The sequence below is a fragment of the Dermacoccus sp. Tok2021 genome (assembly GCF_019895135.1).
Lineage (GTDB): Bacteria > Actinomycetota > Actinomycetes > Actinomycetales > Dermatophilaceae > Dermacoccus > Dermacoccus abyssi.
This window is the reverse complement of the sequence record NZ_JAGTHU010000013.1, coordinates 1-57,671: the sequence shown is the minus strand read 5'-3', so window position 1 is coordinate 57,671 and position 57,671 is coordinate 1. Positions and strand designations below refer to the sequence as shown.

Genomic DNA, 57,671 nt, shown 5'->3' with positions numbered 1-57,671 from the left:
CGCGCAGACCGGCGCGTGTGGCCAGCTGGTGGGCCAGCAGCGTGATGAGGCGGGTCTTGCCAGCGCCGGGCGGGGACTTGACGAGGGTGAACGGGTCGCCGCTCCACACGTCGAACAGCACTCGTGCGAGGGTGCGGTCGGCCGTCAGCGGGTTCACCGCGGCAGGCGTGGGGTTCGGGGTGGTTGCGGGGGTTTCCCGCGGGGTGCTGAGCGTGCGCATGATGTCCTCCAGTATTCCGACTGTAACCATTTTAGGGCAACATGCGGGGGTTGTCCAGCGTGGGCCGGCTACTCGTCGTCAGCGGCGGCGAGAATCACGTCGAGCGGAACGGTGCGCCGGGTAGGTGCGGGTGCGTCGCGGCGCATGAGCGTGTTGTCGGCGTGGAAGAGGCGGCGGTTGTAGTGGCCGATGAGAGTGCGCTGCTGCATCGGGTCGACGTGGCGGGGGCGCACGGTGAGTGTGTCGCCGCACCGACGGGTGGTGCGCGGGATGAGGCTGTTGACCCGTACGTGCAGCCCGTGCGGGTCGATGCGTGCCTCGGCGATCACGCCGCGCTGCAAGGTGATCCCGTTGGCGGGTGCGGCGCTGGGGCCGCCGTTCCACAGTTCGACCTCGTCGCCGACGCGGAAGCGGCTGAGCAGGCCGTTGACGTGCACCTCAAGGTCGGTCGCCGTCTTGCCGTTGAGCGTGAGCGTGGTGAGGGTTCCGCTGATGAGGTGGCCGGTGCGCGCGTACCGCTCGGCGAGCATCGGGTCTTCCATGAGCAGGCTCTCCAAGCGTTCGGTCGCCTGCGAGCACGTGAGCAACGTCGTGGCGCTCTCCTTCGGCGAGGCCGAGCGTGAGGGGCGCCGCTTGAGGCGGGCCTGCGTGTAGGCGTAGGCGTCGTCGTCGCGGAAGGAGTCCAGGCCCGGCAGGGTCGTTCCGTCGACCCCCAGGCGGGCCAGGTTGAGCAGCGCGGCCACGACCGGCGTGGTCGGAGTCTGCGTCCATGTCGCCCAGGTCGCCCACTCCGCTTCGTCCTCGACGTTCGCGCCGGTGACGTAGCGGCGGCGCAGCAGGTCGGGCACGACGTAGGTCGCGCCGGTTCCCGGGTGGTCGAGGCGCTGCATCCACCAATCGAGCATGAGGCCTGCCTCGTGGTGCTTGCGGCAGGTGGCGGCGATGGTGCGCAGGGCCCGCGCGGTGGTCTGGTCGGCGATGAGCAGGCTGCGGTACTCGTCCGCCTTGAACGTCGCCCCGAGGTCGGCGAGCAGGTCGAGCAGGTCGGCGACCTTCGCCGTTGCGACGTTCTCCTCGTCACCGACGGTGAAGGTTTCGCTCGCCTCGTCGAAGGCGATCGCCAGCGGTCGAGTGGGGGTGAGCGCGGGAGCGTAGGCCGTGCGGGGCACGAGGCGCTCACGGGCGGCGGCGCGTGCACGCATGAGATGCTCGATGCTCGCAGCACTGGTGTAGGCGGGCGGCAGGGCATTGCTCGACGCGTGCGCGTCGGCCTTGAACTGGGCGGGTGTAATGCCCAGCGCGGCGATGGCAGGGTGCATGATGCCTCCTATTGTTCCGACAACAACCAGAATAGATGAAAAGTTGGGGATGTGCAACACCGTTTCTGCATGTAACAGACGGGGCGGTGAGCAGCGCTTACAGTCTGCAAATGAACATGTCCCCTGCCGTGTGCGCCATCCTTGTTGTCTCTACGCTCGCTGCGTGCGGAGGTGAGAATCAACGTGTCGGTCCTACCGCGGAGGCATCGAACTCATCAGCCGGCAACGGCGCCTCTCGCACGGTCAGTCTCGGATGTGCTGGCGGTCTCCGTGTTAAGGGTGCCGAGGTCGTTAGCAGTGGAAACGATGTCAGCGTCGCGTGGTCGGAGAACGACGCCGCCTCAGGCGAGACGCCCACCGAGTACATCTCATACATCGTCACCGTGACCTCTGCTGATGGACGGAAGGCTCGGCAGCTCGCCAAGAAGATGTATGTCACCGGCGAGCCACCTTCTCAGTTCATCTACGACACGACCTCGATCGAACAAACGAACCTCCCTTCTGACGGCGGCGCGAATCCTTCGGACATCAACGACGCTGAGCTTCACTTCCCTGACGCTCTTGAGGGCATTGACTCCGGGTGGAAGGCAGAAGGGGTCGTCAACATCGACGGCCGAGACGCCCTGACATGTTCGACGTACTAACGGAGTAGGGCTCAACCATCACCTCCTGAGCGCGATTCGCGAAACGATGTCCGATTTCGTGGAGCGCGGGGACTTTCACGTAGTGATCGCACCCTCACCGGGAGGGTGTGTAGATGGAAGTGAAGGTGAATCGAAGATGGATGCACGCATGTGGCACCCGCTGAAGGCGGCGCCTTATCGCTGGCTATGGGTGGCCGGCTTGGTTTGTCAGATCGCGGCCATGACGGCCCTGACGATCACGGCGATCGCCGTGATCGAGAGCAGCTTCGAGGAAGCGAACTCGCTGTCATCTCAGTGGTTCGCGTTCGCCACGATCGGCACCGTGGCCTCTCTCACCGGCGCGCTGCTGAACGGCGCTGCCCGGGCCAAGGCGCCCGCCAACACTGAGACCGAATCGACACTCTCGTCGTTGGTCTCCCTCATCGCCACTGCCGCGGCTGTGTTGGTGATCCTCGAGTCGGGGTGGTCGCGGGTGGCGTCGGCGCCGGTGCATGACGCCACTGCCGGGCGCCTCGACGTCGAGTGGACCCCGGTTGCGCTGTTGTTTACCGCGCTGCTCTTCGTCGGCGTGGGCGTGCTCGCGCGCGAGCTAATGCCGAACTGGGGGATGCGTCGCAGTCCGCTGGTGCGCAGCGCCTGGGCCGCGGTAGCCGTGGCACTGAGCGTCGGCTCGGCGCTGGTCATGGTGAAGATCCCCGACCCGACGATGACGCCGGCCATCTGGGCATCGTTGCTGTGGCCCGTGGTCTTGCTCGCCGTGATGGTGGCTGTGATGGGCCGCTGGCTTCGCGCAGATATCGCCGGTTCGGCGCCGTCGTTGCCGTTCGCCCGCGACAGGAAGGACGCGCTTGAGCCGCGACGCTCGTGACGTCCTGGAGGGCTGACGGGGTGCTCACGTGTGGGGTGAGGCGAGAGGGTTCTCGCCTCACCCCACACGCATGTCTAAAAGCTCAAGCGCTGAGCATCCCGGCGCGCTCCCACACGGTGGCGAACCGCTTGGCCGCTGCGGGCGGGCGGGCGTTGTTGGGGCGTCCGGTCATGAGTGCGCTGGCGGCAGCCGTGGCGACCGAGGCGTAGTTGTTCTCGGCGGCGTTCGCCAGCACGGCCCATCCCTTCTTCCATTCGACGGCGGTTCCCGGGGCGCAGGCGTGGGCGACGGCTGCTGAGCAAGCGGCCCAGACCTTGTCGGGGCTGGTCGGCCACGTGATCGAGTCGGGCGCGTCGAGCATCTCGACCGGGTCGGGCAGGTCGCTCAGGTCGCGCCAGGTGAGGTATTCGTCGGCTGCGCCCTGTCCGACCAGGCCGTGCGCGGCGATGCTCGCGGCCTCGATGTTGTCGCCGGGAATCTGGGCGAGCACGTCGGCGAGCATCGTCCAGGTGCGCCGTGACGGCCATGCGCGACCGGCCTGCGCGGGGTCGTCGGGCAGGGCCTCGATGAGTTCCGGGCGCTGGCGAATGAATGCGCTGATCGAGCCGCGCGCAATGGCGCGCGTGTGGTGGTTGAGCGGGTTGAGCGGGTCGGCGGCGGGCATCGGGAAGCCGGTGAGCAGCCCGTCGACCCACGCGAGCGGGTCGGGCGCGTAGTCGATGTGCAGCAACCGGTTGGCCAGCGGCGGGGCGAGGTCGAAGCCGTCCACGGCGCACTCGGGCGGGTTGGCCGCGGCGATGATGTTGACCTTGGAGCCGAGGTGGACGTCGCCCACGCGACGTTCGAGCACGATGCCGAGCATCGCCTTCTGCACGGCAGGAGCGACCGTGGTCAGTTCGTCGAGGAACAACCAGGCCCCGTCCTCAGCGCCTGCCAGGTCGCTCGCCCACCGCTGCGGCTGCATCGAGACGGTGTGGTCACCCGGCACCGGGTACCCGGCATAATCGGACGGTTCATGGATGGAACCGATGAGCGTCGTGCAGGGCAGGCCGTCCGCTGCGGCCAGGGCCTCGATGAGGGAGGTCTTGCCCGTGCCGGGCTTCGACCACAGCAAGGTGGCGACGTTCGCGTGTGCGGCTGCGCGGATCGTGGCGAGCATCGCGGGCATGTTCGTGGTGGCCATGATGATGAGTTCCTCTCTATGTTCCGACAAAACCTAGTTTAGAGCATGACAGGCGGCGGCGCAACCCAAGCCGAAAAGCGATTCAAAGACCCGACCCGAGCTGCGCCCCCGCGCCGATCAGACCCGCACGCGCACCGAATGCGCCCACCCAGGAGCCTCGCCCACACGCTTACCGATGAGAGCAACGATGAGGCGCTCGCGGGTGGGGCGCTCGGGCCACGGGGTGAAGCCGTCGGTCAGGACGACGATGACGTCAGGGCGCGGACGAGTAACGCGCACCGCTTCGATACCGACGCGCATATCGGTGCCCCCGCCGCCGCGCAGGTCGAGGTCGTCGATGCTCGTGACAGTCTGCACGTAGGCGCGAGCGTCCACGGCGGCAATGGTCAGACGCGCGCCGGTTGAGGCAATGATGCTGCGCACTTCCGACATGGCGGCGCTGATCTGAGCCGGTGCCATGCTGCCGGAGGTGTCGACGACGACGGCGATGGTCACGACAGGTTCGATCATGCCGGGGGTAAGCATCTTCGGGTGCTGGCGGCGTCCGGGGCGCGCGTAGGTGTAGTCCACCATTCCCCGACGGTGGTTGACTGCCTGGCGCACCGTGGCGCGTAAGCGGTGACGCCAGTTGATCTGAGCCGGGGCGAGCGTGGCCTCGGCCCAGCGGCGCAACCCACCGCTAACCGTTCCGGCACGGGCGGCGCTCACCTGCTGCGCGACCTGACGGCGCGTGAGGTCAGCCTGGGACGCGGGCATAGCGGGTGCGCTCGCGTCGTCATCCGACAGTTCCCACTCGGCGCTCGCGTCTCCAGCCCCGGAACCGCACCCGGTCTCGGGCTGCTGTGAGTGCGGCTGCTGCGGCGCGAGTGCGGCGTAGTAGTCCTCCTCGACGCCGTTGGCGGGAAGGCCAAGTGCGTCGGGCGTGACCGCACCCTCGGGCAGGGTTATGTTGGCTGCGACGAGGTCGGCGTTGATCGCCGCGTCGGTGGCGTAGTTCCACACTTCGTGGTTGCGGTTCGCGCCGAGTGCGTCACCGCGGATCGCATGCTGACGGATGAGGTGGCTGACTTCGTGAACGAGGACGCCACCCGACAACTGCGCACCCCACTCGGTGAGCGTGGCGGGGTCGAGGTACAGGCGCCACCCCCGATCCACGGCGAACGTGCCCAGGCCCTCGGCTGCGACCGGCCGCAGCCGCCACAGGGCGAGGCCGAAATAGGGGGCGTGGTTAGCGGCGACGAGCATCGCGTCGTCGAGCAGGGTGCGCTCGTGCCGTACCAGGGGGCGGGTGGTGATCGACATGGGTTACTCCTTCGTGTTCCGACAGTAATCATTTTAGTGCATATGATGGGGAGGCGCAACAGGCCAGCTTCAGGGGTGCCGCGCACCCCGCCCCCCTGCGGCTGGCAGCCGGCCAGGTGCACACCACCCGAGGCGGCACGATGGACCATCACAATGCGAAACTGAGGACGATACAAACCTCGTGTCAGCATGAGGCTATGCGCCCCGCGCTCTTGCGGGGCCCGCCCCCTGCACGTGAGATGAGGTACCGCCGATGAGCGAGATGTGGCACCCCGGCTGGCAGCGTCAGCACGCTGGCGAATGGGAGTACGTGATGGTGACGCCAAAGGTCGTAGGGCCGGCCGGCGGCACCGAGAGCTTGTTCACGGTGGCGTCGCATGAGCCGCCGACAGAACTCAAGGGCCGCGGCCTCCCGGACAAGCCGAGCACCGATGACCTCGACGCCGCGACAGCTTGGCTGGTTTCGGCAGCCCGCCGGCCGGGGTTGCGGTGTCGAGGTCGAGGTCGCGGGCGGTGATACGAATGCCGCGCGCGTCGAGGTCACGCACTGTTTTCAGCGTGTCGACTGTGGTGCGGCCCAGCCGGTCCAGACGGGTCACCGTCAACATGTCACCGGCCCGGAGATACGCGACCGCCGCCGCCAGGCCCGGACGGTCCGAGCGCGCCCCGGAGGCGATGTCGGTGAAGACGCGTTCGCAGCCAGCAGTCTTGAGCTCGAGGGACTGAGCGCGTAACGACTCCACCTGCGCCGACGTCGACACGCGCGCATACCCAACCTTCATGAACCCGACTCTAAAGACCAGGTACGACAACCGGCGGCGGCCCAGGAAGATGACCCGGAAATGAAAGAACCCCGGCCGTCACACTTGCGTGCGCTGCGCCGGGGGCTAGACCTCTAGTATGCGGAAAAGCCCACCCCGGGCGCAACCGACAGAACGAGGAGACGAATCGTCTCGTGGACCAGCTTCGCGCCGCACTGCCCGCCGCCCGACTAGCGCGCTACGAACATGCCTGCGCGAACACCACCACCGACCCCGTGGACCTGTATCTATGGTCCTCGTCTGTCGCGCTGGCCATGTTCGACGACCTGTCCCACCTCGAGGTAGCCATGCGATCACGTATGGCCGATCGGCTCGCCGCGACCTACGGGATGCAGTGGTTCCAACGAAAAGACATCCTCGACAGCGATACCCTCAAGCTCATCAAGACCGCGTGGCGACAAGGCGGACTGTCCCAGCTGAACGCCTCAGCGGACGTCGTGCACGGCAAACTCGTCGCCAGCCTCATGTTCGGATTCTGGGTCAAGATCCTCGGCCGCGGTGGCTACTACGAAGACACCACCACCAAGCCGGACACCCGGCAGCGCCGCATCTACGACACGCTGCTGTGGAAACCCGCCCTACGTCACGCCTTCCCCAACGTCGGCGACCTCGAGCGAGCAAAAGTCGAAGGATCCGCACGCCAGGTGCAAGCCCTGCGCAACCGTATTGCCCACCACGAACACATCGTCTGGGGCGTACCCATCCCTGGCGCCAAATACGCCGACGGGTCCACCGTGCGCCTATCGGTGACCCAGGCACACAACACCCTGCTCAACCTCGCCGGCTACACCGACACCGGCCTCGAGGAATGGCTACGCCACCATAGCGCCGTCCCAACTCGCCTCGCTGAGTGCCCGCTGGCTAACACGAGAGACATCCTCCTCATCTGATCGCCGGTGCTGAAGGGCCACCCTGCTCAGTGAGGTCCAAGCACCGCGCACACCGCAAATCCACCTTGAAAGCGACCGAAAGGAAGCCGCGATGACCAAGCGCACCTTCGACACCGCGACCAGCCCCGACCAGTACGGCCAGTGGGGCACCATCAACGGCCAACCCATCACCGACGACACGATCACCGGCCTCGTCGCCGACGCTGAAGCCGGCTTTCCTGACGCGACTCTCAACCCCGTGGGCCGGCCCCGCACCGTCGGCACCAAGCGCGCCGAACCGTCACCGCCCCCCTCGACGCGGTACGCCGTCGCGCCCTCGATGAGTACCTGGCCAGCTGATGGCTGACTCTGAATGGGTTCAACTCGCGTCAAGCGCAGGCACGGTCTTGGGTGGCGCTACCGCTTTCAAGGAATACGGATACATGTTGAACCGCGCTTCACGCCTCCGACGCAAGCTCGCCAAGGACCTAGAACTCCTCGAGAAGCTTCCCCAGGACAGTCCTGGCCGAGAGGCCCTGCAGAGGGCCGTGGACGCAGAAGCTCGCGAGTTGTCCGCAGTCATTTCCGGCGGCCAAGGGTGGGATGGTGCAGGCCTAGTTGCAGTCGCCTTCTTCTTAGCGCTGGCAGTGGTGCTCACCGTGGTGGCTGCTCGGGCTCATGGTTGGTGGACATGGTCAGCAGGCTGCTTGGCAGCTGTAGCTTTCACTGTCGCGCTGGTCGGCATCGGCACTGAGTGGGCCGCATCGCGCAAACCCAAGCAGCGAGCGGAAGAGACAGGGCAGCCCGAAAGCCCGTCTTCCTAATTGGACCTCGGGCGTCGGGACAGTGCGGCACGCGACCCTAGGAGAGCAGGACTGTGACGGATCTGAACCACGGCGACCCGGTGTCTGGCTTTCATACGGTCGCCTCAGTAACTCGGCACCCCCTCACGCGAGGTAAGAGCCAGAGCGGCCGACTGTCGACCCCAGACCTCATCGAGTTCGTAGACGGGCGCAGAATCGAACGCGTTCACCAGCAGGTAGAGGTTGAGCTTCACTCGCTGCCGCCGATACGCCCGGGAACGTTCGACCTCTGCCCTATCTGTCTCACGCCAGGCACAGGAACGCGTGAGGATGTCCCTCCCAGAGCGCTTGGCGGATCAGTGCTCACCAACACCTGCAGTCAATGCAACAACGACCTGGGCTCCAAAGTCGACAGCCACCTGGTGATGTGGATGAACGACGAAATGACAGCCTGGCTTGAAGTCGACGGCGTAAGGGGGCGTCGCAAGGTTGGAACAGTCGCCGTCAGGCGCTCTGGCGAAGACTGTGCTCTTGTGCCCGACCGTGACGCTCCGCCCGAAGTCATCGACCAAATGAGGGCAGGGAATATCCCTCAACTGACGTATCAGCTCCCCGACACGCGCCGCGTCCGGTTGGCCATCCTCAAGTCGACCTACCTGGCCTGCTGCGTCGCGACAGAAAGCATCCTGGACACGCCGTCGGCGCGCATCATGCGAGAAGACTTGATGGCGGCTCGCAGCTTGAAACGAGATGACGTTCCAGACGTGCGCACGTCCTTGGCCTTCTATCGCGGTAACGGCGAACGCAACGACGTCAGGACCCGCCTCTGCGTCGATCGCGACGGAACGTTCTGGGTCAGCCTGGCAGGAGTGCTGCTCGTCAAGTGGCCCTTCCCCGAGCTGCATCCAGCGCTAGTACCGGACACGTCAGCGTGAGTTCTTCCCGGGTGCACAAACCTTCGCTTGAGCTACAGCTAGGGAATGCTGGCCCTATGACCAAGACCCGGACAGGCAAGACACGTGTTCTTTTGGCGACCCTCCTGGGCGTCGCGATCCTCGCAGTGGGCGCAGTGATGTACCTGAGAGGGCCAGCCGAGGATCGTTCAGTCATCCGTCATGCAGCCGCTGATCGTCTTCATGTGTCAGCTGATCAGGTCGAGGTCAACAGCTTCGTGTCGCAGGGCGCCTGTTACGTCGCTCAGGTCACGGTCAAGGGCGCAGGTGATCCGGTGTACTCCGTGGCAGTTCGCAGGCAGGACCCGACCCCTGTGGTGACTCGCATCAGCGGTGAATCTCTCGGCTCCGACAGTGACCCTCACGTTGATACGGACGAACCTGAATGGGAATCTTCCTGCCTCGCGAGCTGATCCCACCCGGTGGTGCAGAAATGGTGGCGAGTTCAACCGGTCAACGCACCACCACCGATAGGGGATCGTGGGTGTCATGGCCGGGTTGTCGAACGAGCAGCAGGAGAACGTCTGGGCGTTGTGGGCGAAGGGTGAGTCGATCAGGCTCATCGCCCGCACGATCGGCGTCAGCCAAACCCCAGTCCGGACGCTGCTGCGCCGCCATGGCGGAGTGAAACCGCCGCCGAGCGCCCGGAACCGGCGGCACCTGTCGCTGAGTGAACGTGAAGAGATCTCCCGCGGCCTCGCCGCCGGCTTATCGTGCCGTGTCATCGCCGCTCGGCTGGGACGGCATCACACGAGCATCAGCCGCGAAGTCGCCCGCCACGGCGGCCCCGGCACCTATCGCGCGGCCATCGCTGACGCGGGCGCGTGGCGCAACGCGCGCCGCCCGAAACCCTCACGCCTCCACCGCGACACGGCGCTGTCGAGCCTAGTCGCGGCGAAGCTGGAACGAGGGTGGTCACCCACCCAGATCGCCCACTGGCTACGGCGCGAACAGCAGGATTCGTTGTCGCACGAGTCGATCTACCACGCCCTGTACACCGGCCAGATCCGTGCGCCACAACAGGGAAGCCTCCTGCGATCAGGGCGATCCCTGCGCCACGCGCGCGTCGCGAAGCCCCGACAACGCCGCGGCGTGTTGCGGAACATGGCATCCATTCACGATCGACCCACCAGCGTCGAAGACCGGGCCGAAGTCGGCCATTGGGAAGGTGACCTCATCATGGGCCAGCGCCCATCAGCCGTGGCCACCCTCGTCGAACGCTCCACCCGCCTGGTGCGCGTCGTCGCCCTGCCCGACGGGTACAAGGCTGACGCCGTCAGGGACGCTCTCATCGCGAATCTCGCCGACGTGCCGCCGCAGTTTCGTCGGTCGTTGACGTGGGATCGCGGCAGGGAAATGGCCTTCCACGACCAGGTGACGCACGCCCTGGGCATGCAAGTGTTCTTCTGTGACGCCCGTTCGCCATGGCAGCGCGGCACGAACGAAAACACGAACCGGTTGCTGCGTCAGTACCTCGCGAAGAACGCCGACCTACGCTCCTTCACCCAGACCGACCTCGACACCATCGCGACGCGCATCAACGAACGGCCCCGCAAGGTCCTCGGCTGGGCCTCATCCCACGACGCCTTCACCGATAGCCTGAACACCATCAATGGTGTGAGTGTCAACGCTAGTTGGCGCGGTTCTATCAACGTTTTGTGGCGGGGCACCTTTGGGTGGGTTTTGCAGGATGAGGGAGGTCTCCAACGGCGTCGGCCCGCACTTGCGACGAGCGGCTGAGCCTGTCTCTGCGAAGCGCGTTCGTGACAGGATGCGGAACGCCGGAGACCGGGGGCTTGAATTGAGTGTGGGGGGCGAGACGATGTCCTAGGTTGACGCTATGGCTTTGGCATCCGAGACATGGCTGCTCACTGGGGCAAACGGCAACATCGGGCAGAACCTGCGTGGCTACCTCCGTCGTCGAGTTGCCCACCTAGTGGTGGCTGACCTGACAGCACCCGAAAACCCCGCTGCTAATGAGACCGCAGCCGCCTTTGACCTCACAGACGCTGCCACCCTTCCCGACCTGGTCGCAGGCTGCGACGGGGTCGTCCATCTGGCGGGCATACCCGACGAGGCTCCATACGCCGACCTCCTGCGGGTCAACGCAATGGGCACCTACAACCTCTTGGAAGCCATGAGGCAGGCCTCCACGCCCCGGCTCGTGTATGCATCGAGCAACCGAGCCACGGGCTTCCACTCCACCGATGACCTCCTCGACGATACCGCCACGATCAGGCCCGACGGACTATACGGAGCCAGCAAGGCCGCGACTGAAGCGCTGGTCCGCCTTTACTCCGACAAGTTCGGCCTCCAGGCCAGCACAGTCCGCATCGGAAGCTACGAACGCGAACCCTCCAGCGCGAGGGAAGCCGCTACCTGGCTCAGTCTCGCCGACGCCAACCTCGCCTTCGAAGCAGCGATGACCACGGACGTCCACTACAGCCTCTTCTACGCGGTCTCTGCCAATCGCCACCGGTTCTGGTCACTGGAACCAGGTCGAGCTATCGGTTACGTTCCACAAGACGATGCTGCAAATGTCTTGGGGGGCGACGCCCGTCCGGGCCTGGGCATCCCCCAAGCAGGGGACATGGCTAGTGCGGAGTACACGCAGGAGCGGATGTAAAGCCACTCGTCTCGTGCGCACCACGTCTGGGTAGGTCATCCCGCCCTGCGATACCTCTGCCTCTCATCACATTTGTGAGCTGCCGCACCCTCATCAACTGGGTGCAGTAAGGAACGTGCCTGAGGGTGATTCCACCGGGATCACCCTCAGGCGTTTTCGGGGTACTCCTGCACCATGCGGAGCAGACCGGTCGATTGACCCCTCGCCGTTGCATCCGGTGATGGTGTCGGTGGCGCCTTCTACCGTGATCCCATGACTGATCTAGTTGTACTGACCGGAGAGGTTAGTTGACCTGGGCTGGTTGGCGTCCGAAGTCGGTGGTGAGCCAGTCCTCGATGGACGTGTGGGGAAAGTCCGGCAGGTCGAAGTCGCGAGGTGCTGGCCGTGGGCTTGCGTCGTGGATGCGGTCGAGGCGGAACAAGCGCCAGTCGTCGCGCTTCGTGTCGAAGGCAACTAGGTACCAGATGCCGTTGCGCAGGACGTGTCGGTACGGGTACACGAGGCGTTCGGTGACTTGGCCGTGCTGGTCGGTGTAGGTGAATTGCAGGTGCTGCTGCTGGGCGACGGCCTTGGCCAGCAGGCCGAGCAGGTGCCAGTCCGCGGTCTTGGCGGCGGGGGTGATCACCTGGGTCGCCAGGGCGGTCGCTGCAGCTCGGTGACGTAGGCGTGGTGGCAGGAGCTGTTCAAGTTTGGCCCGCACGGCCGCGGCGGCGGTGTCCGGGCTTCCGGCTTCCAGGATCAGAAGCCCCGTGACCAGGGAACAGACTTCGTCGGCATCGAGCAGCAGGGGCGGGATTTTGATGCTCGGCACCAGTCGGTAGGTGCCGCCCGGGCCGGGCGTGGAGCGGATGTCGTAACCGAGGGACCGCAAGCGGGAGATGTCCCGGCGAACGGTGCGCTCTGCGATGTCGAGGTGCCGTGCCAGCTCTGAAGCTGTCCAGGCGCGTTGGGTCTGTAACAGCGACAGCAATACCAGGGCGCGTGAGGAGGGACTGTCCATGCGGACATTCTCGAACGAGTTGAGGACCGGATGAGGCCGGATCTCTGGTTAGCGTCGTGGGCACGACCTCACGAAAGGACCCCGCATGCGAATCGCGGTCACCACCCCGATGGGCCACGTCGGGCGACACGTCACAACAATGCTGATCCGAGCAGGAGTCAGGCCTCTGCTGCTGGCCCGCAGCCCCGAGAAGGTTCCCCAGACGGTGCGCAGCCATGCTGATGTGGTGCAGGCCGACTCCACCAACCCCGATCAGGTCACCGCCGCGACACACGGCGTGGATGCTCTCTATTGGGTCGATCCCAGCGTTCTGTCAGCCGATCCCCTCGCGGATTACGCCGCGGCCACCCATGCGATGGTGGAGGCGGTCACCGCCAACCGGATCGGTCGCGTTGTGTTCCAGAGCAGTGTGGGTGCCGAGAAGCGCCATGGCGTCGGGGAAATCGACGGCCTCGCCGCTACCGAGGTCGCCCTGGACGGCCTCGACGTGGACGTCACCCACCTGCGCTGCGGGTACTTCTTCACCAACCTGCTTCTGGACGCCGAGGCCGTGCGGCAAGGAAGCGTCCAGACGGTTCTGCCCCCAGATCACGCCTTCAGTTGGGTTGCTCCCCGCGACATCGCTGAGGTCGCCACCCTCAGGCTGCTGAACAGCGCGTGGTCCGGACACCGGATCCAGGCGGTGCATGGTCCGCAGGACCTGTCCTGGCAGCAGGTGGCCGAGATCTTGAGTGTCCAGGTCGGCCACCCGGTGCGGGTCGAGCAGATCAGCGACGAGGCCATGCGCGAGCAGTACCTGACCGCAGGGATGCCTCCTGCGATGGCCGATGCCGTTCTGGGAATGAGCACAGGGCTGCGCGATGACTTCGAACCTCAACAGCCACGATCCCTGGCCACGACGACGCCCACCACTCTGACCAGCTGGATCCACGACGAACTGCTCCCCGAGCTCTGACCGAACAGAACATCTCCCGACGGGCGGCCTTCTTGCGGAGGCCGCCCGTCTCTCATGAGGAGTGCCCATGTCCCACCCCAACGCAGCCCTGACTCCGCGCCACCGCCTGATCGTCGGCCGCCTCGTCGTAGACGAGGGATGGACGGTCAGCGAGGTCGCCGCCCGGTTCCAGGTCTCCTGGCCAACCGTGAAGCGCTGGGCAGACCGCTACCGCGCCGGCCTGCCCATGCAGGACCGCAGCTCCCGCCCCCACCGGTCGCCAAACAAGACGAGTAGGAAGATCACCAGGCGCTGCATCACTCTGAGACTGCGCCTGAGGGAGGGGCCGGTGCAGTTGGCCTGCCGGCTGGGAATCGCTCCCTCGACCGTCCACCGCATCCTGCGCAACGCCCGCCTGAACCGGCTCTCGCATGTCGACCGGGCGACCGGAGAGCCGATTCGGCGCTACGAGCACGACCACCCAGGCGCGATGCTTCATGTCGATGTGAAGAAGCTCGGCAACATCCCCGACGGCGGCGGCTGGCGCTACGTCGGCCGCCGGCAAGGAGAGAAGAACCGGGCAGCCACGCCGGGCAAGCCCAGGAACAAGTACCGGGACCCGTTGATGGGCAAGGCCTACGTCCACACCGTCATTGACGATCACACCCGCGTGGCCTATGCCGAGATCCACGATGATGAGACCGCTCCGACCGCCACCGCTGTGCTGGTCCGAGCCGTTGAGTGGTTCAACCAGCGGGGCGTCACCGTCGAACGAGTCCTGTCAGACAACGGCGGTGCCTACCGATCACATCTGTGGCGCCAGACCTGCGCCGAACTCGGCATCACGCACAAGCGCACTCGGCCGTATCGTCCGCAGACCAACGGGAAGGTCGAGCGCTTCCACCGGACCATGGCCGACGGGTGGGCCTACGCCCGCTGCTACACCTCCGAGACAGAGCGCCGCGACGCCCTCCAGGCGTGGCTACATCACTACAACCAGCACCGGCCTCACACGGCGTGCGGGAACCAGCCGCCGTTCTCACGATTGATCAACGTCTCCGGTCAGTACAAGCGAGCTGTACTGACCGGGGACGTTGATCGAGTCCGCTGCATGTGAGGCGTCGAGCTTCCCAAGGAGTGCCTCCAGCGCTGTCAGCTCGTCGGGGGTCAGGGCGTGGAAGAAGGCGTTGCGTCCCTGACGCAGGCCGGGTTGCAGGTCATTCCACCACTGCCGCCCCTCGGGGGTCAGGCTCAGAAGTCGCGACCTGGCATCGGCGGGGTTCGGCCGAGCCTGGACCCATCGCGCTTCGATGAGCTTCCTGATGGTGGCACCGACGTTCCGCGGGTCGACCGCGATGGCGGTTGCCACCTGTGCCTGCGTACGTTCACCTTCCGCGAGGGCAGCCATGGCAGTGAACTGGGCCGTGGTGATCCCCTGCCCTGTCAGGTGAGTCGCCCATGCCCTCTCTGCGCGCCGCCCGAGGGTCGCCAGGAGGAAGCTGGCACCTTGGCGATACTTGACGTCACTCGATGTGCTCATATTTTATGTATACATGCCTTCCTTGACGCCCCCGACCGGGCACAACACCATCAACCCCTTCGCCATCGTTCCAGACGCCATGGGCTTCATCCGCTTCGTGGAGTCCGTGTTCGACGGGCACGAAGCCGCCCACGTCCGCACCCCCGATCGGGACGGCTCGATCATCCATGCCGAGGTCACGATCGGCGACGCCACGATCATGCTGTGCGACCGCAAGCCCGACTGGCCCTTCACGCCGGCCTTCCTGCAGGTCTATGTCCCCGATGCCCAGGACTGCCTGGACAAGGCCGTCGCGGCCGGAGGGCGCATCGTGACTCCCGTCAGCGACTTCTACGGCGGCTACCGGATCGCGCGCGCTCTCGACCCGTGGCGCAACCTCTGGTGGATCTACGAACCGACGACCCAGCCCCTGCACCAGGATGAGCGCGACAGCGACACCGACTGGCACGACCGCAAGCCCAGCCTCGTCTACACCTCCCTCATGGACGCCATGCGCTCCCTGGATCGACCTGAGCCGGCATGAGTCACCGCCAGCTCTTCGGCCCCGATCACGCACCATCCGATCGGGGCCGATTCGCACCCACCCTCGAACGATAATGACCCACCTCAACGCAGCTCTCACACCTCGCCACCGGCTCAAGGTCGCCCGCCTCGTCGTCGAGGAGGGGTGGCCGATCAGCGAGGTCGCCGCCCGGTTCCAGGTGTCCTGGCCGACCGTGAAGCGATGGTCGACCGCTACCGGGCCGGCGAGTCCATGCAGGACCGGTCGTCACGCCCAAGATCGTCGCCGAACAAGACCGCGAAGACGGTGTCAAAGCGGTTTGTGAGCCTACGAATGCGAGTGCGGGAAGGACCCGTTCAGCTCGCTTCCCGACTCGACATTGCACCCTCCACCGTGCATCGCATCCTCACCACGGCCCGCCTGAACCGGCTGTCCTACGTCGACCGGGCCACCGGTGAACCCGTCCGCCGGTACGAGCACCCCCACCCCGGGTCGCTGGTTCACGTGGACGTGAAGAAGTTCGGGAACATCCCCGACGGCGGCGGCTAGCGCTACGTCGGTCGCCGCCAGGGCGGGAGGAACCGCGCCGTCACCCCAGGCAAGCCGCGCAACCAGTACGGCGACCCCAAGCTTGGGTACGCGTTCGTGCACACCGTCATTGACGACCACTCCCGCGTCGCGTACACCGAGGTCCACGACGACGAGACGGCCGTAACCGCCGTCGCCGTCCTGCACCGGGCGGTCGAGTGGTTCGCCGAACGTGGCGTGACCATCGAACGAGTGCTGTCCGACAACGGTGGGGCATACCGGTCGTACCTGTGGCGCGACACCTGCGAGGCGCTGTCGATCCGTCCGAAGTTCACCCGCCCGTACCGGCCGCAGACCAACGGAAAAGTGGAGCGGTTCCACCGCACGATGGGTGACGGGTGGGCCTACGCCCGCTGCTACACCAGCGAGCAAGAACGCCGAGACGCCCTCCCCGACTGGCTGCACCAGTACAACCAGCACCGCCCCCACACTGCGTGCGGGTACCAACCGCCCTTCTCCCGATTGATCAACGTCCCCCAGCAGTACAGCCGCAGGTGCGATCGACGACCAGACATCGCAGGAGATCTCCGACGCGGGCCTCGAGCACCTGGTGCGAGCCCAAGCCGACGCAGCGGCGCCTCCCACCCTCGATCATCTGCGCCAGCTCGAGCGGCAGCGACTGGAACTAGCGCAGCGCCTCGAGGAGGCGCGCCAGGACGTCGTCACCGAGGGCCGGCGGCTACACGCTCTCGGCATCAGTGCCTACGCGATCGCGCAGCACACCGAATGGTCCCAGCCGCACTGGGGACGCCTCCTGGGATCCTCGCGCCGAGACGAGGATTGAGGCGTCAAGGCTCGCAGAGCCGGGCCCGTCACAGCTCGGGCGTGAGCAAGGGCGCACGGATGGTCCCTGACCAGACAAGAAGGCGTCAGGCTCAGCGCGGCTCGTTCTTCAACCTGCGCGTTGCCTTGCGCTGTTCCCACCAATACCCGTATCGATCTACTCGCTCCAGAGCCCGATCGCTGAGCCGCCTCCATCGACCCGCGACACGTTCCCACGGGAAGGGGTCATATGTGCGATCTCGCTCGAGCCGTCCATCGAACCCGCGTCTCCAACGGCGCCCACTCGAGTCCGTGAAGGAGACATAGAGGGGGTGAGCCTCATCGCGCGACCACCGGAGTTCTTCCTCTTCGCCTGGACCGATGTCGAGCGCATGAACTGGTAGAAAAGCGCCACTTCTCGGAAGCTTCCCCCCCGCCGCCTCCACCTCTGACGGCATGGCTACGGCCACGGCGAGGTGGTGGATCGGTAGTGAGCCCGCATTCGTCACGTGTACGACGATGTCGTTCCTCTGGCCGCGAATCCTGCACGAAAGGAGGCGAGCTTCTGCCGCCTCATCCCGCGCGCGATCGCGACGCATGATGTTGAACCCCATTAGCAGCGAAGTTGAGTCCCTGATAGTGGTGTAGCGCGGTCGCCGAGTTCGTCGTCGTGATGGACATCGACGCGGCCACCGCGTGATCCTTCGAGTTCACCTTCCACAGATCTCTCGAACGGAACCACACGATGACCGCTCCACATATTGTCGACCCTGCTGGCCTGCTCAGCGAAGCCCTTACCGATGCCAGTCCGGACCTGATGCGGTCGTTGCTGCAGTCGATCATCAACGCGTTGCTCTCGGCCGACGCTGACGCTGTGGTTGGTGCCGAGTGGGGTCGTCCCTCGCCGGACCGGACGGCCCAGCGCAACGGCTACCGGCACCGCGATCTGGACACCAGGGTCGGCACGATCGATGTTGCGATCCCGAAACTGCGTTCGGGAACCTACTTCCCCGACTGGCTCCTGGAGCGCAGGAAGCGAGCCGAGTCCGCACTGATCACCGTGGTCGCGGACTGCTACCTCGCTGGCGTCTCGACCCGGCGGATGGACAAGCTGGTCAAGACGCTCGGCATCAACTCGCTGTCGAAGTCCCAGGTGAGCCGGATGGCTGCCGATCTGGACCAGATCGTTGCTGAGTTCCGCCATCGTCCATTGGGTGAGGCGGGGCCGTTCACGTTCGTCGCCGCTGACGCGCTCACGATGAAGGTCCGCGAAGGCGGCCGAGTCGTCTCGGCCGTCGTGTTGGTCGCGACCGGCGTGAACGCTGACGGCAGGCGTGAGGTCCTCGGACTCCAAGTCGCCACGAGTGAGACCGGACCGGCCTGGAACACGTTCCTGGCCGACCTCGTCGCCCGCGGGCTGACCGGAGTCCGACTCGTCACCAGCGACGCCCACCCCGGGTTGAAGGACGCGATCGCCGCGAACCTGCCCGGAGCGGCTTGGCAGCGTTGCCGCACCCACTACGCCGCGAACCTGATGTCCGTGACACCCAAGAACATGTGGCCCGCGGTCAAAGCAATGCTCCACAGCGTCTATGACCAGCCAGACGCCCCAGCAGTGGCTGCCCAGTTCGACCGGCTCATCGACTACGTCGACGACCGCCTGCCCGACGTCGCCGAACACCTCGGAGCAGCTCGTGAAGACATCCTTGCCTTCACCGGCTTCCCCGAAGGGCTCTGGCAGCAGATCTGGTCCAACAACCCGAACGAGCGGTTGAACCGCGAGATCCGCCGCCGCACCGACAGCGTCGGCATCTTCCCCACCCGCGACGCGATCACGCGCCTCGTCGGAGCCGTGCTCGCCGAGCAGACCGACGAATGGGCCGAAGGCCGCCGCTACCTCGGCTTGGACATCCTCGCCAAGTCCCGCCTCACCATCGTCACCAACGACGACACCCTCGAGAAGGAGGAACTGCCCGCACTCACCGCCTGACCCACGAAAGGTCACGCAGCGCTACACCACTCCCGGGGACTTGACCAGCAGCGATCCTCCGGTTAGGAGCGACCCAACCCACGCCGATACCGGTCCCCACTCGACAGTCATTGCTCAATCCCTACCTCAGGGTGACAAGCGGGGGACAGAGCCCTCGATGTGGGCGCCCCTGCGGAGCCCCCAGCCGAGTTCATCATCTCGCTGCGGGCGCGATAGGGCTCAAAAGTAACGAGACGGTAACAGTCTCTACGCGTGTCGGCCGGGCATTGGCATGTGTGGATGTGGCGTTTGTGAGTCCATTTCGCGTGGGGAGGGAGGTCCGTTCGTTGCCAAGGGGGCTGTCTGATCCCTCTGCGCGCGCAGAACAAAGTGGCCCGCGCGGGCGTTGTCGGAGACCAATCCGACGCCCGCGCGGGCCGTGTCAACAACACCTCGAAAGGGGCTGCGTGACCCCACGACGAGGCGGGGTCGCCAGCAGTCTAGGCCAGGCGTCGGGCAGGTTCCCCTCGCGTGTTGAGCTTCCACGCGAGTGCTTCGACGACGGTGCGTGGGTGTCTCGCCTCGAGGGGGCGCAGCTGATCACGCACGGTGCTCACGATTCGGTAGGAGCGCCGCTTGGTGACGTCGCCATCATCCGCTGATGTGGGCATCGACAGCTGGCTGCGCGCCGCGGCGCGTTGGTCCTCGCTCAGGTCGGCCCACGCTGCGAACGTGTCAGTGAGCCAGGAGACGTAACTCGACGAGGGTTCGCTCGAGGCATGCGCACTGGCCAAGGCTCGGTGGAAGCTCTCGGGGGCGCTGACGGTCACACTCACGTGTCGCTTGCCGAGGGGAGGGCGCGCTGAGCGCAGGGGGAGGCGGTCAGGAGCCGGCGGCAGTGTTCCGCCGGCGGCGCGTTCAGAGCGCGCGACAGCTGCATACAGGGCCGGCACGATGAGATCGCTCGGTCGGTGCCGGCTGGTATCGGCCTTGGCGCCCCCCAGGGCGGCGGAGGCTTCGCGGTCCACGCGGTTAGCTTCCTCGATCTGCGCGATGACAGCCGGCGAGAGCCGCACGTTACGGGGGCGCTTCGTCGAATCGATCATGTAGCGCGTCGGCGCATGGCGCTCGAGCACCTTGCGCCGCGCTGGCGCGCTCATCTGCGCGAGCCTCTCGACGGCCTGCTCGATCCACTCGGCACTACTGCGAGCTCGAGTGCGATCGGTGGCGACCTCCCAGGCGTAGGCATCCCGAACGGCGGCAAAAAGCGCCGGATCGGCACGCACGCTCGTGTCCTCAGTGCGCGCGCGTGAGAGATCCTCGTGCATCGTCATGATGATCATCCTCCCCTCTCCGTTGCCGCGGGTTATCGCGAGCGCCCCGCTGCTCCGGCACGGTCACCCCGTTCCGGTTGGGTACGCCAGGTCGTGGTCGACTCGCTGGTCAGGCCGTGCTGTAGTCGGGGGTCTTGATCAGCAGATTGCCTTCCCCTTCGACGAAGGGGGCGTAGACGTCGTCCGCCCAGCGCTCGGGCGCGACGGGCTCCATCGCGACGGACACGGCCGCGTGAGAGCAACCGAGTGTCTGGCTCACAAGCGTCGATAGACGGTCTGCCAGATAGGCGTGGTCGGCCGGTGTGAGGTCGACGGGGAAGTGGTGGATCTTAATGTGCGGCAACGCTGTCCTCCTTCTGCGTCGCGTTGATGAGCGTTGCGACCTGGTGGACGTGTGGTACTTGACGCCTCGTAGTGGTCGATGTCGAGCTCATGCACCTCCGGGAAAGTGGTCAGCGTCGTCGCCGACCGTTCGATAAAGGAGTAGTCGTCCCCTCGCATCTTGAGGATCGTGATGGGCGCCTTGACCGGGTTGGTGAGCATTTCTTCGAAGGTGTACTTGGAGCTGTGGCATTTTTCGACGATGTCACAGATGTGTTGGACGGTCGCAGAGTCGAGGCCGGGGATCTCCTTCGCTATGAAAGCGACGAATTCCTCCCGAGAGGACACTGTGGCTGCACACCGATCAGCGGCGCGATTAGTGAGTGACTGCCCGAACACGGAGTATAAGAGCCGCACGAATCGTGAGTCGGTGTAGTCAGCCAGTCGACCACTGAGTTCCTCACCGCCTGCCTGGATGGGCGAACCGGGTGCGATCAGTACGAGTCGGTCGACGTGGTGACCGGCCGCCTCAAGCAGGTGTGCCGTCTGGTACGCGACGCGCGCTCCGAAGGAGTACCCCCAGAGGGTGTAGGGGCCGCGAATCGGCTGCTTCAGGATGAGTGCTGCATCCGCCTGGGCCATCTCGTAGACAGACGAGAAGCTTTGTTCGTTGTCATTCATGCCGGCTGCCTGGACCCCGTAGAAGGGGCGCTCGGGGTTGGTTGCTCGTGCGAGGGGGCGTAGGTTCATAGGGTATCCACCGAGCCCGGGCCAGCAGTAGACAGGCCGTTCCTGTCCCGCGGGTGTGCTGAAGGGGACGAGTCGGCTGAGGTTATGGTTGTCTTCCTGTTTCCCGCTCAGAAGCGCCGCGAGATCCTGGATGGTCGGGGCCTGGAAGATGGCCTGCAGCGGCAACGCGGCGCCCGTCTCGTCATTGATAGCCCGGGTGAGCCGGACCGCGGTTATCGAATTTCCTCCGATGTCGAAGAAGTTGTCGATGACGCTAACGACTTCGCATCCGGGGACTGACTTCCACAGTCCGGCAACCAGGGTCTCCTGCGGGGTGCGGGGCTGGACGGCGGGCCGATTCTTGCGCTCGGCACGATGCCGAAAGTAATCGGCCTCAACCGCTCGGATGTCCACCTTGCCGTTGGGTGTGGTGGGGAGACTGCGCGTTAGAGCAATGGTCCGAGGGCGCATGTGCCGAGGGAGGAAGTCGGCGAGGTCCCCACGAATCAGTTCCTCAGGACCGAACATGTGGACCGAGTCCTCCCGCATGCCGCGGCTGGTCGTCTGCTCGGGTGTGACACAGCCGCTCAGGGCGGAGTAGAAGGCTTCGCTCGGGATGTCGAACGGTTCGACCAGGTGTTTGAAACGCTGCGCCGCCGGCAATGGGTGAGCGGTCTTGGAGGAGTAGCCCGAGGACGTCAAGCCGAAGCCGAAAGAGTTCATCTGCAAAGCGCTGCAGCCTGCGACCCAGAGCAACGTAATCCTGCCACCGGTTGGTCTGCAGGGCGAGGGCGATCCCAAACCGTGCCCGGTCGTACACTTGCTGGTTGATGGCGATGACGTCGCGGCGCTCGATGGCCCCGTCGGTCAGGTGAGTGAAGCGGCCGGCATCATAGCGGTAAGTCCCCGGCTCAAGGTCGGTGACAGCTCCGGGGGTCATGACCTGCACATAGGTGGGGACCTCGTCGGGTGGTGCCGCACTGGCGGAAGTAACCAGCAGCCAGCTACCCACGTACACAACATCGTCGTCCAGTCGTAGGTCGCGGGAGTCAGTGTGATGGCCATCACCGAGGCCAAGGCCGATGTCGGGCAGGATCTGGTCGAACAGGCCCAGCAGATGGCCAGCTTCGAAATGGATGACTTCGTCGACATTCGTCTGATAAACGCTGCGTATACGAGTCCGCGAGCCTGCAAGGTGCACCGTAACGGCGCGCGCGCTCTCAGTTCGCCTTAATGGGGAGATCAGATGCAGAGCGTGGTTGCTGGGGTGGTAGTAGTACACGCCGTCGGTCAGATCAGGGAAACCCACCACCTCGAGGTGGAGTTGCACGCAGTAGAGCGCGCCAGGCGACGCGTACCCAAACTTGGGCAGCAGCCGCTCGGGGAGTCGAACTGCCCGAAGTAGCGCAGCAGGTGCCCGAGGTCGTCCAGGCCAAGCATTGACAGGTCGAGCGACAGGCCCGGATGGCGGGCACCGACCTGGTCGACGAACGCGGCCAGCAGGTCGCGGTTCGTCGTCTGGCCCTCGAAGAAGCGGTAGGTCTTGTGGGCGAAGGCCAGGTCCTCTTGCCGGGCAGTGGGTACGCGGCAGGGCAGGGGGGTTGCCGCGTACGTCAACCCGGTGCGCACACCGCTGTCGGACAGCTGAGCCTTCACGGCGACCTTACTCCTCTTGGAGATATGGTGCTCCTCGGCCGTCTCCTGGTCCATGAGGGCAGCCTCTCGCGGCGAGAGCTCCACTATTGCGACCAGGTCGCGCTCTGGACTGTCCGGGGCGACCGGGGCGATGACCGCAGCGCGCGCCACCCAGGGATGGTTCTCGATCGCGACGCGGACCTGGGCACTACTACCGCCAAAACAAAAAACAGTATGGATAAATAACCTTGAGGTGCGTCAAGGAAGGCGGGAGTCAATTAGCGGTTGCCACCATGAATTGAGCATGGTGTCAGGTCGACTCGGGTCTATGATATCGATGTGATGCGCTGTCTCTGGAAAAGAGAGTACCAGCTCCTGAGATGGTGGGTGAATGCCTTCTCCTCTGGATGTTATTCGCATCAGTGCGGCGAGATCTCGCGTGTATGTGAATGGCACAGTTGCATCAAGACGCCCATGGGCAAGATATATCTTGGCGGGGGATTGCTTTCCCTGTCGAACTAACCGGTCCGGACTGAGTGCTGAATAGGTGCCCGGCCGCCCCTGGGGAGAGGCGCCGATCCAACTCTCGATTGCGCCATCGCCTAGATTGTTTACTGCTGCGCGCATAGGGTCGGTCACAGCCGCAAGTGCTACAATTTCCACCTGAGGTAGTGGAATAGACGCCGGCGAGAGAGCGCGGAGAAGGGCAAGGAGGCCGCCAGCAGAATGCCCTACGACGCGGGAAGGTGGTCGAAAAGTAGCGCGAAGGTGACGCTCTAGCATCAGCACGTCTCGTATTTCAGTGAAGGGTTCTCCTGGTGGGCGTTGGTATTCAGCGAGCACGACGTACCAGCCGAGGTCCGCGACGGCGTGGGCTAGGGGGCGGAGGTGTCTCCGGTCGATGCTGGGACGGAAAAACCCTCCATGAATAAGCAGGATTACAGGATTGCCCCTTTTCCCAACCGTCTCGAATACCTGGTTACGGTTATCGCCGTAGTATTCCAATGGTCCGAGGGGACCGTTTTGGGTGGCTTTGCTAAGCAGTCTCTCTAGGGCTTGATGTTCTAGCGCCTCCACCTTAGGGTCCGGCCATCGGTATCTGAACGATTCCATGAGTATAAGTTCCTCCAGTAGCCGATATGGGTGGGCGCTTGTTTGAGTATTCCGCCAGGCGCTGACCACGGGTCTCGCAGCTAGGAGACAATGGTGAGGCTGCTGAACGTCTATTCGTGTGCCCCGTCTGCAGCGCTGACGATTCAGGGGATCACTTCCACCCCGCTCGGCCGGTCGATGCGTGGGAGCAACGTGGGTTGGTTGGCGAGGAGTCGTTGAAATGATTTGCGGAGTGTGAAGTAGCCGAGGTTGCTCGTGCGCGGTCGTCAATTCCGCTATTGATAGCTCGAAGGTAGGTTCAGCGGGCGGGGGATGGCCTAGCCCCTGGGTAGGTGCTCGCGGATGAGGATGTTGGTGTGCTCGTTGCCGGCGGTCTTGGGTCAGCGACAAGTACACCGGAGAGCTGTCGCCAAGTACAAGCGAGCTATGGCGCGCCTCTTTTCGCTGGCCTGGCCCCGCCTCAGCGATGCACGCATCATCTCAGGCAACTCACGGGTGCGTTCGATAGAGATGTCAGCGATGTTCGCAGTGTCCGTGCCTGTCGGGCGCGCCAGGATCCTGAGGAGCCAGCTCACCTGCCCGATTAGTGTGATCGCGCACGACTGCCGTTCTTACCCGACGATGAAGTTACCTTCCCGATGACCCGGCACACGCCGTTCCAGCGCGCCCACGTCACGCTCGCTGATCGGTGTCATGCCCACGATGGGTACTCGCTTCGTGCGCGTGCCAGGCTCGGGGGCGTGGCGGTGAGGGCATTTGGACTCGCCGTGCTTGACGAGTTCACCGCGCGGCATGGCACGGATGAGCCAGTAGACCGCCTCATGGCTCGCAGTGTGTCTCTCGGCGGGGCTTGAGTTCAACGCTCGCGCCCGCTGCTTCTAGTCGCAAGTGGCCCGCGACTCAGCCAGCCGGGCGCCACCTGCGAGCAACTCGGAACCGCGATCGAACGCGCCCCCACCGGCGCCGGTGCCAAGACCTGCTGACGATTGACACCAGTCGAGCTCGAAATCGTCATGGCCGCCGTAGTCCAGTTGGCTGCATAGGCTCTGTCACCCGTGCGCGCAGCTCGCCCTCGTGCCCGCCTGGGACGATCAGGAACCAGGCCGCAGGAATGTGACCCATCTCTCAGGCGCGCGGGTGGCGCGTCTAGCTATCGCAGCTACCCTAAATTATGGTTCAGGCAAGCCTCCTGCGAGGTCAAATAGACAAGGTTTGGACCCATGGATCTCACTGTCATCGGCGCCGGCCCCAAGGGAGTTGCTGTAGCTGCACGGGCAGCCTGCCTTCGCGCCACGGGCCACTCACCCCCAGGCATCACTATTATCGAATCTCACCGCGCGGGCTATCACTGGACCCGCGGGGGAGGGTGGACCGATGGTTTCCACCGGCTGGGAACCAGCCCTCTCATGGACTTATCCTTCCCGTACCGTGAGGAAAGTACTCCCCTCCAGGAGGAACTTCGAAGGTATAGCTGGCCCGCTTTCCTTACTGCTGTGGGCCGCTACGATGAATGGGTGGACAGAGGGCTGCCGGCCCCACGACACTCACTGCGGGCAGGCTATCTAAAGTGGGCATTGGAATGCTCGCAGACGCGAGTCATTCACGACACCGTTGAAGCTTTGGGCTGCACCTCTAGCGGTTGGAAGATCTGCACCCGATCAGACGAATCTTTAGAGACCAATGCGGTCATGGTTACGGGATTTGTCTCAGTGACTGACCGCATCATGCCCAACAGTGTTCCGGCGAACACCCTGTGGGAGGAGACATCGGGACTGGGCGCTGCTCGTCGAGTGGGAATCATCGGATTAGGCAAGACGGCCGGCTCTGCCCTCGCAGCGATCGACCAGCTCCATCCAGACTGGTCCGTCACTGTCGTCTCCGGAAGCCAGTCCGTCGATTCACGTGGTGAGGGCTACCTCGAGAACCGCTTCTACAGCGATCCAGGCGAGGCGTGGAGAATGCTTAGTGAATCGGATCGGCGCGACTTCATCCGCCGAACAGATCGGGCTGTAGTCTCACAGGCGGTACAGCGTCAGATTCAGGTCGGTTTGAAATTCCGGCACTTACTGGGCTACGTGAATGAAGTCGAAGTGGGCGAGGACGGTTCAAAGCATATGGTCCTCGCCGATGGCACTGTCGGGCCATTCGATCTTGTGATAGAGGGTCGCGGTGGAAACGCTACGTGGTTCTCGTCTCTCTTCACGGGGAACTGTTGGCGTGAGTTTTTCATCCTTCTCGCTATGATCTGGGAAGCTGCTATTTTGCTACTGGCTGCTCGCGTTCGCTCCCTGATCGAACGCGAGCAGTTTGGAACGCCCTTGGAGGGCCTATCGAGCATGGTCTTCGTCGCCCTCGGAGTGTTCGTTCTCGTCGAGTCCACCTAATCAGCTGACGTCTAGGCCACATAGGACGTCCTCGGGAGGGTTCCTTTGCAGTTTCAAGTGTTGGGGCCGATCTGCGTCAGCACCTCCGGCGTGCGGCTCAACCTCCATGGCAACGTGTCGAGACGGGTGCTCACCACTTTGATGCTGTCGCCTGGGGTGGCACTGAGTACCTACCGAATCGCCGAAGCGGTATGGGGCTCTTCCGGTCCGGCTACGGCAGACCACCAGGTTCGCAAGGCGGTCGCCCAGATGCGCCACTCAATGCCCGGCGTTGAGCGGTTCCTGCTGACCGACGGCCGGGGTTACCGACTCGAGGTTGGCCCGGAGGAGTCCGACCTGGTCGCCTTCCAGGAGCTACGGGCCCTGGCCTCCCGGCTCGCCTCCCAAGGTGCCGAGGATGAGGAGGTCATTCCGATCCTGCAGGACGCCCTGGCGCTTTTCAACGGGCCCGTGGCCGCCGATATCATTGATCTTGACGAGACTGACGCCGGGGTTATCCGGGTTGCCGCCCAAGTCATTGAGGAGCAGCGCCTGGCGATCCAGAAGGACCTGATGGCGCGTCGGCTGCGCACCGCCCCTGCCAGCCAGGTAATCGGCGACTTGCGTGACCTCATCGCCAAGAACCCGCTGGAGGAGGAGCTGCGCGCCCAGCTGATGCTGGCGCTCTACCACTCCGGCCGGCGCGCCGACTCCCTCGCCGAATACGCGGAGATCCGCACCCTTCTCCGCGACGAGCTGGGCATCGACCCCCACCGCCAGCTCAACGAGCTGCACGGGGCAATCCTGCGGGGGGATGTCGACCTGTCCGGGGGCCCTGGCGTGGGTCGAGACGAGTCGCATGCTCCTCCGTCCAGCGTCGCAATCCTTCCCGTCCGCCACCCCACCGCCGACAGCCCCACCCCTCTCCCGGGCCACCCACGACCGTGCACCCTCCCGCCCGAACTCATCGATTTCGTGGGCCGACGCGAGGAGGTGGATTCGCTCGTCCACGCGACCCGCGCCAGCCTGCACGACGGTAGCCCCACCGTCGTGTGCATTGACGGCATGGCCGGCAGCGGCAAGACGGCCGTTGCAATCCGGGCCGCCTACCGGCTCGTCGCCGATTGCCCCGACGGGCAGTTCTATGTGAATCTGCAGGGTTTCAGCCCTGGCGTGAGGCAGCGCGATCCCGTCCAGGTACTTGGCCTGTTCCTGTACACCCTAGGAGTCCCGCCGGCCAAGGTGCCCGACGACCTCGATGGTCGAATGGCGATGTGGCGCTGCCTCATGGCGGATGCCAAGGTGCTGCTACTGCTCGATAATGCCGCCGACGAGGCTCAGGTGGCGCCCCTTCTGCCGCCGGGGAGCGGTTCGCTGGTTATGGTGACCAGCCGCCGCCGGATGTCGGGTCTGGACGGCGCCCAGGCCTACTCCATCGCCCCGATGACGGCCGCCGATTCGCGTGCGCTGGTCACCAAGGTACTCGGTGAAGAGCGGGTCGCGCGCGAGCCGCAGGCGATCGATGAGCTAATCGAGCAGTGCGCTGGTCTGCCCCTGGCGCTGCGGCTGTCGGCGGCCCGTCTGCACAGTCGACCGCTCTGGCCGATCGCCCATCTCGTGGAGCGACTGAGCAGGCGAGACCAGCGTCTGGCGGAGCTGTGCGCGGGCGGCCGGAGCGTCCACTCCGCCCTCACGCTCTCCTTCGAGGCCCTCACCGCCTCCCAGCAGCGGCTGCTGTGCTTCCTCGGGCTGCTGCCCGTCGCGGAGATCGATGTCCAGGCCGCAGCTGCCCTGCTCGACACATCCCTTGAGGAGGCGGAGTCCCTACTGGAGGGCCTCCTGGATGCCAACCTCCTCGAGCAGCGTCAGATCGGCCGCTATTGCATGCACGGACTGGTCGCGGCCTTTGCTGCCGGTCTGTGCACCCAGGAGTCCGCCGTGCCGTGCCCGGAGGAGCGTCGGGCGGCCGTCAGCCGGCTGCTCGGCTTCTTACGGCGCCCTCAGTAATCGCGAAGCCGTCGGTGATGCGCTCACCCGAGATAGTGAGGCGCGAGGAGGCGCTGCGCGTGTTCCGGGCCTATAGACCTTGCACCGCTGGTCTGCTCGACCTGGCTGGATCTGTAAGGAACTTTGTGTGAGCGGGTTGGCGTGATGTCTCTGCGTTCGAGCAGAGGAAGGGACTGCTGTACGGATAGGTGACATCGTGACGTGACCCCCACCCTGGTTTCCACAAAATCTGGCTACACGAAGGCCTGAGTGGAAGGCTCACGAGCATGCCTCGCGCTTACCCCGTCCAGTTCCGCCAGCAAGCTATCATCCTGGCCCGTTCCGGGCGGCCAGTGACGCAGGTCGCCTACGAACTCGACATCCACCCCGTCACGCTGCACAAGTGGATCCGCCAAGACGACATCGATCACGGCCGACGCCCAGGCACAGCCACCGTCGAATCGGCAGAACTCAAAGCAGCCCGTCGGCGCATCCGCGAACTTGAAACCGAACTCGCCATCATCAAGAAGGCCGCCCAGTTCCTCGACCCCGCTACGGCGCCGCACCCAAAAGGATCCACCCGGTGATCGATGTCCTCGCCGACACCGGGTTCCCCGTCAACACCTGCTGCCGCGTGCTGGGCGTCTCCCGCCAGGGCTACTACCGCTACAAGCGCCGCCCGACCAGCGCCACCCAACTGCGCCGTGAGTGGCTCACCGGCCTCATCAACGAAGTCCACATCGCTTCGCGAGGCACCTACGGCTACCGCCGTGTGCACGCCGAACTCACCCTCGGCATGGGCCTGACGTGCAGTAGCCGCCTGATCAGCGTCCTCATGACGAACGCCGGGATCCGCGGCCTACCAGGCCCCAAACGCATCGCTCGGCTTCGCGGGGTGGCCACGGCTGATGACCTCGTGAACCGCAAGTTCCACAGGCTGGCGCCCAACGAGCTGTGGGTCACGGACATTACGGAGCACCCCACGAAAGAAGGCAAGGTCTACTGCGCCGCGGTCCTGGATGCCTACAGTCGGCGCATCGTGGGCTGGGCCATCGATTCGCGCCAGGACGCGACGCTGGTCGTGAACGCGCTCGACATGGCCATCCGCAACCGAAAACCCAAGCCCGGAGGGATCGTGCACGCTGACCACGGCGCCCAATTCACGTCCTGGGTGTTCGGGGAGAAGATTCGCAGCGCGGGCCTGCTGCCATCGTTCGGCACGGTCGGTGACGGGTACGACAACGCGATGATGGAGTCGTTTTGGTCCTCGATGCAGATCGAATTGCTTAACCGGCGGCGATGGAAAACACGGGTCGAGTTGTCGACCGCGATGTTCGAGTACATCGAGGTGTTCTACAACCGACAGCGCCGCCACTCAGCGCTCGGCTACGTCAGCCCCATCCAGTACGAGCTAGCATCAACCCGCACCCAAAAATCCGCCTGACTTAGCCACTCACGGTGGAAACCAGGATGGGGGTCACGTCAAACTGTCACCTAATCGTGCAGCAGTCCCCTCTGACGGAAAGCGCAAACATTAAAATTTGATTACGCGGGAGCCATGGCGCCCTAATGACTACATCCCTCTTGTTGCCAGGCGAACTAGAACTCTCATGCGATACGCAGGCGCAGAGGGGCGGTTCTCATCGCGTAAAGCCGCAGCTATCGATACTGCTGCATACTGACAAGTCGACATCATCCCGGTAGGTCTGGCCAGGGAGAGGGCGAGTAGTCATATGCCTGTGATCCCCTTCTGACCTGTTGCTTGATCGCTAGCGGCAGCATCAGGTCGCGCATGAGTCGAAGGATCCAGCGGCTGGGTGTCATGACTGATCCAGTTTGCTGAGCTTGTTTCGAAACGCTGGCGATTCTCTTGCTTCGAGATTCCTCGAATGCGGTGAATGCATCGGCGATATTATTGCGAGAATGAATTGCGAGTGCTAGCTCGTAAGCATCTTCCATGCCAAGCGATGCCCCCTGGCCCAAATGGGGCGCTACAGCGTGTGCCGCATCCCCTAGAACTGCAGCGCTCCCGCAGTGCCACGTCGTCAGCGGGGGTACTTGGTAAACAGGCCAACGGCCAACGTTTTTGACGGAAGCCCTCAATATCCGAGAAATGACATTGGGATCACAGTCGTGGCGGACGGCCAAGCGTGAAGTCCAATCTTCATCGGAAACTTGCGCCAACTCCTTGAAGGTCGGCTCGTTAACCTCGTTGTGGTTCTCAAACCAGTATACAACCCCAGGCTCGATTACCTGATATCCAAAGAAACCTCTAAGTCCAAAGAACATATGAAACTTACCGTCGCCGAGGATTTCGCTATCATTTATCAGTGAACGCCCCCCTGACCCCACAACGCCAGTGTAAGACGGTGTCGATGCCTCTGGCATCAGCAACGAGCGCGTCGCAGAGTGCACGCCGTCGCACCCAAGGACAATTTCGGCCTGAGAGGAGGTGCCATCCGCAAAGACTATCTTCCAATGCTGAGATCCAGTTGAATTCAGATCCACCAAGCGCTTTCCCTCGTGGATTCTGACCCCCGCCAAAGAGGCGGCTTCCCGAAGCCCGGCGCTTAGCGAGCCGCGCATGATATTGGTAGTAGTCTCTGGGTTTGTCGCTAGTCTGCGGTCCTTGTGGTTCGAGAATGTGATAGCCGACGAGCGGTAACCAGCGGCCAGGACATGATCGGCCACGCCTAGCCTACTCAAAACGGCGCGACCGTTCGGTGCGAGGTTGAGGAAAGACCCGGCCTCTTCGACGCGGCCCTCGTATGCTTCGAATATATCCACTTCATAGCCCAGCTTTGCTAGGCTGATTCCTAACGTTGGACCAGTTATTCCTGCTCCAATGATCGCAATGCGGCTCGATGCGTTCATCGCGCCCTCCTGGCTCTGAAAAGAATAAAGTTTGGTGATATAATTATAGACCAATTGAGGCTACTGAGCTGAATCCTTCAGACATCTTTCGTCGTGTTTTTCACTCGCTCACAAGAGCCGCCGAATCCGGAACAGCCGACTCACTACTTCTACTGCTGCCGATGGAGGCGGAGATGGAGATATGAGTTCTATCGAGACGCGTAGCTTGATGCTCGAGAGAGAGCGGCCCCCTCAATGCAATCCCACGCTTTCGAGTGCAGGGTTCTTCTGTGAGTTGGCACCGAATCGGTATATTCCCGTTTCTAGGTCAGTTCCATATAGTAGATTCCACCGAGGGCGTTATTCCTGGCAGCACCGCCGATTCGCAATAGCGCGTTCAACTCTACGATGGATAACTTACGTCGAATGCTCGGATAGCACCCTTGCCCTTCCGGCCCTGCGCCCTAGGTGCACTGGGATGCTCTGGTGGGCGCGAAAGGTCACGCTCGGCCGGCGCACGATCTCTCCCGCCAGCTCTGGGGTGCGGTTCGAGTAGGCCAGCCACTCTGTCACTGCCCTGCCCTCGACCCGCGCCAGTGCAGCTCCGAGGCAGTGGTGCACCCCTCCTCCGAAGCTCACGTGCGGGTTGGGGTCGCGGGTAATGTCAAGCCGCGCAGGGTCGGTGAATCGCTGGGGGTCATGGTTGGCAGCGCCCAGGAGGAGTACCAGGATGCGCCCCGCGCGGATGGTGCGTCCGTCGACCTCGACGGGCTCCTTGACATAGCGGGCCGTGGCCTGGATCGGGGCGTCATAGCGTAGGAGCTCCTCGACCGCGGTAGGCGCGAGCTCGGGCTGAGACTGAAGCAGCGCGAGCTGGTTCGGGTGCTGCAGCAGCGCCGACCACGTGGTGGAGATCAGGTTGGTCGTGGTCTCGAAGCCTGCGAAGAACAGGAAGACCACGTTATCGACCAGGGACTGGCGGTCGAGTTCGGGGTGCTCGCGCTGGGCCTCGAGGAGGTTGCTGATCAGGTCGTCAGCGGGGCGGGCGGCGCGGCGGTCGACCAGGTCGGAAACGTAGGCGCGGAGCCACGTGACGGCCTCGTGGGCCTCGGGGCGCTCGTCGGGCGGGACGTAGAGCGCGAAGGCCTTGGCCAGCGCTACCGCGTGCGGTCGAACCGTGTCGCGGTCAACGTCGGGGATGCCAATCAGTTCGCACACCACCGTCACCGGCAGGGGGAAAGCCAGTTCAGAGACCACGTCGAAGTGACCCATAGCCTCGGCACGCTCCAGCGCCCCCTCCATCAGCTCCTGCACCTGCCCGCCAACGTAAGCCTGCAGCCGACGCATCAGTCTGGGGCTGAACGAGCGCTGCATGACTTGGCGCAAGAAGGTATGCACGGGAGCGTCCTGGTCGAGGATGATCCGCTGCAGGAAGTCGTTGGCGGGGCCCGGTCCGGTGGAGAACTCGTGGTATTCGGCGGGGTACTCGTGCCCAAGCCGGCGATCCTTCAGTAGCCTGCTCACGTCCTGGTGGTGCGAGACGACCCACTGTCCGGCGGATCCCCGGGCCACACGTCCCGCCGCGCGCAGCTCGGCATAGACACGGTAGGGGTCGGCGACCACAGCGGGATCGCGCGAATCGAACCTGGCGGGCAAGGTTTGCATCGAGAGACCTCCTGCACCGAGCCTCCCAGGACCTCGCCCTGTCGGTCCGAACCTGTCGGCAGTCCTTCAACATCCATAACCGGAGCCGTCCCCCATCCCAGACTGGAGCGACTGGGATGGGCCACGACTGGGAGGTGTCCGGGTGACCACCGTGCTCAACATGCCCCGCTTCGGGCTGGACGACGCCCGTGCTATGAAGGATCCCTATCCGGTCTACCGTGAGCTCCGCGACTACGGGCCGGTATGTCGCGGGGGACCGGGCCAGTGGGTCTTTTCCCGACACGCGGAGGTCTCCGCGCTCCTACGCGACCCGAGGCTCGGCCGGGAGTTTCCCGAGGACTACCAAGCGGTGTCGGTGGGGGAGGGGCCGGCCAACGACTACCTACGTCGGATCATCATTGACCGCGACCCTCCCGACCACACCCGGCTTCGCTGGCTGCTGACGAAATCACTCAACCCCGCGATGGTGCGCGCGCTGCGCGAACCTATCGCAAAGCTGGTTGACGGCTTGCTCGACCGGTTTGCCGACGAGGGCGAGCTCGACCTTGTGAGCGACCTCGCGGTGCCCGTGCCGATGATGGTGATGAGCGAGCTGCTCGACATTCCCGCCGCGGACCGCGAGGCCATCGCGCGCTGGTCCACCTCCCTGGCCCAGGCCTTCGCAGTCTTTATCCCAGAGGACAAACGGCGTGAGGCCCACGAGTCGGTGGTGCACCTGCGGAACTACATGTCCGAACTGCTCACGGAACGCAGGCGCCGGCCGGGCGAGGATCTGCTGTCGCGGATGATCACCGCGGTCAAGGACGGGACCGACCCGCTCAGCGACGAGGAGATCATCGACAACGCACTGTTCGTCTATTACGCGGGGTTTGAGACGACAACCAACGTCATCGCCACTGGCAGCGACCTTCTGGTGCGCCAACCTCACACCCAGCGACAGCTGCGCGAGGACCCGGGCGCGGCCCCCACGGCGCTCGAGGAGTTCATGCGCTACGACGCACCGATCCACGCGACGACCCGGCTGGTGACGGAGACCATGGAGGTAGCCGGTCACACCATCCGCAAGGGCCGGGTGGTGGTGCTGCTCCTAGCGTCGGCGAATCATGACGAGCGCGTGTTCGCCGACCCAGGTCGGGCCGACCTCACTCGCTCGCCCAACCCCCATGTGAGCTTCGGTGGCGGGGTGCATCACTGCCTCGGGGCGGCGCTGGCCCGGGTTGAGGGAGCGGTCGTCTTCGAGCGGCTGACCGCGCGGTTCGCCGATATCGAGGCAGCCGGCGACAGCGTGTGGGAGTCAAGTGGGGGCGGTTTTCGTTTCCCCTACTGGGCCTATCGCAGCGTCCCGGTGAAGGTCCGTGCTGCCTGATCCCGGCGGACATCCGCAAGTGAGCCGGCCGGAGCCGTGATGGCGGTGACCACCACGCCATGCGCACCTCCCCCCGGCCCGTCACCGGGGGCAACGAGACCCCAGCGGCCGTCCAGGGCGGGAAACCCGGTGGCGCTCGCATCGAAGTCGCCGGCGCGGCGGGCGCGGCGCTTGCCCCCCGAGCAGGGACGAACCGTGAAGGAGCCGCCTGTCGAGTTGTCGGGGGCCCGAAAGCGCACCTCGACGTCGTCGAAGCCCAGCCAACAGCCCATTGCGGGGAACCACACCTTGTAGTAGGACTCCTTCGCGCTGAACAGCAGCCGATCCCACGGCGTCAATCGCCACCGGAGCCCGAGCCGAGCAAGGTGTTCACGCTCGGCGGCGGAGGAGATCTCGTTCGGCACCCGGTCGGGTAGTGGCTGCGCTGGCTCGGCATCGATGCCCACCCCGTCGACGGTGGACGCCTTCGCCACGGCCGCGGCCCGATAGCCTTCGCAGTGGGTCAGCGCGCCGACGCAGTCGTCGGGCCAGAGCGGCGCACCGCCTGCTCCCGACAGGATCGGCACGGGCGGGTGCCCCAGCCGGGCCAGACATCTGCGCGCCGCCCAGCGCACCGTCGCATACTCGGCGCGGCGTCGAGGCACTGCGGGCAGAATCGCTGCGAGCTCGGCCTCGAAGAGGGTGCTGAGTGGCACATCCCTCGTGCAGGCTATTGCTGCGACCCCTGCCGGAAGCAGCCGCTCGATCACCTGGCGACGGCTCTCTTGCGCAGCACGGCCTTGTCGATCTTGCCGACCGGCGTGTGCGGCAACTGCGGCACTACCCTAACCTCGTCGGGCAGCTTGAAGGTGGCGAGACCCTGAGCGCTTAGGAAGCGCCTGAGGTCAACCAGCGAAGGAGGGGCGGCGCCCTGGTCAGCCGTGACGATGAAGGCGAGGGTAGCCTCACCCAGACGCTCGTCGGCACGGGCCACCACGGCGGCGTCGGCGATCGCCTCGTGGCTGCGCAGGTGTCCCTCAACCTCGTCGGCGGATACTTTCTCCCCGCCACGGTTGATGACGTCCTTGGCCCGTCCGACGATCACCAGGTTGCCCTCAGCAGTGATGCGGGCCAGATCGCCGGTGCGGAAGAAGCCATTGGGGGTGAACGCGGCGCGGTTAGCCTCGGGCGCGTCCCAATAGCCGTTGATCGTGTAGGGGCCGCGGGTGATCAGCTCCCCCACCTCTCCCGGTGGCACCTCGACGAGGTTCTCGTCGACGAGTCTCATCTCGTCGTAGGCTGAGAGCGGCCGACCCTCCGTCGCTTGCACGACCTCCTCCGGATCGTTCAGCCGGGTGTAGGTGAGCAGGCCCTCGCCGATGCCGAACCAGTTAGTGATCGTGCACCCCAGTGCGGTCTGGGTGCGTGCCGCCGCGGCTGCGTCGAACTTCGAGCTGCCGACCTGAAGGATCACCCCGCTCATGTCGATGGGCCGGGTGGCCGCGACCTGTGACCAAAGTGTCGCGAGAGCGGGTACGACGGTGGTGTGGGTGACGCCTTCGTCCTCGATCAGCGGGAACACCTCGTCGGGAGCAGGGTTTGCGGTTAGGACGGCCTTGCCTCCGACCATCAATGCGCCCAGCACGCCAGGGCAGCCGAGCGCCGCGTTGTGGGCGGCGGGGTTGGCTGCCAGATAGGTGCTGTCACGACCGAACCCCAGCGCGTTGGCGCAGCTGGAGATGTTGAAGGCGTAGTCGTCGTGCGTGCGCGGGATCAGCTTGGGCGGGCCAGTGCTACCCCCGCTGAGCAGGAGAAATGCCACGCCGGAAGGGTCGACCTGGGGTAGTGGAAACTCCTCGGCACCGGCGGCCTGCACGGACGCGAGAGAGGTGAATTCCTCGGCGTCACCGGCGACCACGACGTGCTCGACCCCCGGCAGCGCCGCGGCGTGGCGGGCCAGGGAGCGGTAGTCGAAGCCCATGAAGCGGTCAATCGTCACGTAGCCGACGGCGGACGAGGCGGCGATGAGATGCTCCACCTCGTGGTGGCGATGGCCCGGGAGGACCAGCACCGGGATGATGCCGGCCCGGAACATCCCCACCGTCACGGTGAGGAACTCGACCACGTTAGGCAGCTGCACCAGTACGCGCTGTCCGGGGCGGATGCCGCGCGCGAGTAGTCCGCGCGCCACCAGGTTGGCCTCCTTCAGCACCTCGCCATGGGTCACTCGGCGGCGCCGGTCCACGGCGGCCACACGGACGGGCTCCGACCTGGCCACCTCGGTGAGTACCTCGCCCAGCGGGACGCCACGCCAGATGCCGGCCGCGCGGTAGCGGGCAGCATCATCTTCGGGCCAAGGAGTGAATTCGCGCATGGCACTCAGTCTCTACAGGTCGGTCCAGGACCGGATCGCGTGCCAACAGAGGCGTGAAAGAGACCGAGCTCGGAGTGAGGGAACCTCCTAAGTTCACTCGATATGAGGACCACGCACCCGCTGTCGTGGCTCGAGGCCCCCCGAGACGACCGGGGGGTGGAGTTCTTCGATGCCACCTCGGCCGAGCATCGCCCCTATACCGAGGTCGCCGACCGGGCCATTCGTGTCGCTGGCGGGCTTGTCGAGGCGGGGGTGCCGCAGGGCTCGATCGTTCCTCTGCTGTGCACGACCGGACCGGATCTGATCTCCGCGTTCTACGGTATCCAAGCGGCTGGCTGCGTGGTCTCCGTGGTCGCGCCGCCCACCGCCGTGTCGGGCAACACCCACCGGGACCACATCAGAGCTGTCGTGTCGGCTTTAGACGCCGACGTGCTGGTCGTCGACTCTGCCCACACTGAATACGTCAGCAAGGTGATGACCGAGGCCGGCCGAGTGGCTCGGCTGCTTCCTCTAGAGCAGCTGGCCGCGGCCCCCGCCGCGCGCCGTACTCCTGACGAGCGCGCGCTGGTCCAGTTCACCTCCGGGAGTTCCGGGAGCCCGCGTGGCGTGGTGATCAGCCACGCGGCCCTTGCGGCTAACACCGCCGCCATCCGTGCCTGGGAGAAGGCTGGCCCCGACGACGCCTGGTGTTCCTGGCTCCCGATGCACCATGACATGGGTCTCATCGGGTGCCTCGTGGTGCCGGTCTCCGGCAACAACGGCCTGGCGGTGTGCACACCGGAGACCTTCATCCGCGACCCGAGGCCCTACTTGCGCCACTTCGATGCCTCCAGCGTGACCCGTCCGGCCACGATTACCGCTACGCCAGCCTTCGGCCTGCAACGGATTGTTGACAAGATCGGTCCCGGCGACTTGGCCGGCGCGGACTTCTCCCACGTCCGTGCCGTCATCGTCGGGGCGGAGCGCATCGATCCGGCGCTGGTGCGGCGCTTTACCGAGTTGCTGGCCCAGCACGGCCTCGCCCCGCGGACCCTTACCCCGGCCTATGGCCTGGCAGAGAGCACCCTCGCCGTGACCGGGGTGCCGCTCGCAGCCACGCCTACATCGGTGCGGGTGCGGCGAGCTGACCTCCGGCTCGGTGCGGAGATCACGCCGGTCGCCGAGCATGAGCACGAGGCCGACCTGATCGAGGTGATCAGCTGCGGGCAAGCCCTCGAGGGGCTCGAGGTGCGCGTGACCGACGAGGATGGCCGCCCGATGGCCGAGGGACACGTCGGGGAGCTCGTGGTGAGCGGCACATCCCTCGCCGATGGCTACCTTGGCGCCCCCTTCAACGTCGGCACTACCCTCACCGGCGGCGCCTTGAGCACCAAGGACGCGGCCTTTGAGATTGCGGGCGAGTTCTTCGTGCTCGGCCGCTCCGGTGACAGCGTGAAGGTTAACGCCCGGTCCCTCTTCGCCGAGGATGTCGAGCTGCTGTTGGCCCGCGCCGGGCTGCCCACGAGTCGGGTCTGCGCCGTGCTAGGCGAGCGGAACTCCCAGGCCTGCGCCTACGTCGTGCTGGAGGACCTCGACGCCTGGGCCGCCGAGCTCGCCGCAGAGGTGCTGGCCAAGGCGTGCCCCGGCACCCACCACCAGGTACTGCAGCTTCCCCGCGGCTCGATCCCCCGGACTACAAGCGGCAAGAGTCGGCGCCGTCAGCTGTGGGACCAGCTCAGCGAGAGCCACCCCCCCACCCGACCAGTCACGAGCACCGCCGACCACCCGGCTTAAGCACAGGAGGCATCCAGATGTCCCTCACGACGGACGAAGTGCGCGAAACGGTCCTCGCCATCATCGAGCAGCTAGCGCCGGAGCGGGAGCGTTTCGAGGCCGGCACCAACATGCGCCTGGTCGAGGACCTCGGCTTTCACTCGCTGGCACTGCTAGAGATGGCGTTCGCCATCGAGGACGATTTCGACCTGCCACCTATCGATGAGGAGACCGGTCGCGGCATCCAGACCACCGACCAGGTCCTCGACTACGTGCTCGGCCAGCTGCAGGGCCAGCTCGTCAACTGACGACGCGCTGACACAGCACGAGCCACCCATGCAAGGAGAGACATGACCGAGGCGATCTCGATCCACGACCTGACCAAACGCTTCGGCGAACAGACCGCGCTCGACGGGGTCTCCTTCGACGTTCCGGCAGGCAGCGTGCTGGGCCTTCTTGGGCCCAACGGGGCCGGTAAGACGACGCTCATCAACTGTTTGACCACGCTGCTGCGAGCCGACAGCGGCAGCATCACGGTGCTGGGCCACGATCTGGAGGACGATCCCCAGTTGGTGCGGGCCAACATCGCCGTGACTGGGCAGTTCGCCGCGCTTGACGACCAGGTCAGCCCCCATGCGAACCTCGTCTTCTTCGGTCGGCTGCTCGGGCTCACCAAGGCGCAGGCACGGGCGCGGGCCGCGGAGCTGCTGGCGATCTTCGAGCTCGAGGGCGCCGCCCTCGCCCCCGTCGGCTACCTTTCTGGGGGCATGCGCCGACGCCTGGACCTGGCGGTCAGCCTCGTCGTGCCCCGGCAGGTGCTGGTGCTTGATGAACCCACCACCGGGCTCGACCCGCGCAGCCGCAAGCTGTTGTGGGACATGGTCCGGGCGGAGGCTGGCCGCGGGGTGGCCGTGCTGCTGACTACGCAATACCTGGAGGAAGCGGACCAGCTGGCCGACCGAATCGTGGTCATCGACAAGGGCCGGGTCATCGCCGAGGGCTCCTCCGACGAGCTCAAGCGCGAGGTCGGCGGCACCATGTGCCGGCTAACACTGGCCGACAGCACGGAGACCGCCGCTGCGATGGAGGCACTTGGTCACCTGTCCGGCGTAGCGGCCGAGGGCGACCGCATTACGGTGCTGATGGAGGAGGCTGCCGACCTCACGGCGGTCACACGCGAGCTTGACCGGGCGGGACTCGCTATCGCCGACATCGAGGTTACCAAGCCCACCCTCGACGAGGTTTTCTTCGCGCTCACCGAGCCGCTAGAGAAGGAGATCTCCTGATGGGCGCGGAAACAGGGGCTGCGCCCCCGGTTGCGAGGGTCGCCGAGGGTCGGCCGATGGGGCTCGCCCACGACTGCTCGGTGTTGTTCCACCGGCTGAGGGTCCGCTCCTTTTCCCGCGCAGGCGTGGTCGCCACCGTGGTGCAGCCCTTGGTGTTCTTCGTGATCTTCTATTGCACCTTCGCCGCGATGCTCGAGCACGAGGGCATCGACTACGGCCGTTTCGTCACGCCGACGGTGATAGTCCAGGCCCTTATGTTCGTGGCGATAGGCAGCGCGACCGAGCTGTCGGCCGACCGTACCAGCGGGGTCTTTGCCCGCCTCCTCACCAGTCCGATCGACGCGCGAGCGATGTGGCTAGCGCACCTGGGCGTCGTCGCCCTGCAGGGTGCGGTGTCTACCGTGATCCTTGTCGCGGCTGGCCACCTGATCGGCTTCCGCCTCGAACACGGGACCGCCGCCCTGGGCTTCCTCGTGCTCTCAGTAGCTTTCGGGGTCTCGCTCTCGCTTGCCACCGCCACCATCGCGCTTCGGATGCGCAACCAGGAGGCCCTAGGCGCCGTGCTCCATCTGCCCTATCTCCCGCTGCTCGTGCTCTCTACCGGTTTCGTGAAGGCCGAGTTTTTCCCCGGGTGGCTTCGCCCGCTCGTCAGCGCCTCGCCGGTCTCCTGCGTGATCGACGCGCTGCGGGCCCTGTCGTCGGAGGAGCTGAGTTGGGGGGCGGTCCTGCCCGGGGCCCTGTGGGTGCTGGTGATGCTGGCGATCCTGTCGTGGACCGTTACCGTCGCGTTCCGGAAGGTCGTGCTCCGATGACCGCGCCCCTCTCGACGAACCGCACCCAGGGACCCGCCCTGGATCAGGAGCGGCCCAAGCCCGTCAGCCTCTCTGTCGCCAGCTTCGTCATGGCTGGCCGGGTGGTCCGCCACTACCTCCACAGCCGGATGATGCTGATCGTCACGATCGCCTTCCCTCTGCTCCAGCTCTTCATGTTGCTGGCCGCCTTCGGGGTGCTGGTGCGCGAGACGGAGGGGCTGAACTATGTCCAACGGCTGGCACCGCTGATTGTGCTGACCACAGCGTTCTCCTCGATCCTCCCTACCGCCATCGCAATCTGGAGCGATATTCGCAGTGGTGTCTTCGACCGGCTTCGCACCATGCCACTCGACATCCGGGCCTATGCGCTCGGTAGGGTCGGGGGTGACTTCGTCCGGATCATGGCCGTCGCGGTGCTGGTGAGCGCCGTGGCCTACACCGTGGGCTTCCGGTTCACCCGTGGGGTGCTTGCCACTGTCGCGTTCTTCGGGGTGGTGGCCTTGTTCGCGATGATGTGCAGCGTCCTCGCCGTGGTCGTAGCGCTCTGCGCCCCCCACCCGGGCATCATCGTCCGATACGTCCAAATGCCCACCCTGGTGCTCACACTCATGTCTACCGGATATGTGCCGCTCGAGGCCTTCCCTCAGTGGATCCAGCCGGTCGTCGCCATCACGCCGGTCTCGCTCGCCGCGGACTCGCTGGCTGCACTTGCCGGACGGGGTCCCGTCCTAGGCCCGGTGCTCGGTACCCTCGCCTGGACCGCCGCGATCACCGCGGTGTCCACGATGATCGCTCGTCGCCGCTTTGTCGGCGCGGCGCGGCGCGGCTGATCCATGGCGTCCGTCGTCGTCGCGGGAGGCGGCATCGCCGGCCTCGGGGTCGCAGCCTTCGCGGCCCGGCGCGGCCACGAGGTGATCCTCTTCGAGCGCGACCCAGGTCCGCCCGAGGAGGCCGGCCCGCACGAGGAGGTAAGCCAGTGGCAGCGCCGCGGGGTGCCTCATGCCCGCCAGGGACACGCGCTGCTCGGTCTCGGCATCTCGGTGCTACGCGAGGAATGCCCGGAGGTGATCGAGGATCTCGTGTCACGCGGAGCCGTGCCCGTGGCGCTAGACACCGGGGCCGACGACCTCGGGCTTCTCAGCAGGCGACTGGTCTTTGAGGCGGCGCTGCGGCGCCGGGTCGAGTTCGACCCGAGAGTGACCATCGCCTCGGGCAGGGTCTGCGGCCTCGTTGCCGAGCCGGGCTTCTCGGGGGTGCCCCGCGTGCGCGGGGTCCGGCTCGATAACGGCGACGAGGTGTGCGGCGACGTGGTGCTCGATGCCAGCGGCCGGCGCTCGTCGTCGTCCACCTGGCTAACCAACCTTGGCGCCCGAGCACCCCGGGAGACCACCCAGGCGTGTGGGTTTTCCTACGTCGCCCAGGAGTTTGCCCTCGACCCGGGACGCTCCTTCCCCTCGCTTCGCGCACCCGTCGTGTATGAGCTCGACTACGCCACGGTGCTGGCCTTCCCCGGTGATAACGGCAGCTTCCACCTGTCCACCACGATCGCGACCAAAGACCCCCTGCGCACCCGGCTGCTCGACCGCGGGGTCTATCTCCGCTTTCTCGCCAGCGTGGAGCCGGTGCGCGACTGGCTCGACGCCGCCACCGCTATGGGTGACCCGATGCCGATGGCGGGGTTGGAGAACCGGCACCGGTCACTTGACGGGAAGCGAGGGCCAATCGTCACCGGCTTCGCCCACGTGGGGGACGCCTGCGTGCAGACCAACCCCACCTTCGGCCGCGGCGTCTCGCTTGCGCTGGCCCACGCCCGCACCCTCGCCGAGTTGCTCGACCGGGTTGACCAGGACCCGGTGAAGTGGTCCAGGGAGGTCAACGAGGAGACCGAGCGCTGCCTCGGCCTGTGGTTCGAGCAGCAGCTGGCCACGGACGCCGCCCGCCTGGCCGAGTTGGCCGACGGCACCCCCAGCGACTCCCTGGCCGCCAAGGTTCTCACCGCACTGTCGGTGCTCCGCGAGGAGGACGAGCACGTGCGGAGGGTCGCCGAGCGGGTCTACCACATGCTCCTGACTCCCCAGGAGCTCATGGCGGACCGCAAGGTGGCCCGTCGGGTGCTCGCTTTCGTGCGCGAGCACCCCCATGTCCAACGAGACCGCGTCGGACCCACCCGGGCCGACTTCGAGCGTCTAGTCGCCGGCTGAGGGCGCCGCCCCGAAAGGAATGATATGCAAATCACACTGCCTACCGAGGTCACTCTGAGCTATGACATCTACGGGCCCGAGGACGGTCCGGTTGTAGTCCTGGTACCCGGCCAGCACCAGGCCTCGCTCTTCGAGAGCATGCAGGTACCCCAACTGACTAAGGGCGGCTATCGGGTAGTCACCTTCGACCTGCGTGGGGTTGCCCCCTCGGAGGAAACCCCGCCGCCCTACACCGTGGAGTTGCTGGGCCAGGACCTGGCGGCCCTCAACGAGGCTCTGGAGCTGGGCCCGTGCACCTACATCGGCTACTCCGTGGGCGCGATGATCCTGCTGGAGCTAGCAATGAAGCGCCCCGACCTGATCGGGCGGGCTGCGCTGATCGGGGTACCCTGGAAGCCGGGCGCACTCCAGCAGGCGCTCCAGGCGGAGGCCGTCGAACGTCTCAAGAATGGCTACCAGGTGCCGGCGCTGCTGGAGGGCGCCTTCCGGGCGATGTATCTCTTCGGTCCACGCGCGCTCAACCGCGACCAGTTCATCCTGCCCTACCTCGACGGCCTGGCCGGTCTGGCAGAGTCCGGCGGTCACGGGGCGATCGGGCACGCCGAGGCTAGCACCAACTTCCGGCCCAGCGAGGAGGACGTGGCCAAGGTGCGGGTGCCGCTGCTGATCGTCGGCATGGAGCACGACATCGTCGCCCCCCGCCACCTGTCGCGAGAGCTGGCCGAGCTTATCCCCACCGCCGAATATGCCGAGATCCGTAACTGCGGACACGCGTGCCTGTTGGAGAAGCCCACCGAGGTAAACGCACTGGTGGCCGACTACCTGCGATCCGGCAAGGTCGGTGTGCCGCGAGGCACGCGGCGTGTCGAGTAGAGCAGTGGGTCGCCTGAGCGGGTGCTTATCCGGACAGCGGGGTGAGGCGGTAAAGCCGGTGAAACGGGTGGCCAACATCAATGACCTGAGTCTCTAGGCCGGCCTCATGGGCATAGCGGCGCACCGTCGCGGGGCGCATTACCGTGCCGGTGGCCGCACTGGGAGTCTCGCTCATCCCGACAGGCAGGCAGTGGAGCACGCTGACCGCATAGTGGAAGCGCTCGCTGTCGGGAGGGTCGGCGGTGAACCGCTCGCCCACGGAGGGCTCCATCAGCAGAACGGCGCCGCCAGGAGCGAGCATCCGGCGGCACGAGCGCAGCACCTCCACCGGCGTCGACATGTCGTGGAGCGCGTCGAAGAGGCACACCAGCAGGTGGGTCGCCGTGAGCGTTTCGTCGGCGGCGTCACCGGCGGTGAAGCGCACCCGGGCGGCTAGGTCGCCACCAGCGGCAGCCAGGTGTCCACGGGCATCGGCGATGGAGGCGGCATCGAGGTCGACCCCATACACCTCAGCATTGGGGAACATTCGGGCCAGCGCCAGGGTCGAAACTCCCGAGCCGCACGCCACGTCAGCGATGGTGGCGCCGGGCACCCGAAGTCGGGCGTCAATGTCGGGCAAGTACCGACTGATCCAGCCAGGGAGGTGGTGCTCGAAGACCCCGCGGTTGAGCCCCGCCTGACCGCCCCGCAGCGCCTCGCCGTAGGCCGCGTAGGGCAGGCCCCGGTGGGCTCGGTAGGCCTCGACCAGCTGAGGGAGCACCGCGGCCATCCCGCCGATGGGCATCAGCACCAGCGGACCGATCCAGTGGGGGCTGTCCTCGTCGAGGAGTGCCTCGGCGTGCTCGGGCGGCAAGGTGAAGCGGCGCGCCTCCGGCTCCGCGTCGGGCCGATCGACGGTGAGGATCCCGGCCGCGACCTGCTGCTCGAGCCACTCCCTCGTCATCCGGGCGTCTAGGCCAGCGTGCTCTGCGACCTCCACGGCGGTGGCCGGTCCAGACTCGCGCAACGCCCGATAGGTGCCGAGCTCCAGACCGAGGTAGCACACCATGAGTTCCGCCGCAGCCAGTCCGGCACCGAACAGCCGCAGCGAGAACCCTTGGACCGACCTCTGGCCGCCGGGGTCGCTCGCTGAGGAGTGCGGCGGGCCCTCTGGGTGCGGGGTGCGGGACGTCGCGAGGGGGCCGGGCCGAGTAGAGGAGGGCTGGGGGTGCATCGGTTCAGAGGTGGGAGAGCACGTTGACGATGTTGCCAGCGGGGTCCTTGAAGAAGAAGCGTCGGACGCCCCACTCCTCGTCGCTAAGTTCGTAGACGATCTCCACATCACTGATGAGCGCCGCCTGGTACGCCTCGTCGACGTCGTCCACCTCGAGCGAGGCCGACGGGTTGACGGGGGCGGTGGCGTCCTCGGTGATCAGGCTGAGTTGCACCGAGCGATCGCCGCCGGGCGGCGCCAGAGTGGCGATCCAGCCGTGGTTCATGATCACCTCCATGCCAGTGACCTGGACGTAGGCATCCACACCGGCATTTAGGTCGTCAACCGACAGCAGGGGCATCGATCGCAGTACACGCATGCGGTGCACGCTAGTGGGCGCCGCGGGCTCCGAGATGCGCCCCTTTCCGCACTCTTTCACACCCGCGCCGGGTCCCGGTCGATAGTTCTATGTTCGGCGCTGAGCGCGGGCGCGCGGCCGATCGGCCGGGTTTCGACGGTGCTCAGCGATCCGAGAGGGAGGATGACGTGGCACTCGTCACCGGAGCCGGAGCAGCAGTAGCAGACGCCAAGCTCGCCGAACTGGATGACACAATCCAAGGCGACGTCATCACAGATAAGAACGCTGCCTACGAAGAGCGCAAGCAGATCTGGAACGGCTACTTTCAGAAGAACCCCGGGGCGATCGTGCGGGTCGTCGGCGCGTCCGACGTCATCAAGGTCGTCAACTTCGCCCGTGACAATGACATCGAACTCGCCATCAAGGGCGGCGGCCACTGCTTCGCCGGCACCGGCACCGTCGAAGGCGGCCTGGTGCTGGATACCTCGCGCCTGCGTGGCATCTGGGTGGATCCCGCAAGCCGCAGGCTCGTAGTTCAGCCCGGACTTGACCAGGGTGATGTCGATGCCGAGACGATGAGCTTTGGTCTCGCTGTGACCGGCTCACAGGAGTCCTACATCGGCATCGGCGGTCTCACCCTCGGGGGCGGGCTTGGCTGGCTGGCCCGTTATCGTGGACTGCTCGTGGACAACCTGATCTGCGCCGACATCGTGCTCGCCAACGGCGAGCTGCGCAGGGCCAGCGCGAATGACGATACCGATCTCTTCTGGGCGATCCGCGGCGGTGGCGGCAACTTCGGCGTGGCCACCCGCTTCGAGTTCAATCTCCACCCCCAGGGCGACTGCATGGCCGGCCTCTTGGCCTTCCCGATTGACCAGACGGTCGACGTAGCCCGGCGCCTCGATGAGTTCAACCAGAGTGCCCCCGACGAGCTCACCACTTCCTTCGCCTTCCTGACCGCGCCCAACGGCGCTCCAGCCGTCGGATTGGGCTTCGTTCACGCGGCGCCCGACGAGTCCACCGAGGATCTGGTGGAGCAGATGCGAGGCCTAGGCAAGAACCCGCTGCTGGACCACTGCGGCCTCATGCCCTACGTCGCGGTGCAGCGGATGCTCGATGAGAACACGGTGGCCGGCCACCGCTACTACCCGCGCTCCTTCCTGTTGCCCGAGCTGCGCGACGAGCCTCTTCAGATCCTGGCAGACGGGTTCGTCAACGCCCCCTCTGAGCGCAGCCTCGTGGGTGGCGGCCTCATGGGGGGTGTCATGTCTAAGATTCCGCCTGAGGGAACCCCGTTTCTCCACCGTGAGGGATACCTGACGAGCATCCTCACCTCGTGGACCGATCCGGCCAAGGACGACGAGGCTGTCGAGTGGACAGAGAAGGTCTATGCCGAGCTGTTGCCTTACACGACCGGCGCCGTCTATGCCAACCACCTCGGCGCCGACTCTGCGGAGCGGATCAACGATGCCTACGGCAGCAACTACGAGCGGCTGGCCCGGCTCAAGGCGGTCTATGACCCCGACAACTTCTTCCACACCAACAACAACATCCCGCCCGCAGCTGGTTAAACCCACGACGAACGGCGACGAGGACCGGGCCGGCCCCACGGCGGGTGGGCTCGGTCCTCGTCCTGCAGTCTGTGCCTCGCCTCGAGGTCCGTCAGGATGGCGGCATTAGGGGTGGGCGCGCTTAGGAGGCCCAGCGGATGACGGAGATGCCCTCACGCACAGTGAGCACGCTCTGACGCACGCGGGAGTCGGCGGCGACATGGGCGTTGAACTCCCGCATCGCCACGGTGTCCAGCTGCTGGTCGCGCTCGTTGGCGACGCCGCCGAACTGCAGCACATTGTCGGCCAGGATTAGCCCGCGGGGCGCGAGCTTGGGCAGCACGGCCTCGTAGTAGCCGACGTAGCCGGGCTTGTCGGCGTCGATGAACACCAGGTCGAAGGGCCCCTCGAGACCCGCCACCGAGTCCGCCGCCGGCCCCTCGAGCAGGGTGATGCGGTCCGACCAAGGTGAGGCCTCGAAGTGCTTGCGCGCGATGGAGGCGTGGAGCGGGTCGAGTTCGCAGGTGACGAGCTCGGTCTTGGTCGGCATAGCCTGGGCCATACACAGAGCCGAGTAGCCGGTGAAGGTCCCGATCTCCAGGATGCGCCGCGGCTGCAACACGAAGACCAAGCTCGCCAAAAGCTCACCCTCTAGCCTACCCACCATCATCGCTGGCAGGTCGGTGCTGGCCTCGGTGTCGGCGACTAGACTCGCGAGCCAGTCGGGTGCGGGCGACGACGCATCCTCGGCATACTTCTCCACCACAGGCCGGACAATCATTGCTGGCTCCTCCCATAAATCTCGGACGCCAACCAGTCGATGAGGGCAGCCTCGGACTCGTTGCGTAGGTAGAAATGACCGCCTGGGAAGGAGTGCACGTCGACTGAATCGGTGGTGGCCTCGCGCCAGGCCTCGGCGTCGAGGCGACTCACCTCTGGGTCGTTCTCCCCGTAGCAGCAGCTGACCGGCACGGTCAGGTCGGTAGCGCGGGTGGGACGGTAGGTCTCCACCAGCCGGTAGTCGGCCCGGATCGCGGGGAGGACCATCGCACGCACCTCCGGCATCGCGAGAAGCTGCGAGTCCGTCCCGCCCAGCCGGCACACGTCGTTCCAAAGCCGCTCGTCATCGAGGTGGAGGTCATCGCTGGTCTGCCGCGACGGTCCGGGCCTCCCGGAGACGACGAGCCGCTTCGGCAGCGGGCCAGAGCGGACCGTGAGCCGCCTCGTGACCTCGTGGGCAACCGAGGCGCCCATGCTGTGACCGAAGAACCACACGGGCCGGTCGAAGAGCACCCCGACGGCTTCGGTGAGGCTGTCGGCCAACTGCTCCATGGTGCAGGGCGGCGGCTCGTTGATGCGATCCTCGCGACCGGGATACTGCACCAGCACCCCCTCGATGTCGTCGGGGAGCGCGCGGGCGAGCGGATGATAGAAGCTGGCGCCGCCGCCGCCGTGAGGGAAGAAGACGACCCGACGCGACGAGCCAGGCCGCGTCACGATCCGCAGCCAGGGGTTGAGGACTAGGACATTCATCGCCCCACCTCTATGAGGTCGGCAGCCGAGAGTAGGTCGGGGGGCGACGGGTGCTTCAGCCGCACCGGACCGCACGCTTCAGACACCTGCATCGCTAGCCGGGTCAGAGCGACGTGGCGCTGCACGTGTGCCTGTGAGCCGACGCCGGCCTCGACATCGGCCCACGCGGCCTGCATGGCCCTGCCGGTGGCCTGCGGCCATAGCTCACGCAGCACCTCGTCGTAGGTCGGTCCCTCACCTGGGCCGATGTGTTGCACGCTGGGCAGACCAAGGTGGGCGGCAGTGGAGTCGGAGAAGCGGACTAGGTTCTTCATGTCGCCCGGCATGTGGGGGCGCATGCTCCACTGCACCGGGCCGTGGGTATTGACCAGCGTAAGGTGGCCGCCCTCGGTACCGAGGGTGATCCGGTGGAAGAGGTGACTGTAGTTGTCGGGGTCGGCGGGCACCAGCTCGTTCTGCAGGCGGAACGTCATCGGCACACCGGCGAAGCGGCCGGCCACGCTCCGGTACGGCGCCTCCGCGACGTCGTCGAGCACGCCGGTGATGCTGAGCGGGCGGATCGATCCGAGCGCCTCGGCGAGAATGTCGAATACCGTGTAGAGAACCTGGAAGGCGCACGCCACGTCGATGAAAAGGGGCTGTTGGCGCTGTACGAGGTTGCGGGCGGCGGCGATGAACCGGCGGATCGGCTCGACGTGGAGGTAGTGGGTGTTCATCCGGAAGACCACCCCGGCGTCGGTCGCGGCGCGCAAGCAAGCGACCAGCTCGTCGGGGTGGAGCGGGTGCTCCTGGAGCACGTGCATGCCCCGGTTCATCAGCTCCTGAGATAGTCGTGGGCCGGGCCCGCCGTTCATCGCCCCCCCGATGACCACACAGGCCAGGTCAATGTCGTTCGGCACCTGGTCGACAGTGGTCCACAGAGGTACGCCGTAGTGGGCGGCGCACGCCCGGCTGCGCTCGCCACCGGCAGCGATGATGCCGGCGAGCTCGAAGTTGACGTCGTCGCGTTCGAAAGCGGCGAGGTAAGCACGGCCGAAGCCGGTGCCAGCCACCAAGACCCGGGGTCGGCTCACAGCTCGCCCTGTTCCATGGTCGGCGCACTGAGAATAGCCCGGTCGGAGATGTCGAGCACGTTGACCGCTGGCTCAGCCCGCAGCTGCGTGAGCATCGCGTCGGCGTCTAGCACGTCGGAGGCGAAGTGCACACCGGGTCCGACCCGGCCAGCGAACACGTCGAGCACCGCTAGGGCGCTGACCAACCCAGTGACCGCGTAGGTGTCGTGGGCACGCAGCGCGAGGCTCCGGGTGACCGGCGAGCCGTGATGGGCGCCGGTCACCTCGAAGAGCATCAACTGGAATGGGCTCTTGCCGAAGAGGTCGAGCGCCGCGGCGCGGGTCAGCTCCTCGGCTGCCACGGCGAGATCGGACTCGCCGTGCATGGCTCCCTGCAGCCGACTGAGGCAACTCATCATGTGGGCACCGCCTTCGAAGACGTTGAACCAGTCCACCCGCTCCAGGCCCAGGGACGCCGCAAGCTGGCCCGACTCGAAGGAGAGATAGGGGTAGGCGTCCACCCGTCCGGTGAAGTAGGGCAAGGTTACGTCGGTGCGGGGCTCGAGCTCTCGCTCCACGCGGACGCCACCGCGGATGGCGGCTTGGGCCTCACCGTAGGAGCCGCCCATGGAGAGCAGGTAGTCGGCTGCGCCGGCAGGGGTCAGGCGGTCCATCGTGCCGACATAGGCCGTCAGGCTACGAGGGTGGGACATGGACCTCGCCAGGTGCTTAGGCAGCAGTCCGGTCAGGCCAGGCTGCATGCCCGCGGTCAAAACGGCCGTGCCGGTGAAAGTGCCCGGGCGTCTCAGTGCGTCGAAGACGGGCTCATCGCCGCCAGGGTCGACGTAGTCAGCACTCGCTGCTACGGCCGCCCAAGCGACCCTGTCCTGCACGACGTAGGAGGGGCCGGCGCAATTGAGCACTACCCGCGACCCCCGACAGAAACCGGCAAGGGACTCCCCGTCGGCGAGGTCAACGCCGACCGCTTCGCCCGACAGACCTAGCTCGTCGAGGAGCGCCTCGGCGCGGGCGACATTGCGCCCGCCAAGGCGTACGCGCGTCTCCGGGCGGCGATTGGCGATCGCTCTCAAGGCTGCCTGGCCGACCGCGCCGTAAGCACCGAGGACGGCGACGTCAGTGGTGGAGGACTGGCTCATGCTTCCCCCTCATGCAGGTCGATCTGACCGGGTGTCACCCGGTCGCGACAGCTGAAATGGTCGCCGGGCACGTAGGTGCGGCTGATCCCGCCGACGCAGACCGCCTCCCAGTAGGCCTCCATATCAGAGATCATTGAGGGCCACAGGGGTGACTCCTCGGAGTGGAGGAGCAACCGGGTCTCTCCGGTATAAAGGCCGGGATCGTGGCGCGCGGCGGCGCCGGCTAGGGCGCGACCGCGGGCGAGTTCGCGCTCCACCTCCTCGGCCCGGCTGCCGAGGGCCGCTGCGATCCGCTCCCGCCGCTCATAGGCTGACATGGCACCCAGGCCTGCGGCCGAGTCGGCGACCGCGCGCAGATGGGGGTCCAAGGAGCCCGCCAGGCCCTCGAGAGCCCCCGCAGGGATCACTCCCGAGGGCGCCAGTTCGCCCAGGGCAGCGCCCAGGGCAGCCACGTCGGGATAGCCGAGGGATGCAGGGTCGAGACCGCGGCCGAGGACGAAGAGCGCCTCGGTGAGCACCTCGTCGTTCACGACGGCAGGCAGGGGGAAGCTGCTCAGCACGGTGAGGCCGCACACGGGGGCACCCAGCTCGGTGAGCTGCTGGGCCACCGCGAGTGCCAGCACCCCGCCGCTGTGAGCCCCGACTAGGTGGAAGGGACCCGGAGCGAGCGCGCGCACCTGTCTCACGACTTCCTGGGCCAGGTCGTCGATTGAGGTCCCCTGCGCGGCCGGCACCGGCGGGACCAACACGACTGGGTCGCGCTCGCCGAGCCCGGCGGCGATGCTCGCGGCGTTGCTGCTGAGACCGTCACTTATCACCACGTGGACGGGGTTGCCGAGTTCGGTCGTCGCTCCGCTCAACACATAGGCGGCCTGCTCGTCGAGGCTGTCAGTTGTCTGCTCGCTCTCTCCGAGGAAGGTTGACAGCTCTCGCACGGAGGCGCCGTTGAGCAACTCGCGGAGCAGCTCGTCGAAGAAAACCTCCGCGCACTGCTCCACGCGCTCGCGGAGCGCGGTGACCACTTGAGCGGCTAGGAGCGAGTCACCTCCGAGGGCATAGAAGCTGGCCTCCAGCGGCACGTTGGTCTCCCGCAGGACCTCGCCGTAGACCGCCGCCAGCCGGGCCTCTAGGTCAGTGGCCGCTCCCTGCTCACCGGCCACGGCGTCGTCTTCGACGGAGCTGGTCTGCTCTGCCCAGACGGCCAGGGTAGCCCGGTCGACCTTGCCGTTGGGCGTGAGGGGAAGTCGGTCGAGGACCTCGAATCGCGACGGGATCATCTCGGCCGGGAGGCGCTCGGCCAGCCGCCCGGCCAGCTCGTCGGTATCGACCCGCTCCCGATCGGTCTTGAATCGAGCGGCGAATACGTGCATGCCAATCCTTGCAAGCGGGTCGTCCCCGGGCGGCAGGCAGAACTCCAGGTCGGCCCCAGCGTCCGCGAGCAGGTCGTACCACTGGTCCCGGGCGATGAAGGTCTGGTCCTTGCCGTGCCGGACGTCCTGGAAGTCGCCGGCGGTAGCGTCGAACAGGAATTCCATCGAGGTGAGGATCTGGTAGTTGTCACGGGTGGTCTCGATAAAGACCAGCCAGCCGCCTGGGACGAGCGCCTCCTGCATTCGTCGCAGGACCTTCGCGGCGTCCTTGGCGTAGTGCATGACGTTGCCGCACAGGATCACGTCGAGGGAGTTGGGCTTAATCCCCTGCTCGCGGTAGGGCTCGTTGAAGTCGAACATCGCGTAGTCGACCCAGGGATAGGCGGCGAAACGCTCGCTGGCCTTGTTCATAAAGAACTGGGAGACGTCGCTGAAGGTATAGCGGACGTTTGCCCCGTCCAGCGCCGGGATGGTGTCGACGCTGGTGCCACCGACGCCAGCGCCCACTTCGAGCACCCGCAGCGGGCGGCCTGTGGTGTTCCGCAGGGCCACGCCGAGTACCGTGCTGGTCGCCAGCCGGTTGAGGTATTGGGACAGGAACCCCTCGGCATAGGCCGCCTCGTGGATGCTCAGGTCGCCCTCGGGGAAGAGCATCTGCAAAGGGTCCTGCTCGTCTCGCATCAGCTCGGGCAGGTGCCGCGAGGCGAGTTTGAAGTATTCGACGAGCTCGGGACGGTCGTGAGCGTCGGGCATGAGCCGCTCGACCTCGCACCATGCCTCGGCCACGTCGGTCGGGCCGATCAAGCGAGGGCAGGAGTATTCGCCGGACTCGTGCCTGGTGAGGTAGCTATTGTCGGTGCAGGCGGCCAGCCAGCGCCGTACGAGCCGCTCGTGCTTGGGGGCGACGCGGGCAATCCGCATGATCTCCGCCGTGGTGTGGCGCGCCTCCTCGGTGGGCCAGAGCCCGGTCTGCCGCAGCACATCGACCATCCGGCGCAGCGCTGCGTCGTCGAGCACCTGAGCGAACTCCACCACCTTGCTCACGTCGACGCCCTCGCGGACTACGCGCGCGGCCTCGGCCACCTCCGGGATCAGACTGGGGTCGACTGGGTGGTCGGCCGGATTGGCGTCCGCGCTCTCCACGAAAGCCACCAGCCGACGGTTGTGACGCTCACCCTGGGTGGTTACCGCCACGGAGTCCACCAGTGGGTCGGCTGCCAGCGCCGACTCTACCTCGGCCAACTCGACGCGGTGGCCGCGGATCTTGACCTGGCGGTCGTCCCGGCCGAGGAACTCCACGGCACCGTCGGGCAGGTAGCGGCCCATGTCACCGGTGCGATAGACGCGCTCGCCCGAGGGGAGCTCGAAGAAGTGGCGCGCGGTCTTGGCAGGGTCGCCGAGGTAGCCCTTTGCGATGCCCGCCCCCGCGATATAGAGGTCCCCGGCGACCAGGTCGGGGCTGGGCCGGAGGGCATTGTCGAGCACATAGAAACGCTGGTTCTCGAGGGGCTTGCCGTAGGGGATGCTCGGCCAGCTCGGGTCGACCGCGTCGATCGGGTGGGAGATAGACCAGATAGCTGCCTCTGTGGCTCCGCCCAGGCTGTGGAGCTCGATGCCGGGGATCCGCGCGCGGATCGCGTCGGGCAGGGACACCGGGATCCAATCACCGGACATCATGCCCAGCCGGACGCTGGAGCAGTCGGTAGGCGCGCCGCGAAGGTATTCTTCCAGCAGCACCATTTGGGCGGGCACTGTGTTGAGCACGGTGACACCGTGCTCCTGGATGAGCGACCCCCAGTGTGAAGGATCGGCCCGGCGTTCGGCATCGGGGAGCACCAGAGTGCCACCCCGGCCCAGCACGCCGAACATGTCGAAGACCGAGAGGTCGAAACTAAGGCTCGACAGCCCGAGCGCGACATCGTCGGCATTGATCGAGAAGCGACCGCACACGTCGTCGAGCGTGTTGACCGCCGATGCATGGGAAATCTCCACGCCCTTGGGTGCTCCAGTCGATCCCGACGTGAAGATCACATAACTCGAGTCCTGAGGCGCGCACGGGACCGGCTCGGGGAGTACGGCGTCGCCGAGGGAGTCCACGTCGAGACGGACAGTGCCCTCGGGCAGCTCCGCGACCACGTTCGAGCGGCTCACCACCAACCGGATTGTGGCGGCGGCAAGGATCTGGTTGCGCCGTGCGTCGGGCTGTGTGGCCTCGACCGGGACGTAGGTACCGCCAGCCAGCAGCACGCCAAGTGCGCCTGCCAGCTGCTCCCAGCCCTTCTCCATGACCACGCCGACCCGCTGGTGCGGCCGGTGGCCGTGCTCGCGCAGGGCAGCGGCGATCGCCGAGGCCTTGCCGACGAGGGTGGCATATGTGATTGCCTCACCCTGGCTCAGGACAGCTGTCGCCTGGGGGCGGCGCTCGGCCTGCTTAAGCAGCGCGTCGTGGAGGAGCGCGTCGCTGAGCGGACGGGAGGTGTCGTTGACCTGTCGTCGGCGCTCAGCCTGGGGGGTTGGTAGTGCAACCGGGTCGCTGGTCCAGGCGACGTCGTCCTCGGCTAGGTCGTGGAGCAGATTGCGGAAGGCGACGAACATGTCGTCGAGCACAGCTTCTGGTACCACGCCGTCGCGGGTGTCCCAGTTGATCTGGAGTGCACCACTTGTCTCCATCGCCTGGCAGTCCACCCACACCTGCGGGGTCTGGCTGATGCCGTTGCGGATCTCCGAGCGCATCAGGCCGTTGGGCTTCAGCCCCTCGGAGAGGCCGATGGCGCTGGTGAAGACCACTGGCATCAACGAGCCCTGCTGGCCGTGGCGCCGGGTCAGCTCGCGCAGCAATTCCACTCCGGTGAAGAGCCGGTGGTCGAGGTCCTCGAAGAGCTGTTCGCCAGCCGCGCGTGCCCTCCCGGCGAAGGTGTCGGCACAGGTGCCGTCGATGGCCAGGAGCTCGACGGAGGTGAAGTCGCCAACAATGTCATTTACGTCGGGGTGCAGGGGCAGTCGACTGAGCACGGTAACGTCGAGGGTGAAGCGCGGGTTACGACTCCACCGGCCAATCACCTCGGCGTAGGCAGCCATGACCGCGGTTGAGGCTGAGATGCCGTGGTGTCCGGCGCGTTCCTTGAGTGCCGACCATGTCGTCGGCTCCAGCCGGAGCTCTCGCCGAGTGAAGTCGGCGGCGCCCTGACGGCTCGGCTGGGGGACCATCGGCAACTCGGGCGCAGGTGGCAGCTCGTCGAGCCGGGCGAGCCAGTAGTCGCGGTCACGCTCGTAGGCGGGCCCCTGGCGCTCGGCGCGCTCGGCACGCAGGTAATCCCGGAAGGTGATGGCAGGGACGGGCAGCTCGGCCTCGGGGTCCTCGTAGAAGGTGCTGAACTCGTCCAGCAGGCGATAGATACTGACGTAGTCCGCGATCAAGAAGTCGATGGAAAAGTGCAGCACCGCTCGGTCGGCGAGTTCGGTCACCTCGAGGGTGTAGAGCGGGCATCGGGTCACGTCCTTGGACTCGTGGGATAGCCGGTCGCGCACCTCACGCATACTTTCCTCCCCGGTCGCCGGGTCGGCGTCGGAGAGGTCGGTCCAGGCGATGATGGGGGCGGTGGCGTTGGGCAGGACGCGCTGGTAACCGTCGTAGTCAATGGTGGCGCGCAGCATGTCGTGGCGGTCCACGACGGTGTTCCATGCCTGCTGGAGCCGCTTACGGTCGAGCTGAGGAAACTCCAGCTCACCGTAAGCGTGGCAGGGCACCGAGCCGTACTCGAAGACGCCGCGTCGCCCGAGCAGGTAGGCGGACTGCACCTCGGTCAGCGGGAACGGGTCGTGAGCGGCGGCCGGGTCGGGCTGGACCTGGCGGGAATCTCGCTGGCGCAGCACCTGCAGCACGTCCTGTTTGCGCTCGGTTAGCCGCTCGCGAAGACGGGACGTCATCGCTCCTTCCGGGCCGCGGAACCGTAGCCGGCCGTCGTCCTCCCAGAGATGGAGGCCGACTCGCTCTAGCTCGGTGATGATGTCGACGGCGGTGGTCACAGGACACCTTCTTCCAGGGGGAGGGACACGTCGTGCGGACCCTCGCTGGCGATCTCGGCATCGAGGAGCGCGGCGAGGTCGGCGAGGGTGGCGTAAGTGAAGAGCTGGCGCAGCGAGAGCTCGATGCCAAAGCGGCGCGCGAGCTGCTGGGTGGCGCGGGTGGCGGTGAGGCTGTCCCCGCCGAGGGCGAAGAAGTTGGACGTGCGCTGGACCGACGGCACCTCGAGCAACACCGACCAGATCTGCGCCACTTCCCGCTCGGTCGCAGTCTGCAGCGGCTCATCGGCGTCGCTGCCGGTCAGGTCCAACCCGTGGTTACGAGCCAGGACCTGGCGGTCGACCTTGCCGTTGGCGTTGAGCGGCAGCCGGTCGAGGACGGCGACGTGGTCGGGGACCATATAGGCGGGAAGGGCGTCGGCCACCGCGCGGCGCAGACTGGGGCCGTCGGGGGCAGCTCTCTCACCGTCGACTGCCACAGATGTGACCGCAGCTACCAGATGACGCGCGGGGCCGGTGCCGTCGACCCACACGACTGAGGCGCCGACACCCGGTAACTCGCGCAGCCGGGTCTCGACCTCGCCCAACTCCACGCGGTGCCCGCGGATCTTGACCTGGTGGTCGGACCGGCCGAGGAACTCCAGGGCACCGGACGGCAGATAGCGACCGAGGTCGCCGGTGCGGTACCACCGCTGACCGTCGGCCTCGACGAACGATGCGGCGGTGCGCTCAGGGTCGCTGCGATAGCCGCGAGCCACGCCGGCACCCCCGATCCACAGCTCGCCCGGCACCCACTCGGGCCGATCACGGCCGTGTTCGTCAACGACCCGGAACCGCTGGTTGGCGAGGGGGTAGCCGTAGGGCACCGACACCCACGCGGGGTCAACGGCGTCGACGACCCAGGCGTTGGACCAGATCGAGGCCTCCGTGGCGCCACCCATCGCGACCAGGCGCGCCGCAGGGGCTGCCTCCCGCAACCGGTCGCACAGGTCCAGCCCGATCCAGTCGCCGGAGACCATCGCCACCCTCAGCGAGGACACATTGGTGCCGGACTCACTGGCCACCAGCAGCATGTCAAGCAGCGTGGGCACGGTGTTCCACAAGGTGACGCCGTGCTCGGAAATCAGCCGCGCCCAGATCGTGGCCTCGCGCCTGGTGTCTTCGGTGATGGTCACCACGGTGCCACCGACCGCAAGCACCCCGAAGAGGTCATAGACCGACAGGTCGAAGTCGAGCGCCGAGACCTGCAGGACGACGTCGTGGGCCCCGACCTCGTGGCGGGCGTTGACGTCGTCGATGGTATTGGCCGCGGCCGCATGGGTAATCTCCACGCCCTTGGGCTCGCCCGTGGAACCGGAGGTGTAGATGATGTAGGCGAGCTGTTCGGGAGATGGTGTCGCCGGCTCGGCCAGCGGCGCCGCCTCAAGTGCCGTGACGACTGGGCACAGCTCGATCTCCTCCGGCCAGTCGTCGCTCGTGAAGGCCTCAGAGTCCACCAGGGCGAGCTGGGCTCCCGAAGAGCGCACGATGCGGTTACGGCGGGCAGGGGGTTGGTCGATGCCGACTGGCACGTAGCTGCCACCAGCGGCAAGAACGCCCAGTACCGCGACCGCCTGGTCGGGGCCCTTGGCTAGCGAGACCACGACCGGCTCGCCGTCTCGCAGGCCGGAGGCGGTGAGATGACCCGCCACCGCGAGCGCACGATCAGTCAGCGCGCGGTAGCTCAGGGTCTCCCCGGTCATAGCGCGCACGGCGACCGCGTCGGGGCGTTGCTTGGCGGCGGCGAACACCGGCAGGTGCAACGTGTGAGGAGTGGTCTCGACGGTGGTGTCGTTGGCCCTCGCGCGGACCTCGACCTGGTCGTCGGGGAGCCGTACGGGGGGGGTGGGGT

General features: G+C 66.1%; 49 protein-coding genes and 1 pseudogene (1 of these 50 running past the window's edge). 26 read left to right on the top strand and 24 right to left on the bottom strand.

All coding sequences use genetic code 11. From position 1 onward, the window contains the following. Window positions 1–220 carry the start of an AAA family ATPase gene (locus K9D12_RS08980; RefSeq protein ID WP_223060023.1) on the bottom strand. Its footprint begins 1,025 nt before the window's first position, so only the first 220 of its 1,245 coding nucleotides appear in the window; the start codon lies at window positions 218–220; its stop codon lies off the left edge, out of view. Between the two features lie 68 nt (window positions 221–288). After that, window positions 289–1,539 (bottom strand): hypothetical protein, encoded by a 1,251-nt coding sequence (locus K9D12_RS08975; protein WP_223060022.1) that lies wholly within the window; start codon window positions 1,537–1,539, stop codon window positions 289–291. Between the two features lie 110 nt (window positions 1,540–1,649). Between K9D12_RS08975 and K9D12_RS08970 the strand changes: the two genes are divergently transcribed. Further along, window positions 1,650–2,183: a hypothetical protein gene (locus K9D12_RS08970; protein ID WP_223060021.1), complete on the top strand. Its 534-nt coding sequence runs from the start codon at window positions 1,650–1,652 to the stop codon at window positions 2,181–2,183. A gap of 136 nt (window positions 2,184–2,319) precedes the next feature. Next, complete coding sequence (locus tag K9D12_RS08965) at window positions 2,320–3,051, top strand: hypothetical protein (protein WP_223060020.1); 732 nt, start codon at window positions 2,320–2,322, stop codon at window positions 3,049–3,051. 82 nt (window positions 3,052–3,133) lie between these two features. On the opposite strand, the gene K9D12_RS08960 is transcribed toward K9D12_RS08965, so the two are convergent. The 3 genes from K9D12_RS08960 to K9D12_RS08950 form a co-directional block, all read right to left on the bottom strand. Beyond that, window positions 3,134–4,234, bottom strand: coding sequence for an AAA family ATPase (locus tag K9D12_RS08960; protein WP_223060019.1), 1,101 nt, complete (start codon window positions 4,232–4,234; stop codon window positions 3,134–3,136). Window positions 4,235–4,351: 117 nt separating this feature from the next. Next, window positions 4,352–5,536 carry a VWA-like domain-containing protein gene (locus K9D12_RS08955; protein ID WP_225911110.1) on the bottom strand — a complete coding sequence of 395 codons (1,185 nt, stop codon included), beginning with the start codon at window positions 5,534–5,536 and terminating at the stop codon, window positions 4,352–4,354. Window positions 5,537–5,931: 395 nt separating this feature from the next. After that, a complete protein-coding gene (locus K9D12_RS08950; protein WP_223060018.1) occupies window positions 5,932–6,318 on the bottom strand; it encodes a recombinase family protein in 387 nt (128 codons plus the stop codon). 173 nt (window positions 6,319–6,491) lie between these two features. Here K9D12_RS08950 and K9D12_RS08945 point away from each other — a divergent pair, with 173 nt between their 5' ends. From K9D12_RS08945 to K9D12_RS08920, 6 genes are all read left to right on the top strand, one after another. Next, the gene (locus K9D12_RS08945; protein WP_223060017.1) at window positions 6,492–7,247 is read left to right on the top strand and encodes a hypothetical protein; all 756 of its coding nucleotides are present in this window, start codon (window positions 6,492–6,494) and stop codon (window positions 7,245–7,247) included. A 91-nt stretch (window positions 7,248–7,338) separates the two neighbouring features. Further along, window positions 7,339–7,593, top strand: a complete 255-nt coding sequence (locus tag K9D12_RS08940) for a hypothetical protein (protein WP_223060016.1) — start codon at window positions 7,339–7,341, stop codon at window positions 7,591–7,593. A gap of 510 nt (window positions 7,594–8,103) precedes the next feature. Beyond that, complete coding sequence (locus tag K9D12_RS08935) at window positions 8,104–8,964, top strand: HNH endonuclease (protein ID WP_223060015.1); 861 nt, start codon at window positions 8,104–8,106, stop codon at window positions 8,962–8,964. A gap of 56 nt (window positions 8,965–9,020) precedes the next feature. Then, entirely contained in the window at window positions 9,021–9,395 is a 375-nt protein-coding gene (locus K9D12_RS08930) for a hypothetical protein (protein WP_223060014.1), read from the top strand. Window positions 9,396–9,513: 118 nt separating this feature from the next. Further along, window positions 9,514–10,722, top strand: coding sequence for an IS30 family transposase (locus K9D12_RS08925; RefSeq protein WP_223060013.1), 1,209 nt, complete (start codon window positions 9,514–9,516; stop codon window positions 10,720–10,722). A gap of 100 nt (window positions 10,723–10,822) precedes the next feature. Next, window positions 10,823–11,608, top strand: coding sequence for an NAD(P)-dependent oxidoreductase (locus tag K9D12_RS08920; protein ID WP_223060012.1), 786 nt, complete (start codon window positions 10,823–10,825; stop codon window positions 11,606–11,608). Window positions 11,609–11,891: 283 nt separating this feature from the next. On the opposite strand, the gene K9D12_RS08915 is transcribed toward K9D12_RS08920, so the two are convergent. Further along, window positions 11,892–12,608 (bottom strand): YafY family protein, encoded by a 717-nt coding sequence (locus K9D12_RS08915; RefSeq protein ID WP_223060011.1) that lies wholly within the window; start codon window positions 12,606–12,608, stop codon window positions 11,892–11,894. 85 nt (window positions 12,609–12,693) lie between these two features. Between K9D12_RS08915 and K9D12_RS08910 the strand changes: the two genes are divergently transcribed. Both K9D12_RS08910 and K9D12_RS08905 read left to right on the top strand, forming a co-directional pair. Then, window positions 12,694–13,563: an NAD(P)H-binding protein gene (locus K9D12_RS08910; RefSeq protein ID WP_223060010.1), complete on the top strand. Its 870-nt coding sequence runs from the start codon at window positions 12,694–12,696 to the stop codon at window positions 13,561–13,563. A 67-nt stretch (window positions 13,564–13,630) separates the two neighbouring features. Next, window positions 13,631–14,659, top strand: a complete 1,029-nt coding sequence (locus tag K9D12_RS08905; RefSeq protein ID WP_223060009.1) for an IS481 family transposase — start codon at window positions 13,631–13,633, stop codon at window positions 14,657–14,659. Here the strand turns inward: K9D12_RS08905 and K9D12_RS08900 are convergent. Beyond that, a complete protein-coding gene (locus tag K9D12_RS08900) occupies window positions 14,582–15,082 on the bottom strand; it encodes a MarR family winged helix-turn-helix transcriptional regulator (protein ID WP_223060008.1) in 501 nt (166 codons plus the stop codon). The genes K9D12_RS08905 and K9D12_RS08900 overlap by 78 nt on opposite strands. Before the next feature lie 13 nt (window positions 15,083–15,095). Between K9D12_RS08900 and K9D12_RS08895 the strand changes: the two genes are divergently transcribed. The 4 genes and pseudogenes from K9D12_RS08895 (at window position 15,096) to K9D12_RS08880 (ending at window position 18,924) form a co-directional block, all read left to right on the top strand. Beyond that, window positions 15,096–15,605: a VOC family protein gene (locus tag K9D12_RS08895; RefSeq protein WP_195015080.1), complete on the top strand. Its 510-nt coding sequence runs from the start codon at window positions 15,096–15,098 to the stop codon at window positions 15,603–15,605. Window positions 15,606–15,678: 73 nt separating this feature from the next. Then, a pseudogene (locus tag K9D12_RS08890) lies at window positions 15,679–16,646 on the top strand (IS481 family transposase); the annotation flags it as partial. Between the two features lie 76 nt (window positions 16,647–16,722). Continuing rightward, window positions 16,723–16,956 carry a hypothetical protein gene (locus K9D12_RS08885; protein ID WP_223060067.1) on the top strand — a complete coding sequence of 78 codons (234 nt, stop codon included), beginning with the start codon at window positions 16,723–16,725 and terminating at the stop codon, window positions 16,954–16,956. 723 nt (window positions 16,957–17,679) lie between these two features. After that, a complete protein-coding gene (locus K9D12_RS08880) occupies window positions 17,680–18,924 on the top strand; it encodes an IS256 family transposase (protein ID WP_223060007.1) in 1,245 nt (414 codons plus the stop codon). Between the two features lie 479 nt (window positions 18,925–19,403). On the opposite strand, the gene K9D12_RS08875 is transcribed toward K9D12_RS08880, so the two are convergent. The 5 genes from K9D12_RS08875 to K9D12_RS15295 all read right to left on the bottom strand — a co-directional run bounded on the left by K9D12_RS08875 (window position 19,404) and on the right by K9D12_RS15295 (window position 24,035). Next, entirely contained in the window at window positions 19,404–20,237 is an 834-nt protein-coding gene (locus K9D12_RS08875; protein ID WP_223060006.1) for a hypothetical protein, read from the bottom strand. 255 nt (window positions 20,238–20,492) lie between these two features. Next, window positions 20,493–21,815, bottom strand: coding sequence for a thioesterase domain-containing protein (locus tag K9D12_RS08865; RefSeq protein ID WP_223060004.1), 1,323 nt, complete (start codon window positions 21,813–21,815; stop codon window positions 20,493–20,495). Beyond that, the gene (locus tag K9D12_RS08860) at window positions 21,802–22,617 is read right to left on the bottom strand and encodes a hypothetical protein (RefSeq protein ID WP_223060003.1); all 816 of its coding nucleotides are present in this window, start codon (window positions 22,615–22,617) and stop codon (window positions 21,802–21,804) included. The genes K9D12_RS08865 and K9D12_RS08860 overlap by 14 nt, the downstream gene beginning before the upstream one ends. Further along, window positions 22,578–22,997, bottom strand: a complete 420-nt coding sequence (locus tag K9D12_RS08855) for a hypothetical protein (RefSeq protein ID WP_223060002.1) — start codon at window positions 22,995–22,997, stop codon at window positions 22,578–22,580. Before K9D12_RS08855 ends, K9D12_RS08860 begins: the two co-directional genes overlap by 40 nt. A 183-nt stretch (window positions 22,998–23,180) precedes the next feature. After that, the gene (locus K9D12_RS15295) at window positions 23,181–24,035 is read right to left on the bottom strand and encodes an alpha/beta fold hydrolase (protein WP_223060001.1); all 855 of its coding nucleotides are present in this window, start codon (window positions 24,033–24,035) and stop codon (window positions 23,181–23,183) included. Between the two features lie 1,709 nt (window positions 24,036–25,744). Here K9D12_RS15295 and K9D12_RS08845 point away from each other — a divergent pair. From K9D12_RS08845 to K9D12_RS08835, 3 genes are all read left to right on the top strand, one after another. Beyond that, a complete protein-coding gene (locus tag K9D12_RS08845) occupies window positions 25,745–26,419 on the top strand; it encodes a hypothetical protein (protein ID WP_223060000.1) in 675 nt (224 codons plus the stop codon). A 45-nt stretch (window positions 26,420–26,464) separates the two neighbouring features. Then, complete coding sequence (locus K9D12_RS08840) at window positions 26,465–28,405, top strand: BTAD domain-containing putative transcriptional regulator (RefSeq protein ID WP_223059999.1); 1,941 nt, start codon at window positions 26,465–26,467, stop codon at window positions 28,403–28,405. A 266-nt stretch (window positions 28,406–28,671) separates the two neighbouring features. Further along, window positions 28,672–29,828, top strand: a protein-coding gene (locus tag K9D12_RS08835) for an IS3 family transposase (RefSeq protein ID WP_223059998.1) whose coding sequence is annotated in 2 segments (ribosomal slippage) — window positions 28,672–28,939 and window positions 28,939–29,828 — 1,158 coding nt in all. Because the reading frame shifts where the segments join, the coding sequence is not laid out codon by codon here. A gap of 248 nt (window positions 29,829–30,076) precedes the next feature. On the opposite strand, the gene K9D12_RS08830 is transcribed toward K9D12_RS08835, so the two are convergent. Both K9D12_RS08830 and K9D12_RS08825 read right to left on the bottom strand, forming a co-directional pair. Then, window positions 30,077–31,258, bottom strand: a complete 1,182-nt coding sequence (locus K9D12_RS08830) for an NAD(P)/FAD-dependent oxidoreductase (protein ID WP_223059997.1) — start codon at window positions 31,256–31,258, stop codon at window positions 30,077–30,079. Between the two features lie 396 nt (window positions 31,259–31,654). Continuing rightward, window positions 31,655–32,902: a cytochrome P450 gene (locus tag K9D12_RS08825; protein WP_223059996.1), complete on the bottom strand. Its 1,248-nt coding sequence runs from the start codon at window positions 32,900–32,902 to the stop codon at window positions 31,655–31,657. Window positions 32,903–33,044: 142 nt separating this feature from the next. On the opposite strand from K9D12_RS08825, the gene K9D12_RS15290 reads away from it, so the two are divergent. Next, window positions 33,045–34,268, top strand: coding sequence for a cytochrome P450 (locus tag K9D12_RS15290; RefSeq protein WP_223059995.1), 1,224 nt, complete (start codon window positions 33,045–33,047; stop codon window positions 34,266–34,268). On the opposite strand, the gene K9D12_RS08815 is transcribed toward K9D12_RS15290, so the two are convergent. Together K9D12_RS08815 and K9D12_RS08810 are read right to left on the bottom strand one after the other, a co-directional pair. Continuing rightward, window positions 34,232–34,963, bottom strand: coding sequence for a 4'-phosphopantetheinyl transferase superfamily protein (locus K9D12_RS08815; protein WP_223059994.1), 732 nt, complete (start codon window positions 34,961–34,963; stop codon window positions 34,232–34,234). The two genes, K9D12_RS15290 and K9D12_RS08815, sit on opposite strands and share 37 nt — an antisense overlap. A gap of 50 nt (window positions 34,964–35,013) precedes the next feature. Continuing rightward, window positions 35,014–36,621 (bottom strand): (2,3-dihydroxybenzoyl)adenylate synthase, encoded by a 1,608-nt coding sequence (locus tag K9D12_RS08810; protein WP_223059993.1) that lies wholly within the window; start codon window positions 36,619–36,621, stop codon window positions 35,014–35,016. A 156-nt stretch (window positions 36,622–36,777) separates the two neighbouring features. Here K9D12_RS08810 and K9D12_RS08805 point away from each other — a divergent pair, with 156 nt between their 5' ends. The 7 genes from K9D12_RS08805 to K9D12_RS08775 are packed head-to-tail and all read left to right on the top strand — an operon-like array spanning window position 36,778 to window position 43,545. Then, the gene (locus K9D12_RS08805; protein WP_223059992.1) at window positions 36,778–38,394 is read left to right on the top strand and encodes an AMP-binding protein; all 1,617 of its coding nucleotides are present in this window, start codon (window positions 36,778–36,780) and stop codon (window positions 38,392–38,394) included. A gap of 17 nt (window positions 38,395–38,411) precedes the next feature. Then, window positions 38,412–38,681 carry an acyl carrier protein gene (locus tag K9D12_RS08800; RefSeq protein WP_223059991.1) on the top strand — a complete coding sequence of 90 codons (270 nt, stop codon included), beginning with the start codon at window positions 38,412–38,414 and terminating at the stop codon, window positions 38,679–38,681. 42 nt (window positions 38,682–38,723) lie between these two features. Further along, entirely contained in the window at window positions 38,724–39,659 is a 936-nt protein-coding gene (locus K9D12_RS08795; RefSeq protein WP_223059990.1) for an ATP-binding cassette domain-containing protein, read from the top strand. Window positions 39,660–39,715: 56 nt separating this feature from the next. Further along, window positions 39,716–40,471 (top strand): ABC transporter permease, encoded by a 756-nt coding sequence (locus tag K9D12_RS08790; RefSeq protein WP_223059989.1) that lies wholly within the window; start codon window positions 39,716–39,718, stop codon window positions 40,469–40,471. Then, on the top strand, window positions 40,468–41,301 hold the full coding sequence (locus K9D12_RS08785) for an ABC transporter permease (RefSeq protein ID WP_223059988.1): 834 nt from the start codon (window positions 40,468–40,470) through the stop codon (window positions 41,299–41,301). The genes K9D12_RS08790 and K9D12_RS08785 overlap by 4 nt, the downstream gene beginning before the upstream one ends. Window positions 41,302–41,304: 3 nt before the next feature. After that, window positions 41,305–42,672, top strand: a complete 1,368-nt coding sequence (locus K9D12_RS08780; protein WP_223059987.1) for an NAD(P)/FAD-dependent oxidoreductase — start codon at window positions 41,305–41,307, stop codon at window positions 42,670–42,672. Between the two features lie 24 nt (window positions 42,673–42,696). Then, a complete protein-coding gene (locus tag K9D12_RS08775) occupies window positions 42,697–43,545 on the top strand; it encodes an alpha/beta fold hydrolase (protein ID WP_223059986.1) in 849 nt (282 codons plus the stop codon). A gap of 25 nt (window positions 43,546–43,570) precedes the next feature. Here K9D12_RS08775 and K9D12_RS08770 read toward each other — a convergent pair whose 3' ends face one another. Together K9D12_RS08770 and K9D12_RS08765 are read right to left on the bottom strand one after the other, a co-directional pair. Further along, window positions 43,571–44,593, bottom strand: coding sequence for a trans-aconitate 2-methyltransferase (locus K9D12_RS08770; RefSeq protein WP_223059985.1), 1,023 nt, complete (start codon window positions 44,591–44,593; stop codon window positions 43,571–43,573). Between the two features lie 169 nt (window positions 44,594–44,762). Further along, window positions 44,763–45,116, bottom strand: coding sequence for a VOC family protein (locus K9D12_RS08765; protein ID WP_223059984.1), 354 nt, complete (start codon window positions 45,114–45,116; stop codon window positions 44,763–44,765). 167 nt (window positions 45,117–45,283) lie between these two features. On the opposite strand from K9D12_RS08765, the gene K9D12_RS08760 reads away from it, so the two are divergent. Next, window positions 45,284–46,666, top strand: a complete 1,383-nt coding sequence (locus tag K9D12_RS08760; protein WP_223059983.1) for an FAD-binding oxidoreductase — start codon at window positions 45,284–45,286, stop codon at window positions 46,664–46,666. A 121-nt stretch (window positions 46,667–46,787) separates the two neighbouring features. Here K9D12_RS08760 and K9D12_RS08755 read toward each other — a convergent pair whose 3' ends face one another. The 6 genes from K9D12_RS08755 to K9D12_RS08730 all read right to left on the bottom strand — a co-directional run. Next, on the bottom strand, window positions 46,788–47,426 hold the full coding sequence (locus tag K9D12_RS08755; protein WP_223059982.1) for an O-methyltransferase: 639 nt from the start codon (window positions 47,424–47,426) through the stop codon (window positions 46,788–46,790). Then, complete coding sequence (locus K9D12_RS08750; protein ID WP_223059981.1) at window positions 47,423–48,142, bottom strand: alpha/beta fold hydrolase; 720 nt, start codon at window positions 48,140–48,142, stop codon at window positions 47,423–47,425. Before K9D12_RS08750 ends, K9D12_RS08755 begins: the two co-directional genes overlap by 4 nt. 32 nt (window positions 48,143–48,174) lie before the next feature. Then, window positions 48,175–49,230 (bottom strand): Gfo/Idh/MocA family oxidoreductase, encoded by a 1,056-nt coding sequence (locus tag K9D12_RS08745; RefSeq protein ID WP_223059980.1) that lies wholly within the window; start codon window positions 49,228–49,230, stop codon window positions 48,175–48,177. Between the two features lie 17 nt (window positions 49,231–49,247). Next, complete coding sequence (locus K9D12_RS08740; protein ID WP_223059979.1) at window positions 49,248–50,387, bottom strand: saccharopine dehydrogenase NADP-binding domain-containing protein; 1,140 nt, start codon at window positions 50,385–50,387, stop codon at window positions 49,248–49,250. Then, window positions 50,384–55,783 (bottom strand): non-ribosomal peptide synthetase, encoded by a 5,400-nt coding sequence (locus K9D12_RS08735; RefSeq protein ID WP_223059978.1) that lies wholly within the window; start codon window positions 55,781–55,783, stop codon window positions 50,384–50,386. Before K9D12_RS08735 ends, K9D12_RS08740 begins: the two co-directional genes overlap by 4 nt. After that, window positions 55,780–57,671: amino acid adenylation domain-containing protein (locus K9D12_RS08730; RefSeq protein WP_223059977.1), on the bottom strand; the 1,892-nt coding region annotated here is incomplete at its 5' end. The genes K9D12_RS08735 and K9D12_RS08730, both read right to left, overlap by 4 nt.

Coding starts and splice junctions, on each gene's coding strand:
- K9D12_RS08975 (WP_223060022.1), bottom strand. CDS start 1,539: ATGCACCCTGCCATCGCCGCGCTGGGCATTACACCCGCCCAGTTCAAG.
- K9D12_RS08970 (WP_223060021.1), top strand. CDS start 1,650: ATGAACATGTCCCCTGCCGTGTGCGCCATCCTTGTTGTCTCTACGCTC.
- K9D12_RS08965 (WP_223060020.1), top strand. CDS start 2,320: ATGGATGCACGCATGTGGCACCCGCTGAAGGCGGCGCCTTATCGCTGG.
- K9D12_RS08960 (WP_223060019.1), bottom strand. CDS start 4,234: ATGGCCACCACGAACATGCCCGCGATGCTCGCCACGATCCGCGCAGCC.
- K9D12_RS08955 (WP_225911110.1), bottom strand. CDS start 5,536: ATGTCGATCACCACCCGCCCCCTGGTACGGCACGAGCGCACCCTGCTC.
- K9D12_RS08950 (WP_223060018.1), bottom strand. CDS start 6,318: ATGAAGGTTGGGTATGCGCGCGTGTCGACGTCGGCGCAGGTGGAGTCG.
- K9D12_RS08940 (WP_223060016.1), top strand. CDS start 7,339: ATGACCAAGCGCACCTTCGACACCGCGACCAGCCCCGACCAGTACGGC.
- K9D12_RS08930 (WP_223060014.1), top strand. CDS start 9,021: ATGACCAAGACCCGGACAGGCAAGACACGTGTTCTTTTGGCGACCCTC.
- K9D12_RS08920 (WP_223060012.1), top strand. CDS start 10,823: ATGGCTTTGGCATCCGAGACATGGCTGCTCACTGGGGCAAACGGCAAC.
- K9D12_RS08915 (WP_223060011.1), bottom strand. CDS start 12,608: ATGGACAGTCCCTCCTCACGCGCCCTGGTATTGCTGTCGCTGTTACAG.
- K9D12_RS08910 (WP_223060010.1), top strand. CDS start 12,694: ATGCGAATCGCGGTCACCACCCCGATGGGCCACGTCGGGCGACACGTC.
- K9D12_RS08905 (WP_223060009.1), top strand. CDS start 13,631: ATGTCCCACCCCAACGCAGCCCTGACTCCGCGCCACCGCCTGATCGTC.
- K9D12_RS08900 (WP_223060008.1), bottom strand. CDS start 15,082: ATGAGCACATCGAGTGACGTCAAGTATCGCCAAGGTGCCAGCTTCCTC.
- K9D12_RS08895 (WP_195015080.1), top strand. CDS start 15,096: ATGCCTTCCTTGACGCCCCCGACCGGGCACAACACCATCAACCCCTTC.
- K9D12_RS08880 (WP_223060007.1), top strand. CDS start 17,680: ATGACCGCTCCACATATTGTCGACCCTGCTGGCCTGCTCAGCGAAGCC.
- K9D12_RS08875 (WP_223060006.1), bottom strand. CDS start 20,237: ATGACGATGCACGAGGATCTCTCACGCGCGCGCACTGAGGACACGAGC.
- K9D12_RS08865 (WP_223060004.1), bottom strand. CDS start 21,815: ATGTTCGGTCCTGAGGAACTGATTCGTGGGGACCTCGCCGACTTCCTC.
- K9D12_RS08855 (WP_223060002.1), bottom strand. CDS start 22,997: ATGGACCAGGAGACGGCCGAGGAGCACCATATCTCCAAGAGGAGTAAG.
- K9D12_RS15295 (WP_223060001.1), bottom strand. CDS start 24,035: ATGGAATCGTTCAGATACCGATGGCCGGACCCTAAGGTGGAGGCGCTA.
- K9D12_RS08830 (WP_223059997.1), bottom strand. CDS start 31,258: ATGAACGCATCGAGCCGCATTGCGATCATTGGAGCAGGAATAACTGGT.
- K9D12_RS08825 (WP_223059996.1), bottom strand. CDS start 32,902: ATGCAAACCTTGCCCGCCAGGTTCGATTCGCGCGATCCCGCTGTGGTC.
- K9D12_RS08810 (WP_223059993.1), bottom strand. CDS start 36,621: ATGCGCGAATTCACTCCTTGGCCCGAAGATGATGCTGCCCGCTACCGC.
- K9D12_RS08800 (WP_223059991.1), top strand. CDS start 38,412: ATGTCCCTCACGACGGACGAAGTGCGCGAAACGGTCCTCGCCATCATC.
- K9D12_RS08795 (WP_223059990.1), top strand. CDS start 38,724: ATGACCGAGGCGATCTCGATCCACGACCTGACCAAACGCTTCGGCGAA.
- K9D12_RS08790 (WP_223059989.1), top strand. CDS start 39,716: ATGGGGCTCGCCCACGACTGCTCGGTGTTGTTCCACCGGCTGAGGGTC.
- K9D12_RS08785 (WP_223059988.1), top strand. CDS start 40,468: ATGACCGCGCCCCTCTCGACGAACCGCACCCAGGGACCCGCCCTGGAT.
- K9D12_RS08780 (WP_223059987.1), top strand. CDS start 41,305: ATGGCGTCCGTCGTCGTCGCGGGAGGCGGCATCGCCGGCCTCGGGGTC.
- K9D12_RS08775 (WP_223059986.1), top strand. CDS start 42,697: ATGCAAATCACACTGCCTACCGAGGTCACTCTGAGCTATGACATCTAC.
- K9D12_RS08770 (WP_223059985.1), bottom strand. CDS start 44,593: ATGGTGTGCTACCTCGGTCTGGAGCTCGGCACCTATCGGGCGTTGCGC.
- K9D12_RS08765 (WP_223059984.1), bottom strand. CDS start 45,116: ATGCGTGTACTGCGATCGATGCCCCTGCTGTCGGTTGACGACCTAAAT.
- K9D12_RS08755 (WP_223059982.1), bottom strand. CDS start 47,426: ATGATTGTCCGGCCTGTGGTGGAGAAGTATGCCGAGGATGCGTCGTCG.
- K9D12_RS08740 (WP_223059979.1), bottom strand. CDS start 50,387: ATGAGCCAGTCCTCCACCACTGACGTCGCCGTCCTCGGTGCTTACGGC.